Origin of the sequence: Enterococcus sp. 12F9_DIV0723, from assembly GCF_002174375.1 — a bacterium.
Taxonomy (GTDB): Bacteria; Bacillota; Bacilli; order Lactobacillales; family Enterococcaceae; genus Enterococcus_A; species Enterococcus_A gilvus.
This window is the reverse complement of the sequence record NZ_NIBK01000001.1, coordinates 615,958-673,628: the sequence shown is the minus strand read 5'-3', so window position 1 is coordinate 673,628 and position 57,671 is coordinate 615,958. Positions and strand designations below refer to the sequence as shown.

Below are 57,671 nucleotides of genomic sequence, written 5' to 3'. Positions count from 1 at the left end.
ATTTTTAATGGCATCCTGCACCTCAAATACTTTCGTTTCAATCGTCGTTTGCCCTAATGGAAATCCGATCGCCGCCCCTACATGAACCTCACTATCCTTCAAAAAATCCCGACACATCGCAACTGGATAAGAGTTGATCGCTACCATTTTGAACCCATATTCATCCGCTTCTCTACACAATCTCTCAAACCCTTCTTTAGTTGCATCCGCTTTTAATAATGTGTGATCCACCATATTTGCTAATTTCTTTAGTTCAATCATTTGTTTACTCCTTTTTGTTTTTATTTACACTCTTATATTATCATTTACTTTCATTTTGTCAATCTGTAGAACTAATTTTTTTAAATAAAAGCAAACGAATCAAAATAAAAACACCAATTACTCGAAAGTAACTGGTGTCTCTTAGTGCTAAATTTTAAAAACTGAACTCATCGTGTCAATTCATCTGGCCAGGCTGAAGTGCCGCCTAAAACAGTTGTCACGTTGTAGCCCTGATTGCTTAACAGGCCGCACGCGTTTTCTGAGCGCGCTCCTGATTGGCAAATGAGGTAATACTTTTTTTCTGGATCAAGTGTTTTCATTGCATTCGCTAGCTGACTTAATGGAACGTTTTTTGCTTTGGGGACGTGCCCCATTTCATATTCATACGACTCACGAACATCAAGGATCGCGATTTCTTCTTGTTGTGCGAGTGGGTAAAAATCCTTCATTGCGATTGAACTAGTCATAAAGTAATTCCTCCGGTCTTACCGTTTTATACAGCGCAAACGCGCCATCCAAATTTTTTACTTTGAATCCTTTTTGCTTGAGCAAGCGTTCAGCCACATAGCTTCGCAGCCCGCTGTGGCAGCTGACGATGTACGCCTTGGTTGGATCTAATTCAGAAACTCTGTCTCTTAATTGATTCAAAGGAATCGAAAGCGCATCGGGAAAGCGGCCATTGGCTAATTCTTCAGGATTTCGAACATCTAATAGCTGATAGCCCCTTTCCTGCGCTTCCTTCAATTGAGACCATTGGATCGAATCGCTGATGCCTTCAGACAGGTTGATTGCCGCGTAGCCTAACATGTTTACAGGATCTTTCGCAGAACCAAACGGCGGGGCATAGGTGAATTCTAATTCCGGCAAATCGAAAATCGTCAATCCACCTTTAATAGCTGTAGCCAAAATGTCGATACGCTTGTCGATGCCCTTCCCGCCGACACCTTGTGCGCCATATAGTTTCCCCGTTTTTGGTTCAAACACCAGTTTTAACGTTAACTCGCTGGCACCTGGATAATAACTCGCATGATCTTTTCCAGAAACATGGACCACTTGATAGTCTAATCCCGACTGTTTAACGGTTCGTTCACTCAGACCGGTTGAGGCTGCCGCAAGGTCAAACACACGCACGATTGCTGTACCGATACTCCCGCGGTTGCTTCGCTTCAAGCCGGCAATAACATCCGCCACTTGCCGGCCTTGACGATTTGCTGGAGAAGCTAGCGCGATCAGTGCATCCTCTTCGCTGATCTGCTGCTTCACTACGATGGCGTCACCGACTGCGTAAATGTCCGATGCACTGGTTTGATAGGTTTCATCTACCATGATGCCGCCGCCAAAACCGGTTTTTATGCCCGCGTCTTTGGCTAGACTGCTTTCAGGTCGTACACCTACTGAAAGAATCGTCATATCTGACTGTAACACTTCTCCGTTTGTTAAAACTATTTTTTGTCCCTGTTCAGTGAAACGTTGCGCCGATTCTCCAGTGATGACGCGAACGTCGTTACGAATCAGTTCGTTCTGGACAAAGGCGGCCATTTCTTCGTCTAATGGCGGTAAAACATGGGGGGCTTTTTCAACCACCGTCACCTTTATACCCCGTGAACTCAAATTTTCTGCCATTTCCAGCCCAATAAATCCAGCTCCGATCACTGTAGCTGTCGCCGGCTTCTTCGCTAAAGCGGCCATGATCTGATCTAAGTCAGGCACATTGCGCAAACTATACACATTGGTTGCTTCCGTTACTCCTGCCATTTCTGGGATCAACGGTTTTGCTCCTGGGGATAAGATCAGCTTGTCATAGGTCTCTTCAAAAGTACCTTGCTCATTTTTGATCGTTACAGTCTTCTTATCGGGAGAAATAGCTGTGACCTCATGAAACGGACGAACATCTAGGTTGAAGCGGGCACTTAGGGATTCCGGTGTCTGGACCAATAACGCTTCTCGATCAGCGATTTCACCAGAAACATAATAAGGCAATCCACAATTGGCAAACGAGACAAACGGCCCCTTTTCCAGAACGAGGATCTCCGCATCCTCCATCAAGCGACGCAGACGCGTTGCCGCGGACATACCGCCTGCCACACCACCTACAATGATAATTTTCATTCTATTTTCCTCCTCTAGTGGCACCTTGCCAACGATTCATTCCGCCTTGAACATTCGTTACGTGATACCCTTTTTTCAGTAACACCTTGGCTGCTTGCTTGCTGCGCATGCCAGATTGGCAAATGACATACACTTCCTTTTCTTTCCCCTGGTAACGATCGATCTTATTCAATGGATAATTTTTCGCCTTTGCAATATGCCCTCTACGGTATTCCTCTGCTGTACGAACATCAAGCAAAGAGATGGATTGATCCATTCTTTCAGCCAAATCCTGTGTTGAAATGGTCGGGATTCGTTTAAATAGCTGAAACATTTTACAGCCTCCTTTTTCTTTATCAAAAATACCTAGCAGGGTATTTTTACCACAAAGAAAGCTTTTCTGTCAACTACTCTGTTTTCATACAAGCGGGTTGAAAAACAATCTGCTTGACGAAATATACCCTGAGTAGGTATATTCTTCTTAACTAGAGAAATAAAGGAAGTGAACGTGCGTGGAGATTGAAGACAAAAAGATTCTCAACCGTTTAAAACGAACGGAAGGGCAGATTCGCGGAGTGCAGAAAATGATCGATGAGGAGAAGGAATGTATGGATATCATCACTCAATTAAGCGCAGTACGCTCAAGCATTGATCGCGTGATGGGGATGATCGTAGCCGAAAATCTGAAGAACTGTTTTGAAAATCCTGACAATAACCCTGAAGAACAGGCACAAAAATTAGAACAAGCAATCAACATGATTATTAAGAAATAAGGTGTAAAAATGAACGTCGTATTCCATATTGATGACTTAGAAAAATGGGCTGAAACAGCCAGCAATGTTAAAAACTTATTGAAAGAACCCTATAAAATCGCTATCATTGTTTTAGTAAATGGAAAAGCAATCAACGGGTATCTCTCACCGGAAAATCAAGCATTTATCGCCACGGAAGGCGTGACCTTCCATGCCTGCAACAACGCAATGCGTGCCAATAAGATCACGAAGGAACAGCTACCAGACAATGTCGTCGTCGTTCCTGCAGGTGTATTGGATTTGATCGAACTGCAAGCAAAAGGCTATGCCTATATCAAACCGTAAAAGCATCTAGTCGGGGGACTGAAGATGAGAAAGTGAGACCGCTCGGGGAAGGAAGTTGGGTTTTGGACACAATTGAAAATATCAATAAGAAGATGCATGTGACGGGAAGTTTGATCAATTTAAAAACGATCCAAGAAAATTTTGAAAAGATCAATGTCAAAGACATCCACTCAAAAGAAGAAAAGCAAGAGATCATGGATTTTCTGACTGCTATCGGCACTGAGATAGCATCTATCCAAGAGAAAATTGCCTTTATTCGTCAGATGTAAACCACGAAGGTATGCTTGTTTTCCTGCGCATACGATTCCACTAATCGCGAAGTGGAACTCGCAAAGTGGAACTCGCAGCTAACTCTTTGTAATGTATTCATTTTCCTATAAACCGGAAAATGAGAGTTATTTTCGTGCGCATACGATTCCACTAATCGCGTAAAACGCGAAGTGGAACTCGCGGCTAACTCTTTGTAATGTATTCATTTTCCTAAAGATCGGAAAATGAGAGTTATTTTCATGCGCATACGATTCCACTAATCGCGTAAAACGCGAAGTGGAACTCGCAAAGTGGAACTCGCAAAAATCCCACACCTTGATTTAGGGAATCAGGGTGTGGGATTTTTTATGCACTTATTTTTCTGTAGACATCGATGATTTCTTTTGCCAAGTCGGTAAAGGCAATGGAGGTCATCAGATGGTCTTGACTGTGGACAGTCAGGAGGTTCAGGTCGAGGTGTTCGCCTTGGGCTTCTTTTGTTAACAATCCTGTTTGTGAGTGATGCGCTTCGACAAGTGATTCCTCTGCTTGTTTGATTTTTTCATCGGCTAATTGGAAATCCCCATCCTTTGCTTCTTGGATGGCTTCCATCGCATTGCTTTTGGCATTGCCGCCATGAATGATCAATCCCATGACTGCTTCTAAATTTTCTTGTTCCATAGGGTACCCCCTTCATTTTTTCATTGCAGGATCTAGCTGTTGATCATACTGACCGCTTGATCCAGTACCTTTTCACCATTCATCATTCCATAATCAGTCATATTGATGACCTCTACCGGAATCCCCAGAGGTGTCAGCTTTTCTTCAAATTGCTTTTGCATGAAGCGGACTTGCGGACCCAATAAGACAGTGTCGATTTTTCTTTGTTCCAGCTTATTTGTCGCTTCTGCGGCAGCGATCGCAAAAATATCTACGTCCAGTCCTTGCGTTTCTGCGGCTTTTTGCATCTTCGTCACTAACATGCTGGTACTCATTCCAGCGTTGCAGATCAACATAATCGTTTTTTCACTCATCCCTATTCCTCCTAAAGCTTTTCGCCATTGCTGGCGATCACGTTTTGGAACCAATAAAACGAATCCTTTTTACTGCGTTCCAATGTCCCTTGACCCTCATTGTTTTTATCGACATAAATGAAGCCGTACCTTTTTTTCATTTCACCCGTCCCAGCAGAAACCAAATCAATAAAGCCCCAAGGTGTATACCCCATCAAATCGATGCCGTCATAAATGACTGCTTCTTGCATGGCTTCAATGTGCTCCCGTAAATAATCGATTCGATACTCGTCGTGGATCTCACCGTCGTCACCGATTTCATCTACTGCCCCGAAGCCGTTCTCAACGATGAATAGCGGCAGCTCGTACCGATCATTGAACCAATTCATGGCATATCGCAGCCCTGTAGGATCGATTTGCCAGCCCCATTCTGATGCTTTCACGTAAGGATTTTCTACTAAATCATGCGCTTCGTCATAATCGTACGCAGGTCCTTTGTCATGATCCTTCACAGCAAAAGACATATAGTAGCTGAACCCAATGTAATCAACGGTCCCTTTCGTCAATTGCACTTCATCTTCTGTCGTAATATCTAAGTCGAATTGTTTTCGATCAAAGTACGCCTTCATATAACTCGGATAACGCCCTTTGCAATGAACATCTGTGAACCAGTACCGACGCTGCATCGCCACTGTCGCCGCCATCATATCTGATGGACTGCACGAATAGGGATAGATCGGTACCATGGCGATCATACAGCCGATCTCAAAGTTTGGATTGATCTGGTATCCGATCTCGATCGCTTTGGCACTTGCCACCAGCTCATAATGCGCCGCTTGGTACATGATTTTTTCCCGATCATCTTCCGCGTCAAATTTTAGACCGGAATTCGTGAATGGGGCAAAATCTTCGTAATAGTTCGTTTGGTTATTGATCTCATTGAAGGTCATCCAGTACGTCACTTTGTCTTTATAGCGAGTGAAGCAGACTTCTGAAAAACGGGCGAAGAAGTCAATCATCTTCCGATTTTTCCAACCGCCATATTCGGTCACTAAATGATAAGGCATCTCAAAATGCGACAAGGTGATCACGGGTTCGATCCCATACTTTAGACATTCATCGAAGAGGTCATCGTAAAACTGCAGCCCTGCTTCGTTCGGCTCTGCTTCGTCACCCTTGGGGAAGATACGCGTCCAAGCGATGGATGTACGAAAACATTTCAAGCCCAACTCAGCAAATAATTTTACGTCTTCTTTATAACGGCCGTAAAAATCAATGGCCTCATGATTGGGGTAATTTTCTCCTTCTAGCACTCCGTTTGTAATGCGGCGCGGAACGCCATGGGCACCGACGGTCATCACATCAGCTACACTGACGCCCTTTCCGCCATCTTGCCATCCGCCTTCTAATTGATGGGCGGCAACTGCGCCGCCCCATAAAAAGTTCTCTTTAAAAATACTCATAAGCTTACCTCTTCAATCCTCTTTTGTTTAAACCGTTGCTTGTCCGTCTGCGGTTTTTTCTCCGTTTTCCAATTCCTTCTCGATTTGCTCCATGCTTTCACCTTTTTCTTGCAGGTAGTTCAATGAATCCACTTTACGAACAAATGGCAGGTAGATAAAGAAGCCTAACACTAATACGACTGCCTGCAACAATGCGGTTCTCCATCCACCAACTAAGAAACCAGAAATGATCGGCGGTGTTGTCCATGGTACTTGTACCGCGGTAAATAATGGTACGAGACCTGAATACAAGGAGAAGTACGTGATGACTCCTGAAATCATCGGTGTCAAAATAAATGGCAGAGCCATGATTGGATTCATTACGATCGGTGTCGCAAATAAAATCGGTTCGTTGATATTAAAGAATGCGGGCAGCAATGCCAAACGCCCTAATTGTTTAAACTGCGCGGAGCGAGCGAACATGACCATGAACATCACGATCCCGATCGTCATCCCTGCACCAGTAACAGTCATAAATTGGTCCAAAAATTGTTGTGTCACGATGTGTCCGCCATTGGCAACGGTCAATTCTTTTCCTGAATTTAAAATCGCTGTGTTTTCTAATGAGTTCGCTTGTAAGATCGGACCCATGATCCCGCCGACCAAGGTTGATCCGTGAACGCCGAAGAACCACAAGAATGGTACTAAGAAACCGAGCATCATCGCACCGCCAAAGGTATCGGTCACCCCTTGCATCGGTGTTTGGATCACTTTATAAATAGCTTCTACAACTGTTGTATTGAAGACTTTGTCAAAAATCACATAGACGATCAATGAGAAGGTCGTGATCACCGCTGCTGGAATCAATGCGGTAAATGAGTTGGCTACGTTTGCAGGTACTTGTTCTGGTAATTTGATCCGAATGTCGCGTTTCAAGAACCAAGAATACGCCCAACCAACGAATAGACCAACCAGGATCGCACTGATCATTCCTTGACCGCCTGTCCATGTCTTGTCGATGACGTTCGATACGACTGCGTTTGTTTCTGCATTTGTTGCAGTTGAATGCTGTGTCAACAAGAAGACCACTAGCGCGATCATCCCAGCGGGCAAGCCTTCAAAGCCTTCTTCTTTTACATAAGAGTTCGCGATACCCATGACAGCAAAAATCGACATAATTGCAAAGGATGCTCCGAATGCTTCGTTAAAATAAACATCTAAACCGCTGCTGGCTACCCACTCTGAAACTGCGGGAATCGGGAAATTCGCTAAAAGTAAGAAGACGGAACCGACGATCGTAAAGGGCATCGTGTACAGCATCCCGTTTCGCAACGCCGTGATTGCTTTTGTATTTACAAATTTTAGAATCGGGGGTAATAATTTCTCATTGATAAAGTTATTCATAAATAATTCTCCTTAAATAAAATAATTTTTTTGCAGCGATGGCCATTCGCATTTTTTGTATCCGTTTACAGTATTATCATAAGCGATGCTTTCTGCGATTGGAATACTTCTGGAATCGTCAGAAACATGTTCCAATAAAAAAAACAGTCCGACTGTTTTGGACAGCCCGGCTGCTACTTTTAAAAAAATCGGTTGGCTTTTTAGTGATTGTCTCGTTGATACGATTGATGGGCCAATATCTCCAACAAAGCGATGACGGGGACCTGTGTGGTCAAATTGATGGCCTCATCGTTCGGATCAGGACCCGAAACTTCCGGCATATAATAGGAAATATTAAAATCGGCCATCTGGGCAATAATGGAATGCTGATCGTTGGTGATGCTCAAAATTTTGGCACCGTACCGTCTGAAATCCTCGATCTGCTTGATGATCTCCGTCGTTTTTCCAGAAACAGAAAGTACCACGACAAGCGTCGTATCCAAGCCACGTGTCGGCACAGGGATAAAGGGATCGGTAATGGCATAGGCATTGAATTGCAGGTTTGAAAAATAGCGTGCGCCGTAGGTTCCCAGCGTCCCGCTTGTCCCTATTCCTGTAAAAACAAGATGTTTACTACCGACGATCAAGTCGATCGCAGGATCGATCACCGTGTGATACCCTTCATTGTTGACTTTTTTTAGAAACGCGTCGACATGGACCGTCGCATCATAAAAGGCTTCAAAAGATTGGCCCTTTCGTGAAAGATTTTCCTTTAGTGCATACTTGAACTCTGTATAGCCCGAATATCCGAGCTTATTTAGGCATCGTAAAATTGTTGACGTAGAGACATGGCAGCTGTCAGAAAGGTCACGGATCGTCAGACGCCCTATGCGTTCCATATTTTCCACGATAAAGGTATAAACGATCAACTCCAATTCATTTAGATCTTTCACTTTTTGCGAATCAAACATCCCATCTCAACTCCTACTAATGTGGTACGTGCACCCTATATTATCCCATAAAATCCAAAGATTACACAGTCTATTGATTGTTTTTTGCGTTATTTATTCAAATCACGTACACTGGTTTTATCAGCAACTACGAATAAGGAGGAATACAATGATCCAAGCAATTGCCGTTGATATGGACGGAACTTTTTTAAGGTCAGATAATACCTATGATAACGAACGCTTCGCCAACTTATTTAAGCGGTTCCAAGAGCACCAGATTCATTTCATCGTCGCCAGCGGGAATCAATATTATCAACTGAAGTCCTTCTTCCCAGAACATGAAGACCAGCTCACGTTCGTGTCGGAAAATGGGGCGTTGATTTTTGAGCAGGGACGTTTGCTTCGCAGCAAAAGCTTTTCACCCGAACGAGTCGAACGAATACTGGCCTTTATAGCTGCTCATGAGCTGGACCTTGACGTGATCGTCTGCGGGATTGATTCGGCGTATATTTTGAAAGAGACCCCGCAAGCGATTCGCGACTTTTCTCGCGTCTATTATCACCGTCTAAAGGAACTGGATTCCTTTGATGAGCTGCCTTCTGAGGACCGTTTTGTAAAATTCGCTTTAGACCTGCCTATAGACAGAGTCGCCGCCTTCGTCACTGAGATGAATGACGTCTTTAAGGACGAGATCAAAGCCGTCGCCAGCGGTCACGGCAGTGTGGATATCATTATCCCAGGAATGAACAAAGGCGCCGCGATCCAATGGCTGTTGGACCGTTGGCATGTCTCTCCGGAGCATCTGGCTGCTTTTGGTGATGCGAACAACGATCTGGAGATGCTCGGGTTAACACCCAACAGCTATGCGATGGCAGCGAGCAGTCCCGCAGTGATCGAGACCGCTAAGCACCGCGCACCGTCAAATAACGATTCTGGCGTGATGGTTGTTTTAGAACAGTTACTGGAGGAGCAAAACAATGAAGCATGAATGGCGAAAAGCTGAAAAGCAAATGTATCTACCGAAAAAAATCGAGGTCCAGACGATCCCAGCGTATAACTTTATCTGCTTATCCGGTCATGGCGACCCCAACAGCGCGTTATTTGCAGAACAAATCGGCGCGCTCTATGCCCTCTCTTACGCCTTGCGGATGAAAGTAAAAAAAGGCGAGATCGGTGAACCTTTTGAATACACCGTTTATCCGCTAGAGGGAGTCTGGACTTCTGAAACAGACCCTGGCGACGGACCGATCATTAAAGATGAATTGCTCTACCAGATCATGATCCGCCAACCCGATCGCATCTCCAAGGAAGATTTTCTGGCGATCGTTGAACCAACCTTCAAAAAGAAACAAAATCCTTTTATCAAAGAAGCCGCCTTCATCGAATACGAAGAAGGACGTGTGGTGCAGACGATCCACCTCGGTTCCTACGATGACGAGCCAGCGACCTTTGCCAAAATGCACGCCTTCATGGAGGAAAACGAGCTGCAAAAAACCCGCACGATGGGAAACTACATCCATCGGGAAATCTACCTTTCCGATCCGCGAAAAGTCGCGCCTGAAAAACAAAAAACGGTGCTGCGCTATAAGCTCAACTAAAAAGAAGTTCCAAGCTCAAATTCGGCTTGGAACTTCTTTTTAATTCTTTTGCTTTCGTTGGATCGCCTTGCGAATCCCGGCACGATAAACCTTCGGGATCGCTAAGAAGAAATTTTGGGAAAAGTGATACTGCTGATATTTTTCAATCAGAAAAGCCGTCAGCTCAGCATTGCCATATTTTTTCTCATGGAAAAGCACAAAGCTGCGAATGCTTCGTTCCGCTTTTTTAGGGTCCTTCAGCACAAGCAAGAAAGAAAGCAGATCATCGAAATACCGCTCCTTCGCTTCTGGATAGGTTTCCGTCCCATAACGTTCCAGACGAATGAAGTCCGTCAGCTTCCGTCCCCAAAATTTCCGTTCCAGATACACAGGGGCTTGGATGTCTTGCTGAAAATCCTCTAAATACGATTCAAACACTGTTTTATCTGCTAAGAAATTCTTCTCCTGCCGATCAAAGGCTTCGCGGTCCACTTGGTTGATCTCCGTCACGACACTGAGGTAATCACCGATAAACAACGGCATCTTTGCATCACGGAAACGAACGACCCGCGCCGCCAGCTTTTGATTCAGAGAAAGGGGCCGTCGCAAAGTATTGTTGCGGTAATAGGCAAACACATAGCGTTGCCAGAGGTCCTCGGGAAAAGGGATGCCCTTCTCCGTCAGCCACAGCAATTCATCCAATGCCAAATCTACATGAGCCACGCCCTTTTTGATTTCCTCCGCGACCTGCTGGGAGATGCCCAGATGATCCTTGAAATGTTGAATCCCTAAGCGAATCTCCTGCTGCTTGATCTTCGATTCGATCACGAATTGGTATTTCAACGGACGTCCGCAAGCGCACGTCAATTGACTGTGAACACCGCGCTCGTATTCGTCATCAATATTCAGTGCGACAAATTCCCAGTCGGAGGTCTGCAAATAGTGCTTTTGCAAAAACAGCGAACGTACTTCATATTTTCTTTGTTGATGGATGAACGCTTGCTGAGCTTCTGTCAGCTTTTCAAATCGTTCCTTCCGTTCCGCGCCAGAATAGGTCACGTGACATTCTGTCGGGTAGTCCTTCAAGCCGTAGCTTCGCGGATACCAGTGCGCATAAATCTCTAAATAATTATCCATGGATCGTTCTTTCTCTATTTCTTAGGATCGATTTTTTCTTCGATCTCTTTCAAGATCTTTTTCGCTTCGTCTTTAAAAGACTCGTGGGGCTCTTCTTCTTCCACCGCGTTTGAACCAGAGCGGGCAATTTCCTTCGGTTCGCCCGAATTACTGCCAGCCAACGCTTCTGGCTTGTCTTGTGTTTCACTGGAATTTGTTCCTGCTAAGGCAACATCTTCCTCCGTTTTTGGTGCCATTGAACCGCGTAAACGACGGTCTTTTTCGTTATTATAATTTGTCATGGTGATCCGCTCCTCTTGTTTCGTATGTGTATTTTACCTGATTGTCCTTCAGATTGCCAAAGTTAACCTGTCTAGTAAAAATACGATACCCGCACCATACAATAGTAGCCAACCAGCTCAATGCGCAGAGTGCAAAAACGATCGCTACGTATTTTGGCGGTTCGTAACCCAGGCGAACGGTATTTTCCCCTGCTTGCTGTTCGATCGTCGGCACCCCGATATTCGATAGCTCGGTCGGTGTGATTTCTCGATCATCTGCGAAGATTTTCGTGTTTCGGTAGATGGTCACCGGTAATTGGACGGTCCCGGAAGACGCCGCTTGCCACGAGAGCACCAACTGATTATTGTCGACTGTTTTCGTGAAGGTTTTTGGTTGACCAAGAAGTTGTTTCTCATAGCTGACATACTTATTCTTCTTGTCATTGTGATAAATCGGCAAATAATCAGGACTGGATTTTTCAACCGCTCGCAGCGCTTTTCCCATATCCTCGTCATAAAAACTCTCTCTTGCTTCCTTTTCCGAAACACGGACGAAGGTATGCTTACTGGAAAATGTCTGCTGATCCCATTTGTCCAACTCCTGAGTCACGGTCTGCAAATTCTGACCGATGCTGATCACGCTGAATAGGAGCATCAGACCCCAAAGCCATTTTTTCCCTGTCAGATCATTGATCATAGCCGCAAAGAAGAACAGAAACAACACCGTGAACGGTGCAAAAAAGCGGAAAGGAAATTGGATCAAGGTCACGAAAGGCACATGATGGGAAACTAGCCAATTCCACGGAAGAATACTTGTCGAAAGCAAGAAAAAGATCCCGCTGTATATCAACAACTGCTTCGTAAACCGTTGAACCTCATGCCAATAAACCAAGCAGCAAAGAAAACCGACGATCAATATCAACCGTAGGATTCTTGGGTATTGCAGCCAATAGGCGCCGCCTAGATCAATGGCCTTTTGGCTCATTTGCGCATTGACAAAAGGCATCTTCAACTGATCCCCCGTGTTGATCAGGAACAAGCTGATCCAAACATTGATGGAGAGACACCCGTATAAAAGAATCGATTTTACGAGCTCGACCAGCGCGGTCCCCCAGCGATCGCGCGCATAGGCAATAAAAAAGGGCGCGTAGATCAAGCCCAGCATCACCGCCGTCAGCATATGGATCTGCGTCATCAACGCCATGCTCAAAGCAACCTTTACAATCGGAAAATGCCGATTCTTCAGATCCACCAGCGGGATCAGACACAGAGGCAGCAAGCACGTCCCCCAACTAGTAAATCCTTGATTCAGTATCCAGTAATTCATACTGTAGGTCGTCATAAAAATAACTGCCGTAAACAATGCCGTGCTTTCCTTGATCCTGTCATAGGTCAACAATTTGAACAGCGAACACCCGGCCAATGCATACACCAAAAAATTCGACAGCACTTGGTAACGAAACCAGCTTCCTGCCAGCCAAACCAGCAAGCCTTGTAAATAAGAAAATAAGGGCCCATATACGGCATTCACGATCCGACCAGATTGTTGAAAGCCAAAGATCGAGATAAAATAGCTGAAGTTTCCTGTCCTGAGCTGCTCTGCCGTTTCATAAAAACGGTTGTAGTGAAAAATGGCATCTGCACCCAGAATCATTTTTTGCGTCCATAATTGCGGAACAATAAAGAGTCCAGCAATCAGAAGAATGATCAGATAATAGCGATAACGTTTCATAAACGACCTCCTTGTTCGTGCAAAATTGCACGCTACCTGTTTTTTTCTGCTCCTGAATTGAAGCAGAAGCGGTATCCTAATCGATCATTACAAACTTCACTCTATCCTATTTAAAAAAATAAACGAAACAAAACGCCTATTTTTCAAAATGAAATAACTTAAAATTAATTTTGTCCGTCAAAAAAAGGAATCAAAAAACCGTGTGAGCAGCCCCAAAAAAGGGAGCTTACTCACACGGTTGCTGTTTATTCCTCGGTTTGACTAAGAAGCAGCGCCTAGCGTATCACTGCTTCTTAATTCGTCTCGATCATTTATTTTTTTGTTCTCTTTTCTTTTGACTTGTATACATAAGCAAGGCGCTGGCACCTCCAAAACAAGCCATCCCAAATAATAAATACCTGTTATTCGACAGGTCATTTGTATTCGGCAGCTTTTTACGCGCATTAGTGTCGGTCGTTTTAGTTAAAGTATACGTTTTTTTATTTTGCGAGGTAGTGCCTCCTCCAGAAATCGGTGTATTTTTTGAGGAGGAATCCATCGAACTACTCGGACTTGTCATACTGCTTGAACTTGTCGAACTACTTGAACTCGTCGTACTGCTTGAACTTGTCGTGCTGCTTGAACTCGTTGAGCTGCTTGTACTTGTTGTGCTGCTTGAACTCGTCGTACTGCTCGAACTCGTCGAACTACTTGAACTTGTCGTACTGCTCGAACTTGTCGTACTGCTTGTGTTTGTCGTACTGCTCGAACCTGTTAAGTCCTTTTTATAGACCCCTAAATGCAGATTGGTTTGTTCAAACACCTCACCCGTGATTTTATCGATCGTTGGAAACACGTGGCTGACGATGGTCGACCAATTATTTGGAACAGTCAATTGTTCAGTCAGATCCACTTTTGAGCTTGTTTCAGGATCGCCCTGATTAAAGAGTGTCACCGTCAGATCCTTCAACGGAGCACTTTCATAATCAAATGTCACGATATATTCTCCAGAGGGAAGGTAGTCAAAGCAATAATGGCCATCCCCATCTGTTTTGATCGTTTTCAAGGATTCTCCTCGCAGGTTTTCAGTCACTTGCTGGTAATCGTCCTTGCCTACTTTTTTATACAATCCGACGGGAACATTCTTCAACCACTTCTCTCCTGTCTGCGGTTGGCCGTCCTTATTTTTATCGAACCAGACGTTGCCGCTGATCCTTCGCCCCTTCACCTGCGTTTCGACGATGTTTGATTCCACCGGCACCAGGTATTGCGTGGCGGAATTTCCATACGCTTGATGGCGGTGATGGTTGCCATAGGTATTGCCTTTGTTTTGCAGCTTTAATTGGATCACTGCTTTATCGTTTGGCCGTAAGGAATCTTGGAATTCATACAGAACAGTTTGAACCTTCGACAGATCCTGTCCGCTGCCCGTGTACACATACCATCCATTCTGGCTAGTATCTACCAAGTTTGGATTTTTCTCTGTAATCAGCGCATCGTTCAAATAAACAACAAGATTTTGGGCAGATTCAATCTCAAAATCAATTCCTTTAAGGGTGTTGTCTCCGACGAATCCGCTGTTAAGATAATTGCCCGCTTTAGAAAGTGGAACAATTCCTCGAACCTTCTCCTCCCCCTTCATTGTTGAATATGGATAAATGTTCAACGTGTAGCCTTGATCGACTTCCTCGACAGAAGGCGTTATTTCTTGATAGATACCTAGGCGTCCAATATTGGATACCACGACCGTCGCTGTCGACGTCCGCATATCTTCATCGCTGGTATCCTTCTCCGTATGGATGACTGATTTTGCAGTCAACTCGGCTACATTATTCACGTATTTGATATTCAGATCGTTAAAATCCGTATCAAAGGTAATATTTTTTAACAGTGCAGCTTCCTCTGGGACCGAGACAGCGGTCACCTTCCATACAAGCGTCTGTGAGCCGTCTGCATTGGTCGTCACCACTGGATCTAAAGCCGCTCCTCCATAGTGCCCTGTGCCATAACGATAGGAAATTCCCGGAGGTAAGGTCACTGTCCAATAAATGTCGTCTGTTCCGTTGTAATTTTTGCTTGCCTTCAACCCGTTATCAGCAATGGTCCAGTGGCTGATCTCCGTACTCCGATAGCTCGGCTTGTCTGAGGTAATGGCATTGGATACTTTTAACGGAACGATGCCTAGCGTGTCAAATTTCGTGTGGCCATTGACCGGCTCTTGGATAGCCGACAGGTGGTTCTCCGAATCATATTTGGACTCATTGAACACCGGATACTTTTCTGTGATACTGTACCTGCTTGGGTCGTTTTTAGACGCTGACGGGTTCGATGGGTCAAACAACGGACGAGCTGTATCACGGAAAATGGCGATCTCAGCTACATAGATGTTCGGCGTCTGCTGCTCTGTGTGGGAGCCTAACTTTTCAGTGACCGTCGTTAAATAGAACCCTTTATGTGCGCCCGTCTGATATTTCCACGTCTTCGCGACCGGCGTATGACAATCCACTAACACAGCGCCGACCTCTTCATAGCGTCCACTGCTGATCAGTGTGCCGCTGTCAAACCAGTCGTAATCTGTCGTTTCAGCATTCTTCAAGCTGTCTATCGTATTTGGGTTCGTTTTTTTACTGATTCCATACCAGTACCCTTTCGCCTTCACCGGTAAGCCGATACTGCCAAAGGGAGCCAGACTCTGCAGGACCTGTTCATTGACGAGAAAATCCTGCTCAGTCAGGTGAAACGCATCGGTATTCCATTTTTGCATGTATTGATAGCCGCCTTCGCTGGGAGAATCACCCAGATTTCCTCCGCCAGAAAGCATGACGCGAGCGCCGCTGACGACTTGCCCGTCGCCATAGGGATCGATGTCGTTTGCCACCGAATATTTTCCGAATGGCAACCCGGTGTCTGGATTTTTAAAGTTCGCAGACAACGCGCCATTGATGCCTGGAATTTCATTGCGAATAGAAAACTCTGTTTTGCTTGTTTTTACTTGACCATCGGTATCCATGTATTGCACCGTCGCGGTATAGTATAAGGTATTGTGCTCATTGTTCGGATTCAGACTTCCTTGATAGGCGTAATCATCCGTTACGAGCAGATCGATATTCTGGTTCGTAAAGACTTTTTCATTCGGTCCATAGACCGTTCTTCCGGCATAGCCATCGGCACGTCTGACTGGATAGTCCGCGCCGATTTGATAATCTTGAATCCTTATCGAGACATCGTTTTTCAAATCATAGCCGTCGATCCCGTACGTCCCGCTGTCCCAAATGCTGTTCAATTCATTATAGGTCGCCTTATCTGTGCGCTTCGATCCCGCCCAATAATTGCGCGAGTCATTGAATTGATTTTGCTTGTATTGCACATTGGCGGTGTTACTCCAGGTATTGGCATTTCCGCTGACAAGTGTTCCCCCAGAAGAAACGACATAGTTATGATGATCAATGATCAGAGGCGAGCGATCCGCGGAATCAAAATCTAGAGCCTGTTCCGTGCCGTCATCCCATTTGACTCTTCCCTCCAGTGATAATTTAGTCGTCAATGCGCCTTTAGGAAATGCCGACCCTTTGATGTCCGTCTTATTTGGCAAAGGTACCGCCATCATTTCGACGCCTAGAGGCACGGTGCGATGATTCTTGTCATACACACCCTCTGTTGCAATGGTTTGTGAAGCGAATTTTGTCACACCGGAAGAAATTTTTGGTGCAATACTCACCTTGCTGCTTACTTTTCTTGGCGTAATAGACGTAAATGATTTTTGGATATTTTCACCACTCACATCTTCTCCATCGATGCTTAAAACTTGAATATGGAATTCCGGAGTCAGGAGCAGCCCATTGTCCGCGCCCAGCACGTTGACAATGATCGGATACGTTACCGCATTTCCTGTCGAGCTGATCGTATACTCGTCCTCGTAGGTTACGGTGTTCGTCGTGTAATCAGAGGTTGAATGCTCCGCAAAAACAGCGTTCGATCGCCCAGCGACCAAGCCATTCCCCAGTGTCCCGGTAACTTTGATCTTGATATTATTCAATGTTCCGCCGGCCTGATCATTAACGGTGATCTTTAGTGGATAGGTGATCGTGTCAAAGGAGCGAACGATCGTGTTCGTCGGCGACGAGTCATTCCCCGGCAGATCGTCAGTATCAAAGGCATCCGTCCCATCTTTGATTTCGCTCTCCTTCAATTCCGCATGGAAGAGCAAACTAGATAGCGGAGCAGCCATTGCTGAAGGAGCGGCTTCTTTCTCGGATGATCCCGTGTTCTCTGTTTCAGCGATTTTTGTTTCTGATGTTTCTTCTTTCTGTTTGGCTTTCTCAGAAGGAATCTGATCCAGCTCGATACTTGTTTTTGTAAGAGGGTCGTGGATTCTCACCGGGGCTTCATTTTCTTGATAAAGCCCTTTCAACTCGATTTGCAGATTGGAGGAAAGAGCAGTTTCGGATTCTAGCTGCATCACTAGCCGATTTTCTTTGATCTGGTAGCTTCCGATTGGTTCATTCGTACCAGGATCATGAAGAGGGACCTTTTCCTGAGAATCAGGAAGCTGATAATTTTCAGACACCTCAACTGTATACTCAGTCCTCTGAGAAAGAGCGGTTCCCTGAATACTCAGTTTTGTAGACAATTCTCCCTTCTTGTACTCAGTGACCTCGAATTTTTCAAAAGGTGTTGTACCTGTTGTTTCCGCAAACGCCTGCACCATAACGATCACTGCTGAAAAAAGTACCGAGAAGATAATCATCCCAGTAACCAAACGACCTCTAAATTTTATCACTACATCCACTCCCCCAAATTTGCGACTCTATACAAAAAAATAAAAAATACTAATCATTTAAATTATATATCATTATTTTTAAGGGTTCAACAGCAATAATAACTGATAATTAATCAATACTAAGAAGTATTAAGATGAATAATTCAATAACAAAAATGTCTATAACATATTTTTTTACTATTCGATTAAAATATTCGCTATATGAATTTCTTTTTTTCTAATATTTCACAAAAAAGTAGGATACCTCAGAACAAAAAAATAAGCAGAAACTTTTGTCGCTACGTTTTAACAAAAAAACTTGATCACGCTGCAGCATTCACAGTCATTGACCAAGTCTCTCTAGACAAGATTCACTAAAAAATAGGAACACAGAAAGGCGTCTTCCTTTCCATGTTCCTATTGCAGGTCATTCCTTGACCCAAAGTTGAATACGTCCGCTATTTTTCCACCGAGACCCAGACGATCAACGTACCAGCGATCGAGATCATCGTACCGATCAGAAGCATCGCGGACACGGAGAGAACGCTCAGCATCTGACCGCCGACAAAGGCGCCAATGATCCCGCCGATCGTATTGGCGGTCGCCATCAAGGTTTGCCCTTTGACTAGATCCTTCTGCGGGATGATTTGATTCGTATAATAGACAGACGCCATCGTATGCATCGCGAAACCGACCATTTGCAGACTCTGGGCGACATTGATCAAAAAGATCGTGCCGGCAAAGAGGATCAGCAGTGCTTTAATGGAGAAAAAGAACGCCGCGATCCGCATCAGCGAACGGATTTTAAAGCGCCGCAAAAACCATGAGAAGAAGAACATCGTCGGCAATTCACTCAAGGCAGCCACGGATAAGGACGTTCCTGCGTTTGCAGCGGTCCCGCCTAAGGGCTGCATGATCTGGAACATGTAGCTGTTGATGATCGTATGGAACACAAACAGCAGCGAGACACCCACCAGCAAGAACATAAAGCGCTTGTATTCTTGCGCAAAGGCAAGTAGTCCGATCGGTTCTGTCGTCTGTCCCTCATGATGCGTCTCCTGTAAAAGTGACGCGGAATACTGGCCGCCATGCTTTCGCGTGTCGATGGACAGCGCCATCAAAGCGAAGACGAGAAAAATGCCAATCAATAAATACAGAATGATCGTCGGCGAAAATCGTTCGATCAGTACGCCTGTCACCGCAGCGGCTCCGGCAAAAGCCAAGGAACCCAGACCACGTGCGACCCCAAAATTTAAGCTGTAGCCGCGGCTGATAAAGAACGTCCCGATCGCGATCGTCATGGGCTGCAGTAAGACCAGGCACGCGTACATCAAGACATAGATGAATGCGACGACCAAAAAGACCTTCGGCAGAACAAGTAAGATCCCCGAAAAAAGCACCAGCAAAACAGCCATTCCCGCTGCAAGCTGCGACAAACGGACCCGTGTCATCCGATCCGCAAAAGATGCTAAAAATGGTTGAACCAGTGCTGCCAGTAAATTTGCCAAGGACAAGACCATCCCGATCTCCCCGTTGGTAAAATCACGAGACAGCAAAAAGACGGACGTAAATGTCCCCAACACCGAAAAACCCATCCAATAAGGAATCTGCATACTGATATATTGCAAATTCAGCTTCATATGTTTTGTCCCCATAGCGCCTCCTAAAAAACATCGTTCTTTCATTATACCTGATTGCGGTAGGGAAAACAGACGATTTTTGAAAACACAAAAAGCAGAGCCCCTGTTCCCACAAAGATACTCTGCTTTGATTTAATTTTTCGCTTTTTTGTAACAAAGATTGCCGATCCATTGAACGAGCTGGACGAAGACAATCAACAGAACCACCGTACTGTACATGATCGTATTGTCGAAATTCTGATACCCGTAAGTGATCGCCACTGCGCCTAATCCACCAGCGCCAACGGTTCCCGCCATCGCTGTATAGCCCAATACCGAAATGATCGCCAAGGTCAGACTGGAGATCATACTAGGAAAAGCCTCCACCAGCATGACCTTGAAAATGATCTGCATGTGGGTCGCGCCGATGGACTTCGCTGCATCCAAGGTATAGGGATTGATCTCCAGCAGATTGTTCTCGAAGAGTCGTGCCACATAAGGCGTCATAGCAAAAGTCAGCGGCACGATCGCCGCGGAGGTGCCGATCGTCGTCCCTACGATGGAACGCGTCATGGGCATCAGTGCCACCATCAAGATAATGAATGGAAAAGACCGAATGAAATTGACGACAAAATCCAACAACCGATAGATCGTCCCATTGGGAGACAATCCCTTTTTATTCGTGATGACCAGGACGACTGCCAAAGCGAAGCCGATGATCGTCGCGATCAAGGAAGAGACCAGCACCATGATCAGCGTGCTGATCAAGTTCGGTACCAGCACTTGGGTGAACAACACCGAATTACTCATGAGCCGCCACCTCCTGACAACTAAAATGCCCCTTTTCCGCAAGCTGCCAGACCACTTCTGCATCTTCTTCAGAGATCGAAAGCACTAACGTCGTCAGGCTGTCTGTCTTAAAATGCTCCGTCGTTGCCTGCAATAAATGCGGTGTCTTGATACCGGCATCAAGCAGCAGAGCCAAGAGATCTTCTTCTAGATGTGTCACGATCTTTACCAATCGATGCCCCGCTTTGAGTGTCCCAAAGTTGGATTGTTCCTCTCCCGTGATCGTCTGCAAAACCGCGGAATGATTGAGAAAGACCTGTTGGACAGTGTCCTCCTCTACGATCTTGCCCTGCTGTAAAATCGCGACTCGATCACAGATTTTTTTTACGACCTCCATTTGATGGGTCACTACGACGATCGTCAACCCCATCTTCTGGTTCAAGCGCAGCAATAAGTCCAAGATCCCATTCGTGATATTCGGGTCAAGCGCAGAGGTGGCCTCATCGCACAATAAAATTTCCGGGTTCATGGTCAGCGCACGAGCGATCGCCGCACGCTGCTTTTGTCCGCCAGATAGCTGCCGCGGCTTCATCTGTGCCTTGTCCGCGATCCCCACCTCTGCCAGTAATTCTTCTACCCGTTCGTTGATAGCTTCCTTGGCATACCCGCTGCACTCCAATGGCAAGGCGACATTTTTAAAAATCGTTTTTTGTTCAATCAAAGAATTGCCTTGGAAGATCATCCCGATTTTTTTCTTCGTGTCCCGCAATTCCTTTTCAGACAGCTTCTCCAGCTGCTGCGTCCCGATTCGGATACTGCCGGATTGACTCTGCTCCAGTCCATTGATACAGCGCAGCAGGGTGGACTTCCCTGCGCCGCTGATCCCTAAGATCCCCATAATGGAGCCAGAGGGGATCGTTAGAGAAATATTTTCCAAAATCATTTGTTCATCGTAGCTTTTATTGACTTGATCGATGACTATCTCCATTTCCTTCACACCTACCGTTTGACGCCTTGATACGCGCCTCTAAAATAATTATCCCGTTTGCGAACCTCATAAAAATCCGGCGCACCGTCTTCTGCGGTCTTCTTGATGATCTTGCGTTTCTTTTCCAGTAATTCCATTGGATTCAAGGTTTCTTCCAGTCCCTCGATGATCGACTCGAAAAGCGCATAAGGAATCCCGACACAAAGCTCCTCGTCTTTCCAACGAGCGACATACCGTGTCCCCGAGCACATCATAGACACATTGATCAGCCCTGTTTCATAGGGATACGACGTCCCTTCTTGGCAGATTGCTTGCATCCCGGTCATTTTTATCTGCTTCGCCTGTCCATTGAAATACGCATTTCCTTGCAAAAGTCGCATCGCATTGAAGGGCGTCGTGATCACCAGAAGAACATCTGGTGCCTGCGTCCATGCTTGGATAGGCTCGACTGCGATCCCGTAAGACGGCTCGCGGCAATAGACCATGTCGTCTGCGATGGCTTTACTCACTTCTATATCCTTGTAGACACCCATGTTGGCATGCTTTTGTCCGCTAGCGCTGTATTCGTCATTTTCGATCAAGCCCAAAGCCACTGCCGATGCCGGACAACCGAAATTATCGATCGTCAGCTTGACGCTGACACCTTCTGTGGCCTGCTGGACAGAACGACAATAAGGCACCAGTTTGTCCGTCGCCGGTGCCGCGTGGGCATCAAAGTCCTCTTTGGTGCGTAAAAAGCTGATCCCTACCACTTGGCGTTTCAACTCCAACAAATAATTCAAGCGTCGGTCCAGCTCTTGAAAATTAGTCATAGAACGTGAACACTCCCTTGAAGTGGTCGTTGATGCCTTTTTTGCTTTCCTTCGTCAGGAAGGCGTTGTTGATGTCTTTCGCCCACGCCTTGTCCTTGTTCTCGTCTTTCACGATCAAGCTGATCGGAAAATCTGTCGCGTGCTGATCGCGGATCAAATAATCCTTGTAGTTCTCACCTGAATTAAACATGAAGGTAAAGAAACAAGTCGCCGCATCTAGATCCTCCAAGCTGCGTACCGTTTGTGCCTGCTCGATCTCGACAAAGTTGAAGTTCTTCGGATTTTCTACGATATCTAACGCGGTAAAGCCTGATTTTTTCTCATCTGTCAATTTGATCAAGCCCGCATCCTGCATCATCAGTAACGAATTGTCCCGATTCATCGCATCGTTCATGATCGCGATCTGAGCGTTATCCGGCAGCTGGTCGATCTTGTCATGCTTACTAGAATACAGACCAATCCCCGTGTAATACACGTGGGGCGTCATCATTGCTAAGTCTCCGCCCTTTTGCTTATTGAAGGATTTAACAAAAGGTTCGTGCTGAGCAAAGGACGCGTCAACATTCCCATCCTGTACCGCTTGCAGGGCTTCGATATTATTGGAAAAAACCACGAATTTTGGCTTGTAGCCTTCTGCCTCCATGGATTTCTTCGCGGCCTTCAATGAATTTTCTGAGACCTGATTGCAGGCGATCTTGATCTCCTTCTTCTCTTCTTTTTCTGTCGCCGCCTCTTTCTTCGTGCCGCAAGCACCTAATACGAATACTGCCGCCAACATCGCGACGATCACTGTTACTTTTTTCATGGTCATTCCCCTTTTCTTTTTTATTGAAGCTGTTCTATGTGTTTGAACGCACAAAAAAGAACCCTGCGACGTTGCAGGCTCCTCCACTCCATATAAAAGAAACGTGACACTTAGGTTTCACGGAAAGGGAGGGATTCTTGCTTGTTCATTGATCCAGAAACTCTGAATCCACGGGTAACTCAAACTCAGCGCTGGTTAACAAACAACATTTCCACCTCCCTAGAATTTTAAAACGCTATCATTTAGAGTATAGCGAAAAGAGAAACACTTCACAATAACTCTTCCAAAAAAAGAAGAAAGCATTAAAAAACCGAATTCATCGCTGAATTCGGTTTTTGTTGCTTATTTTCGTTTAAAGTAGATCAGCCCGGTCGCGCCGACTACCAGCATCCCTATCAACGCCACGATCGGCTGCTTTTCCTCGTTGGTCCGAGGATAGACTTTTCCGACCGTATTGTCGATCCAGCTCGTGCCACTAGGCGTTGTGCCGCCGTTTCCATTGCCCGGTACAGGTCTTGCCAGTACCGTTTTTTCCACGACATGCTTCCCGCCATTCGGTCCAGTGATCGTGATCGTCACCTTCTGACCTACCGTCAATTCCAGTGCCTTGATGTCTAAAATAATCGTGCCCTTCGCATCTGATTTGCCCAATGCAAAGGCGTCGCTTTTCTCAAGAGAAACATCGATCGTCGCCTCAGGGATCGTCTTCCCAGTCAGCTGCGTATCGCCTTCATACAAATTGGCGATTTTGGTTTCCTTTTTGAGGCGTTCCGTTTCTTTGGCGGCCTGGTCACCTAACACTTTTACAGTAAAATCACCGCGCCCGCCAGCTTCCCCAGTCACAGCAAGATGGACCGTGTCGCCTTCTTTTAAATTCAACCCCTGTACATCCAGCTTAAATTCGCCATTGGCATCTGCTTTTTGAGGAACTTCTGCCGCCTGCACTGCCACAGGGAGAAGTGCAGACGCTACAGTTGCGTCTTCGCTTACCGCAGCTTCAACAGTCGCATTCGGGATCGTTTTCCCAGTCAGGTATTGTTCGCCTTCATAAAGAGGGTCCACTTCTGTTTCATTTTTAATTCGCTTAGTTTCTTCTTCTTGCGGATTCGTTGCCTTCGGAAGGACCTTGACCTTGAAGCTGGCTTCTCCGCCTTGTTCGCCAGTGATCGTCACCGTTACTTCTTGTCCTTCTTTTAAGCCTAGCTGATCGACAGGGAGCGTGAAGTTTCCTTCATTGTCTGCCGTACCTTGCGCCAATGCACGCGCGGTTGTTGGAGCGACTGTTACTTTCCCATTCGGGATCGTCTTTCCGGTTAGGGCTTTGTCGCCTTCACGATATTCATTGATCGTCGTTTCAGCGTTGATTTTCTCTGTTTCCTCCTTGGCAGGGTCATCAGGCTCTGTCGTCGCGAGACTCTTTCGCCCTTCGACGCTTGCCGAAACTTTCTTCCCATTGGCCTCTAGATCCTGTATATAGCCAATGAAGGTCTCTGTGTCAGGATCAAGTGCTCCGACAAGGTTGGCTTTCGTAAATTCAGAGAAGCCATCGCCGCCACCATATAAGAAATCATTGATGATCAATTTGTAGGTGCCATTCGGATCGATCGCTGTGCCGTCTGCTTTCTTCATTTCCTTTACGACATATGGATTCGCCGCTGCGGAATCTGGATTTTTCTCTACGGTGTATTTTAGTCCAGATAACTGAAGGTAATAACCGCTTGCCTGTCCTTTTTCTTCATCGTAAGTAAATGTCTGCTGATTCAATACATTTTTGAGCTGCTGACCAGTCATCTCGACGATCTGCATGATGTTCCCAAAAGGCTGGACCGCCTGTGCCGCACCCCAAGTGATGGCCGCGTCTGATTTCACCTTCAAATCATCGCGAATCCCGCCGTTATTGGTGATCGCAAAGTCGACCTTTTCGCCCTTCTTATTTGCCATGTAGACCTGCGCGTCAGTCACGAGATTTCCTACAGGCGACTCGCCCAATTCATTGACTGTCCGCGTGATGTCTTCTGCCTTATCCGCCGTACCGATCTTTTCTTCCGTTACTGCTTTGACCCGATTGTCCGCATCCGCGACGATCCCCTGAACGTCCGTGTCTGGTGACACCCCGTTATTCGGAATGACTGGACTGACGGTTGCCGTCGGTGTCGACACGAAATCCTTCGTCGTTTTATCGATTTCCCCTTGCAGGTCGATATAGCCTTTCCCTTGAGACGTGGACTGAACGATTCGCGTATCGCCTACGACCCCATTCGTATAGACATGGTTGTGTCCTGCAAAGAACGCGTCCACGCTATTGTCCGGATCGACTTGATTGACCTTGTTCATGATGTCCGCCGTCTCACCGCTGACGCTTTCCCCCGCTCCTTGAACAGAAGGGGTATGGCCTAAGACAACGATGGCGTTGACACCTTTTCCTACAAGCTCTTTAGAATACTTAGCGATTTCCTCTGCGGGATCACTAAACGTGTAATCCTTGTGGTATTGCGCCAATACAAGGTTCGGGATTTCTGTGGTAACGACACCTATGAATCCGATATTGATCGGCTCAGCCTCTGTCCCCACATTTTTCACCGTATAAGGTGTCCAGCCAAAAGGAATATTCCCCGAATCCTTCTCTTTGACGTTCGCGATAACGAGGTCAAAGCCGCCCTTCAATTGGTCCTGACTGTAGTCATTGTTGTACTGTGTGACGATGTCATAAAAACCAGAGGCCGGATCAGGCTTCGTCCCGGTCAGGATACGATTGAACTCTCCTAAGCCTTCGTCAAACTCATGGTTCCCCAACGTTCCTACGGAGAAATTCATCTGGTTCAAAATCCGCATCGTCGGCTGATCCTGCAGCAAGCCAGAGTTCGCCGGACTGGCGCCGACCATATCCCCTGCTTGGACGCGAAGACTTTTTCCTTCATTGTTATGCGCCGTTTGGAAATTGTTCTCTGCTTGACTGAAATACCCTGCTAATAACGCCGCGGTTCCTGCGCCAGAGATCTTCGACCCGTCAGCACCATAGTAGCTGCCTGTCGTGCTCAGTGCGCCATGAAAATCATTGATCCCTAAAAGCTGGACTGGGACCGTATCAGCAGCCTTTGCCGCCTTTGCAGTCGCTGATGCGTTGCTCGTTGTCGTTGCCTCAGCAGAAGAAGAGGTTGTCGCAGATGTCTCCTCACTGCTCTCTTCCTCAGAAGAACTGCTGACGGCATTCTGACTCGTCGCAGTCTCACTGGTGAGCGTCTCAGCCACCACCGTCCCGGAAGGCAGAGTCACCCCTAATATAGTAAACAAAGTAATGGCACTTCTAAAAATTTTCGATTTTTTCAACCCATCATCTCCTTAATTTAAAGCGTTTACAAGAAAAATAGTAACAGTCCTTCACGGAAAATTCAAACTTTATCCCATTTTTCTTTTAATTTCTTCTTAATTAAGGCAAAAATGCAAAAAAAATAAACCTAAGGGATGTGTGGTTTCCCTTAGGTTTATTGAATGAATTCGTTACTCGGCTTTTTTCTTTTTCAAGAAGAGGGCGAGAACGCCGATACTCATGACCATTCCCAGTACACTGATCATCGAACTATTTTTCGTTTCACCTGTACTAGGCAATGTTTTTTTCGTCGTTGGCTTCACAGCACCCAACTGTTCGTGTTTCTTCACAACGACGTTTTTTGTGATCTGAATGTTTTTATTTCCACCGGAATTGATTCCTTTGGAAGGTTGGTCAACCGGAGGTTCATAGGCAGGCGTGCTGAGAGCCACGACAGTAAGAGTCATCGACTTTTTCGCAGTTTCTCCCTCTGGTGTCACCGCGGTGAATTGGATCGTGTAGACCCCTTCTTCCACCAACGTATCATCCGACGCATAGACGACGATCTCGTCGTTCAAGACCTCAAATTCGGTAATAAAATCATCTGGATTTTCTGTCTTTGCCCAACTGAAGATGATGTCTTCTGTCAGCTTCTCTCCGACATACATCACTTTGTCTTCTACTAAAATGTTCGGAAGGCGGACTTTTTTGTCTTCTACTACGACCGTGATCGTTTGCGTGGCTACTTTGCCTGACGCGCCGCGGACCTGATAGGTCACGGTGTACGTCCCCGCTTTTTTCGTATCTACGGTATTCGCTGTCACGAAAATACCTGTGTCAGAGGCAGTCGCTGCTTTCCCCAAGGCCTTTTCTACCCCAGCGACGTCTGTCTCGTACCCCTTCGCATAGCTGTATGGATCAAAGGAATCGCCGACCTTCAGCGTGAGGTTCTTCGCATCGATTCTCACAGCGCTCTTGTCTTCGATCGTGATCGTAACGATCTTCTTCGTGATGGTGTTGTACGGAGAAAGAACGGCTACCTCGACCGCGATCTTGCCGACTTTATCTGTTGAATGAAAACCCGAAACAACGATATCCGCGTCTACTGTAGGAATGATCGTGCCATCCACGTCTTTGATCACGACCCGTTCACGAATCGCTTGGACGTAATCCGCCCCTTTTGGCAAACTGAAGTCTGGCAGCTCGATGGTATACATTCCTACGTCAGGTGCCACTACCATGATGTGTGCGGACTGTGTTGTGGTCTGACCTTTGGCATTCGTCACAGAATAGGTCAGCAGATAATCCCCCTCGACATTAACGTTCACTGTACCGGATACGGTCACTTTTGAAGTGATGTCGCCATCCGTCTTGTCCGTGGCACTGACACCCGCCATCGGATTGAAGGCACTCCCTTTTGTGATCGTTTGGACAGGAATGATGTTGATCGCTGGTGCCGTATCTGTCGCCTCATTCGACGGAAACTCCTCCACGTCCTGCGGCGCCACCGCTGTCGGTGCTGCGGCGGCTGGTTGGCTTTGTGCTTCTTCTGGCGGTGCGGTTGGTGTTTGCGGTGCTTCCGTGACCACAGGCGCTGCCTCTTGTACGGGCGCCGCGGGTTCTTCTACCGGCTTGACCTCTGGTGCCTGTTCCGGCACTGTGATTGGTGGTGCCGGCGTTGGTTCTGGTGCCGCCTCTACGGTTTGAACGGTCTCCGGCGCCGCGCCTTCACCCTCTGCCGCCAATCCTGTTTGCGTTGCCAAAAAGGTCGGCAACAGCAAGGAAGCGATCGTCAAACTTGCTGTATAACTCTTTTTCATTTTTTTCTCCTTTTCACCCTATTTTTCCATTCTTTAAACTAAAAAGAACGGCTTATTAACTATTTTACAATCATTATTTGAAAAAATATATGATTTTTAGATAAAAAGACCAAAATAGTTAGGATAAATGTTTTAAAAGAAGTAAAAATACAACATTTACCCGAATAATGAACATTCTTTACACCGATGACCGCTTCACAGAGGGATCGTCAATGAAAATTTGATCATACACCGTCTCGTGCAATCGATAGCCTTTGCCCCAGCACGTCTCGATGATCGGCCCTGTGATTTTCTTGCCAGCCAGCTTGTTTCTTAGGTACTTCACCAATACCGAGAGCTGAGACTTGCTGGAATTCGTGTTCCCCCGATTCCACAGACGGGAACAAATTTCCTCCCGAGAGACTGGCTGGTGCTGCTTCTCGTACAATATCCGAAAAAGCAGGTCCTCGACACGACTCAGATTCAGACTGGACAGCGTTTGACGACCATCGGACTTCGGCAAGACGATCACTTCTCCTGCGATCTGTCCTTTCTCGCCGCAGCTCAAAGCCTCCCGCAATACCTCCAGCGAAGGGCGGCTTTCGATCCAGCCGGTCAACCCCAGCCGTTTCCACTCCTCCAGCTGCGCTTCTTCTAGCTGTTCATCGGATTTCCGAAATAATGGGTTGCCCGCGCCCTTCAGCGCTTGGAGCAAGCGCTTCGTTTCCCCATTCGACAAGGTCTCGCTTAAAATAATATGGTCAAAAATGCGGAGCACGTCACTGGTCCCACGAGCAGACAGACAACGGTCGATCAGCAGCTTCGTGGTATACACTTCATGCCCCAATTGGCGCAAGCGCCGTTCAAATAATTGCTCGTTTAATGGATTATTGGTAAACAGCAGAATCTGACTCATCAATATCCCCTCTTTCTTACTGTTTATAAACTACTTGCAAACACACGACGGTTTCGACTATTTAAAAAAACAGCGAAGCCACCAGACAAACAACGGCAATGAATATAAAAATAGCAAAATACTTAAAACCAGTCCGACCTTCGCGGCCCGCTTATACTTGCCCTGCCCTTTTCGACGCACATGATTGAACAATACCACCGTCGATAATTGAAAAATCAAATCAAAAACAGTTGGAAATCCAAAGAAATTCGTCAAACAAAAAAAGAATAAAACATAGCCATACAGAAGTCCTGATGATAGCCATGAGTCGTTTCTGAGTTTTTGAAAATTATTGTTTTCCATAGCGTTCTCTTAATTTTAGGAGATTTTCTTTGTGCCACGGTTTTCCATTTTTATTAACTAGAAATACCAGCTTTTTCCCAGACCTGTCACGAATGACCAGCTTGTGTCTCGTCACACCTGGATGCAGGACGATCGATTCGATTTCTCGATGTTCGAGAAACGTCAGCTTGTCCTTTTCTAATTGGCTTGTCCAAATATTTCGTTGTATGAACAGCAGGCCCTTATCCTCGACACTGAAGTTGTATTGCTTCAAGGAAAGATAAGAAAAAGCACCGAACAGGAAATATTTCCCGAAACTCCCTGCATTATTCATCACCATGACATTGAGGGATTCCTCTGAATACCCGCTCTCCTTTTTGAATCCATTGATATACGATTCGTCAAAATAATTCTTTTTCATTTACTGCTCCGCTCCTCTTAGTTTGTGGCACTATCTCCCCATTCTTCATCAGCGATCGTCTCAGCCGCTGGAGACTAGAGCCTGCATGCTGTCGTTCTTCTGGATCATGTCCAGCAGCTCTGGATTGAGGCGGTAGCCTTTGCCCCACAGTGTTTGGATCGCTTTGTTTCTCAGACTGGTCTTCTCGAATTTCCCTTTGATCCGCGTGACGGTACTCGATAAAGACGCGAGATGGGATTTGTTGCCTTCTTCGTTCCAGACCTGATGGCAGAGGTATTCCCGCGTGACCACCTTGTTGCCGGCCTGTATCAAGATGAACAGGATCTTCGCCTCTGTCTGAGAGAGCTGATGCAGGACCTCTAGGAACTGATAATTATCGGTGGCACTGGCGACGTTCCACTCTTCTTGCAGTGCGGCGGGACGGATCAGCGAGACCTTATTTGACAATTGCACGTATTTTTTCGTCTCGCAGGGCACGTCTGTCTCAACGGGCGGGTGCTTCAATATGTATAGACATTCCCGCAGCTCGTCCATTGAATCATCGTTGGAGATGACTGCATGGAGCCTATCGTTCTCTAAATATTCGTGGTCTTTGGCTGTGACCTTCGTCTCTACCTTGCGGATGATCCGGATCGGATGATTTTCTAGCAGGGACACGAGGAACATGACCTCTGACTCGCAGATCGTCTCACTCAAGATGACGTATTGAAAAAAATCAAAAAAATCCAACGGCTCCGCTTGCTGGCTGCAGCTTTCAAATACCTTCGCCGAACACAGAACCTCGTAATTCAATAACTGAAGCTTCCTCTGGATCTCTTGTTCAGCCAATATATTTTTCGTCAGAACTAACACTTTGTTCATTCTACTCTCTCCTTCATTAGTTAAACCCTCAGGATAAAACACGGATGCTCCGACCGGAGAAGGCGCTGTCTTCTGACAGTGCCCCCTTCTATCGGGATCAGTGGTCCTTGCGAGGAGACATCACAGAGACTTTAGGGTATTCGTAACGTCCTTTGATTTCCTCTAAGTCTGGGACGTTGCTTTGGGCGAGCTGATCCACCCGACTTTTTAATTCTTCGTAGATGCTCAAGATCGTCTGACGAGATTCGTCGACTTCACAGGAGATTTCTTTGGCACGGTCGTGGATCGTTTGCAGCTCGGCCTCGGAATCCTTCACGATCCGTTGGGCGTCCAGCTTGGCTTTTTCTACCATGCGGTTTGCCTGTCTGCGAGCGGAGATCAAGACTTCACCGATCTCGTGTTGTGAGTGGACGGCTTCCTGCTGCAATTGCTCGTTTTCATTTTTAAGTCTGGTGAGCTGGTGCTGAAGCTTCGTGATCGTTTCATTTTCCACGACGGTCTCTTGATGCTTCTGATCTTCGACTAAGCGCTGGATCAGCTCTTCCTTTTCGAGAATTTGCTGATCCTTTTCATTGATCAGGTGATCCAGCTGCACCACCAGCGCTTCTTTTCCTTGCAGGTCATGGGCCAAGCTGTCCATTTTTTGCTCGTACTCGTGATGCTGGATCTCGTCTTCCTTTTGCATCATGACGAATTCGTGGATCTGCTGCTGCGCTTCCTTCAATTCGCTTTCCAGCGTGTGGTATTTTTCCAAAGAGGCTTTTAATGCCGTGATTTCTTCTTCTGAATGACTCAGTTGATCCTTTAGATAGGTCGTTTCTTTATTGTCCTGCAAACGCTGGATCTCTTGGCGGCTGCGACGGATCTCTGCTTCTAACTCCTGGAGCTGGCGGCGGTTCTCTGCCTTTTCTTCGCCTGTACGAAGCAGTGCCTGCTTGTACTTGTCATTTTCCTTAGACAGACGCTGTTTTTCCAGCACGCTGTCGGTCTTCAACTGCTCTAGCTGTGCTTCTTTTTCTGCTAATGTTTGCTTTAATTCTGTGACTTCATTCGGCTGTGCAGGGGCTGCTTTTTCTGCAGGCTTTGTGACCGTTTCTTCCATCATGACCTCTTCTTCTGGGACGGAATTGATCTCATCGATGATGTTCTTGTTGAAAAACCACCCATTTTTCTTCTGTTGTGCATGCATAATACTCCCTCTTTCTTTACTCTTCTTCTTGGATCAATTGAAAGTCTTCCTCCGCCTTTTCCCGAGAAAAGGTGCAGCTATAGGTCTTCTTCTTGTCTTTGTCATTCATCAGATTCATCTGGAAAGTGATCTGCGTCAGCTTCGAGATGTCCTTCGCTTCTTTGGCGAAGGCTTTGATATTGTCCTTGATCTGCTGGCGATTCTCTTCACTGCCGGAATCCCCCGCCAACGCGATGTTCAGTGTCTGGGTCGGGATATCCAAGACGATCAAGGTCGTCGACAGCCCGAAGTACGGACTGACTTTGGTCGAGAGGTCGCTCTCGATCTCGTACTGCTTCTCCCGATTCTCCTCAGAAAACAAGGCGTCCCAAGGATAATCCTTCAAGCCGATCCCCTTTTCAGGGTAGGCCTTGATCGGCAGCTTGTTGATGAGTTGCTTCTGTTCTTTTTTCAACGTATACAGTTCATCCTTCAACTGATTGGTCCGTTCGGTCATGATGTGCAGCTGGTCCTCCACTTTAAACAAGCCGTAAGTCGTCAATAATAAGCCCAAAGCGAGAAAGATCGCGAGAAACAATAAGGCCGAGACATGCTTTTCCTGTTCTGCTTGCTTGACATACTCCAGCTTCCGTTGAAACGAAAGCGGTGTGCCGGGGGGGACATTGAGCCGCTGCAGCTGGACCTTGATGATCATCCGGCGAAACCAGACGATCAGGATCAAGATGACGAGTCCTACGCTGATCCAGTTAATGATCAAAATAGTCGGTTCCCCTTTTCTTCATTGATGGTCAGAGCGCGAGGCACGTGTTTAGCCCCGCATACTGTCAAAATAGGTCGTCATCTTTTTATTTTGACGCTCCTTTTTTATTTCATTTAACAGCGAACCGTTAGACAAGGCTTCGACCTTGAACTCGAGATCGTCATAGATCGAAAGCACGCTCTTTCTTGATTCAGCCACTTCGATCAAGATTTTCTTTGCCCGATTGCTGATGTTTTCTAATTCCAATTCCGCCGAGCTGATCATGTGCTGTGCTTCGATCTGCGCTTCTTCGACGGTGCGATTCGCCTGCTTCTTCGCTGAGATCAGGACTTCGCCGATCTCCTGCTGAGACTGGATCACTTCTTGCTTTAATTGCTCATTTTGCTCCGTCAGCTCGTCGACATGGCGCTTCGCCTGGATCAGCTCCAGACTTTCCTCCGATGCCTTCTGTTCCTTCAATCGGCTGAGCTCTGTCTGAGCATCCGCGAGACGGTTGGCGAGGCGATCCTTTTCGACCTCCAGCTCTTCTAAAGCGGCCGTCTTCTCCTCTAGCTTCGCGATTTCTTCGTGTGCATCGAACAAGGCACTGTTGAGGGCTTCTTTTTCAGCCGCTAATTGCTCAACACTTTCCGTCATTTCTTCTGTTGCCTGTACGTTTTCCTGCACTTGTCCTTGTTCACCTGCATCCATCTGTGTTTCCTCCAATAATAGTTTCTGCGCTGTGTCGCTCGTAGTCGTGACTCTGTCTTCCATGAGCCTTGTTTCCTTGATCTTCTGTTCTAGACGTGTGATCGCGGTCTGGTACTGCTGGATCTCTTTTTTCAGTTGGCCGAGCTCTTCTTGCTTCGGCGTTGCCGCCAGCTCCTTGTCCTTTTCCTCCAGCCATTCGATCAAGGTGTCATTTTCTGACTGAAGCTCCTTTAGTTTCGCTTCATTCTTTTGATTGATGGCATGGAGCTGCTGGTAATCCTTCTCTAACTCCTCGTACTCCTGCTTCAGTTGCTGGAATTGGTGCTGCTGCTCATGCAGTGCTTCATCCGAAGACTGCGTCACCGCGGCTAATGCGTCGGCGTGTTCCTGCTGCTGTGCCTCCGCCTCTGCCTGTAGCTGCTCCCGTGCAGCCACGGCTTCTTGGTACGTGACCTCCAGCTCCGTCAACTGCTGGATCGTCGCTGTCAGCTCCTCCTTTACAGCCGCCTGTGTTTCCTTTTCTTCTATTAAAGAAGTCAGTTCTGCTTGTTGCTTGGTGAACTGATCGTTTACCCGTTCTTTTTCTTCTGTGACTTCGTCTACCTTTGTTTGCCAGTGATCGTCGCGATCCTTCAGTGCATCCTCGATGATCGTGCGCTCGACAGTCAGCTTTTCCTTGAGTGCCGCATTCTCCACCGCCAGCTCCTGGACCTGTGCCTCCGCCTCCTTCTTGAAGGACGCAAGCTCTTCTTTGAGCCGTTCCAGCTCCGCGCTTGGTGCCTCGGCAGCGGATACCTCCGCTTCGGACTCGTCAGAACAACGAACAGCTTCCGGCGCTTCCTGTTTGGCCGTGTCCTCTTGGTCCTCGACACTGTCCTTCGGCTGAGGGATCGGCGTCTCCATCAGCTCCGCCGTGTCGGAGACCTGCTGGGATTCGTTGTAAAGCTCTTCTGCCTGCAGCTCCTCCTCGGTGATGTCATTGATGAATTCCTTCAACGCCTGCGTCGAGAGCCATTTTCTCTTTTTGGGTTGTTTATCTGCCATTAGCCTTTTCCACCATCATTCTTTAGTTTCTGCTCGGAGACATTTTGCTTGTTGAACGCTTCCGAGCCTGTTTTCCGCGAATAGTTCACACTGTAGACGACTTTCTTCTTGCTGCCGCCAGAGGTGATCATCCGAACCTGTATCTGCGTTAGCTCCGGTACGGCTTCCGCTTCCTTTGCAAACGCGTCGATGTTTTTCTTGATCGTCTCCTGACTCGTCTGATCCTCCGCCTGGCCCTCCAGATGCAGCGCCAAGGTCTTTGGGATCGCTAGAGAAAGCGCCGTGTCCGAAGTACCGACATACTGGAACAGCTTTTGCGAGACATCTGACTCCACCTGCTCCTGCAGACCGGAATCCTTGTTCTCCACCGTCAGCTTGTCCCATGCGTACTCCTTTAAGCCGATCCCATCCTCCGGGTAGGTCTTCAAAGGGATGCTGGTCGCTAGCTGCTGCTGCTTTTCTTCGACCGTTTCGATCCGCTCGGTCAGGCGGGTATTCTCTGTTTTCGTGTGCTGATAATCATTTGCCAATACGAAGAAGGACCCGATGAAGCTGACCAGCGCCACGCCGATCAGCAGACTCGTCGCGAATAGGTAGCGGATGTGCCGCGCCTGTTCGATCCTTCTGAGGTAATGAAGCTTCCTGCGAAACAGGACGGTCTGGTCCGGCTCTTGCTGGATTGCGCGGAATCGCCGATCAAATGCGAGACGAATGAGTGTCACGCTGATGGCTGCGATCACGAAGCCGGCACTGACTATTGCGAGTATGAACATCCTATTTCCCCTTCTAACGAGCGGCTCGTCCCTCCAACGCCGCCTGATCCTTGATCATAGACGGCAGATGGAGCTGTACTTTCCCCTCGATTTCTTCTTTTTGGACAAAGCCAAAGGTGCGGCTGTCCTTCGATACGTCGATGTGGTCGCCTGTCGTAAAATACAGACCCGCTGGGATCTTCGCCATATCCTGAAATTCCTCTGCGACCGCCGGCGACAATTGAAACGTATAGGTCGTCTCAAAGGTGCCGTGCTCCCCGATATTCAAGACCATCCGATCGTTGCGGATGAACATCGTGTCCCCCGGCATCCCGATCACTCGCTTGACGAATTTTCCTGATTCACCCTTTACGGAGAAGGCGATCACGTCGTAGCGGCGGATCGAGGCCCGCTTCTTGACCAAGACCATGTCTTTTTCCGTCAAGCTGGGGCTCATGGACGTGCCGGAGATCGGATGGAAGCTGTATTCCCTGCGGACGAGCTGCCCTGAGAAGAACAGCACGCCTAAGACGAGCAGCGTTAAGATCGTCAGGATCAAGCTCTTTCCAATCGAGCGTTGGGGCGGACTCTCGCCTTTTTTCAATTGACGCGAACGAACAGTTGCCATAGGTTACAGTGCTCCTTGTTTATAAAGTAGTGGTGTCAGAGTCCCTCTGACGAATCGTTTCTTTGTTCTTATTTTGCTTTGACATAGGTCACTTGATCCGAGGTCGCCAGAGCGGTGTCGATCACCCGATAGGAAATCGTCGTGCCGCCGTAGACATTGCCCTCTGAGATCAAGATGCCCTCTGGTCGGACCGCCTCCACGAAGGCGACGTGTCCGTAGCGCGGATCAGAGCCTGCCACACCTGGCTTGAAGGAGATCAGCCAGCCGACTTTTGGTTTCTGACTGACCTGGTAGCCCATTGCCTTGCCTTTGGCTGCCCATTGTCCGCCATTGCCCATGTAGTCATCGACCGATTTTCCTAATTGCTTCACTCGATTGAAGGCGTACCACGTGCATTGCCCAGTCGGATATGACCCCGAAGCATTGTAATTCACCCCGTTGAAGGCTGGGTATTTCAGCTTGCTGCGGTATTCCGACGGGATGTCTTTTTTCTCTTTGATGAAAAGGCCTGAATCCCCGTCGATCTTCGGTCCATCGTATTTCGTCAAATGGTACAAGGCGATGATGGAATTCAATTTTTTCCCATAGGTCGTGTCCGTCGCATAGGTGCCTGTCAGCGCCTGCGTCGTCCGCAGATAATTCTTGGCGGTGGAGCGCCACGCCTGCTGGTAATAATTGTCATTGCCGGAGATGCCGCCCCGTAACAATTGGACATAATCCCCAAGTGACGCCGCATAGTTCGGGTACTTGCGGAAGGCCGAGCGAATCGAATACAGCTCGCCATTCCCCCGATCCTCCTGTGTCGCCATCGAGACGGATTGTCCGCTGTAGGTCCCTTTGATCCCGAACAAATTATGATTCGGTGACAGAGACAGCGTGCTGGTGCCTGACCCGCTCTCGATCAAGGCTTGCGCGATCATCACTGAGGCAAAGACATCGTAGTCCTGTCCCAGCTTTTGCGCGTCCTCTCCGACTTTCTCGATGAAGGCCTTGGCACTCTCGTTCTCCGTGAAATTCATAGAAGCGGGATAGTCCGCTAAGACTTCTTTTCCGTGCGCCGTCAGAGTCGCTTTCGGCAATGTCTGAACAAGCACGTCCTCCTCGACATCCAGTGATTCCACGAGGACTTGGCGTTCTTTTTCTTTTACATCCTTGTCCTCTGCGTCCTTGTCCTCCAGTTCGACATCGTCGACCGTCAGATAATAGTCGTCACCGAGGGCGATGCCCATCAAGGTTTCTTTGTTCTTTTTCTTCTGATAGAGGAGACTTCCGACTGGAATTTCTTCGGGGAGCTTCTCTGTTTTTTTGGTGATCGATTGATCGAATAAGTCCTGATACAAGGCATCGGCTAAGTCCTTCACCTCGTAGTGATCTTCTTGCTTCACACCTACTTTTCGGATGCCCTCATAGATCATCGCCGCCTGGTTCTTGTCCTCGAAGCTGCTTAATAGCGGCAGCTCATAGCCCTTCAAGTCAGACTGTGCCACCTCCGCTGCCTTCAGATCCTCCGGCAGCTTTAAGGTACTCGTCGCATCAAAGGCTTCAGGGGCAGTCGGTGCCGCAAAGGGTGTCGACTGAACGCTGGCCCTGCTCGGTGCGACAGGGGCAGGTGCCGCTGGCGTTGAAGGTACCTCATTGCTCGGCGGAGCAGCAGGTGCTGTCGAAGAACCGCTGTCCGATGCACTCGGCACGGTAGGACTTGGCACGTCTGAACTCGGTGCAGTGGCACTCGGCTTCGTCGTGCTTGGTGTTGTCGAACTTGGTGTTGTCGAACTCGATGCAGCAGAACTTGTCGTACTGCTGGGTACCGTCGTGCTGCCTTGAGTTCCTCCGCTGCCAGAGATCGGCGGGACACTCGAGGTACTGCTGTCGCTAGAGACCGCTGAACTAGAAGCGGTCGTGGAACTTGGTGTCGTCGACGTGTCCTCACCTGCACTGCTGTCGGATGGTTGGGCGACCGTCGATGACTCTGAAGACGGCACCTCCGCTGCCTCCTGCGAAGAAGCGACAGGCGGCTGGTCCGAAGACCCCGTCACTGGTGCTTCCGGCTGCTGAATAACAGGTGGTGCGTCGACCGCTGGTGCTGGCGCCACGCTCTCTGTCACAGGCGGCACACTGCTCTCCGGCACCGCGACGCCACCATCCACCGTCCCTGTTTCTACTATTAAAGAAGTGTCTTTTGCCAGCTCGTCTGCCTTCAGCGCACCGCTGCGCAGTCCGGCCAAGCCGCCCAGGAAGACGAGCACGCCGCATATACCCACAACAATCTTTTTCATGAATGACGTTTCCTTTCCTATTCTCTGTTTCGTATCAGCGAATCAAGCTAAAGAACAATATCGGCAATAAAAAGAACAAAAACATCGGTACCATCGTCTGGAGCGGTTCGGAGACGAACTTCGCCGCGATCAGCATCGTGAATTGCTGGAAGGGGGTGATCCGCCGTTTGGCAAGGATCTGCCCTGTCGGCTTCGGCTGCTTCGCCGTGACCCCCAGCTCCTTCAGGATCGCCTTACTCGCGCCATTGATCGGCTCGACCGCCGACAGCTTCCCTTGGACGACCCGCCGATAGATCGTTCCGATATCCCCTTCGCATCGAAGCAGCGTCAGGGTCTGCTTTCCATCCTTGGTCTTGGCATCCACATACTCCACCTCGGTCTCCTCGATGACTTTATTCAAGGAGACGTCATAGGTGTAGATGTCCTTGAAATCCGTGGTATAGACCTTGTCCCCGATCTTCAACTGCTTAATGCGGTGAAGCAGGACATCGGTCTCGAAAATATTGTGGGCCAAGAGGACATAGTTTCCTTTTCCTAATTGTTGATCTGCCCGATAGGTCGCGGCTCCGGTCAGGAGATTTTGGTTCGCGATCCCGGCAAGAATAGGCAGATCAATGTCGACCTTTGGGATAGTGATTTTCCCGATTCCCCAGTTATTCGTCGTATCGAAGCTGTTCCCCCGTGCCTCCGCGTAGCTCGCGACATTGACACTGGCGATCTGCTTCTCTTCATAGTTCGCGCGGTTGCTCTTATCCAGATTGAAGGTACTGAGCTGTTCACTCTGCCCCACATCCACCGCGCCCAGGGTGGTATCCTGCTGCATCTGGACATAACCATAGGCCGCCAGTGCCAGTACCGCCAGCATCGCCATGAAGATCAAGACGAAGTAGATCCGCGTGATTCGGAACAGACGGCGCAGACGAATCCGTGCACGGTGAGCCACGAGAGGATCATCCGAACGGAAACGCTTCACCCAGAACCGATAGATCAGCATCAAGACGATAAAGAGCAGCAGGTTTATAAGAATGGTCGCTAACACCACGTTCTGATAGCTCCATAGATTTCGTTTTTTAATTTTGGCTTTCTTCGCATCCTTGTAAGGAATACGATGCCCATTGACCAGCAGCCGATACGTGTTGATCCCCGGCGGTGTACACGTCAAGAGCGTCACCTTGTCCTTGCCCGGTGTGATCTTCACCTTCTCCGCCTCGCTGGGTAAGATCTCCTCAAAGGATTCGATCTTATACGCCAGACGCTTGCCTAGAATATTGATGTAAAACAGGTCGCCCTCCTCCAGATTCTTCACATCTGAGAATAGCACCTGATTCTTCACCCCGCTGTGTCCAGTGATGATGGCGCGGGTATCCTTTCCACCGATCGGGATCGAGGATTCCTCTAGATGTCCCAGTCCCTTGTCCAAAGTCTTGAAGGATGTCCCATGATAAAAGGGCATCTTCTTGATATCGATGGCGGGAATGTCGATGGTCCCCATCACCTTCGAGTCGTTCTTTACCACCGATTGGTAGACGATCGGCTCGACCGGTTTTCCTTTACCTTGTTGCTTCTCGAAAATGTATTGGTTGTATCTCTTCGCTAAGTCGTACTGCTTGTCTTTTTCCTTGGCTGACATCTTCTCCATCGTGTCATCATAGGCAGTACTCGCCTGACTACGCTCCCGATTCGCCAAGTAATTCCCGACGATCGGATACATCAGGACGATGACCCCTGCGACGATCATAAAAATGGCAAAGCTCATGACGAACTTAGTGCGTTTACTAGTCGGTTGTTTACTCACGATCAGCCATCCTTTTTTAGTCAAAAATTTAGAAAAGAAAGAGTAACTCACAATGCCCGAGTTACTCTCTTTTCATCAGAAATCAAACTTCTTCGTTTTCATGACCCGAAAGCCAATCAACGTCATGATGAGAATGAAGCTTAAAACGAGCAGCAGGGAATGGTACGAACCGATATTCCCGCTGGTTTGCGGCAGACGTTCCTTGGCTGCTTCTGATGCCGCGTTCGTCTTTCCGCCCTTCGTATCCGGCAGCTTCCCTTTCGGATCATTCGGATTCTTCGGGTCGTCCTTCGGCGGCGGGTTCGTCGGGTCCTCAGGTGTAAGGACACCAGACTTCGGATAAAGATAGACTTCATTCAGCACCTCGCCCGTACGTTGCGGCAACGGCAATTCCAGGATCACGGGTTCCATCGTTTCCTTTAATAATTCATGATCCTTTTCTACCACGCGGTACGTTCCTTGCACCAAATTCGTCGCACGAGCCAAGCCCGTCTTATCCGTCGTCACCGTCGTCGTAAACGCCGACTCCCCGATGATCGGTTCGAAATCTGTGGTCCCTTGCACAGGCGAGACCCGGGTGATCTCATAGGAGATGCCCTCGAGGGGGTCGAGAGCCTTCCCATTGCCATCCTTGATCTCTCCTGCCTTGGTCCCATCCAGCGGCAATTGATCCTCCACCAGCTTCGGGTCCTCCAGTCGATACTTCATGATCGAGATGGCATACCCCTCCGTCTTTTCTGTCGCAGCCGCTTCCGTCTCAGCCGAAGCCTCCTCTGCCTGTACCTGCTGCGTCATGCCCAGCCCGCCGAAGACGAGAAGGAAGATAGTGCCTAGTCGTATGAACTTATTCATTTATCTTCCTCCTTTCTTCTTCGGCATCCGGTAATACCAAAGCATGTAGCCAAACCCAAGGACCATCGCGCCGCTCGCGGCAAGCAAGAGGGCAAACAGCGGACCCTTCCCTCCTGTAAATGGTAGTTCCGTCGCAGGATTGTCATCCTGGAAGACCTTGATCGTCTGGTTCCCTTCTGTGATCGTGACCTTGATCGGGTCCTTCAATAATTCAAATCCCGCAGGTGCCTTGGTCTCGATCAATGTATGCTCGCCAGGGAAGAGCTTGAGGAAGTTCAGATAGCCGAATTCATCCGTCGTTTCCGTCGCAAACGGCGACGACGCATCGCCTTCATAGACCTCAAACTCCGCACCCTTAAGTGGTTTCCCTGTCGCCTTTTCCGCCTCACTCAACTCTCCATCCCCATCACCATCCGTCGCCGTCCCCGTCTCAAACTTGAACAAACGAATCGTCGACGGTCGGATCAAACCAAGATTGACATGTGGTACATGGTGCTTCGCGTCTGCCGCATTTTCCGCAGCAATATCCGCTATTACTGGCTGTGTATAATCAGGTGTCTTATAAGTATCCTGATCCGCCTTAGAGTTCTTCGCCGGGTCCGTTCCCTGAAGCTTCTTGGTCACTCGAACTTCTCGCTGAACGACCTTCTCTCCAATCACGAACTCCGCGATGTAGTCTCCTTCTGGCAAGTTCTCAAACTTATACGTGCCATCCGAGCCTGTTTTCACCTTAGATTCACCTGCGGCAGTCACAAATTCCTCACCCGTCAGACTCTCCTTCACCAGCTCCTTCTTATAAGAAGGAACCTCTAAGCTCGTCCGATACAGCTTCACAGGAATGTCCTTCGCCTTGTCTTCATCGCCACCAGCAGTCTTCGTATTCATCACACCATCTAAGTTGTCGTCATACCAAGCAACCCCTGATAGGTCACGACCATAGACACGAACGGTGCTAGGAACACCCTGAACAAGTTCGTTCAGATGTGAATTCAAAGAAGTGGTGTTAACATATTGGTCTCCCGCTTGTTGCCCAGATGGTCGTAATGTTAGATAGATCGACATGTCTTCCCCTGGAGCCAAAGCATCATAGACAGCCATAATAGATTTGGCTTTTTTCAGCACCGACATATCCGTTCCTAGTTTTTTCCACCCACTACCACTTAACGACACTAGATTCGGATTAAATCCCGGATAATAAGCATCATTTTCTGTATAGTAAATCACTCCTTCTACGCCTTTTGGTGATTGTTTAACCTGCACAACCGAATAATCACCTTTAAACTTTGTCCCTCTGTCGTCAAGATTATAGGGTAATACATCTAAGATACGCACCCGCTCCATCACTGATGAAGAATGATTTTTAAAGGCAATCGTGTACGTAAAGTCTGTCGGATGGGCAATCGAAGGCTTCGCTGGATCAATCTTATTTCCACTTTCGATATAAGGTTTATCAACCACTTTATCTACTACGATTACTCCTGAGTTAGTAACAGTAAAATCATTCGTACTGGTTCTAAGTTTTTCAATAGACGTATCCTTTATTGAACTATCCTCTTCTAAGTAAACTTCAGAAATGACTTCTCCTTTCAAAGCAGCCACGTTATTATCAAAATTCAATTTAGAAGAAACAATACTCGTATCAAATACAACTTTAGGATTATAAGTACTTCCTACAGCCATATAATCTAGCACCCATTTTAAAGTGTAGCTATCACTATTTTCTACAATTATTGGATTGGGTAGCGGATTCCCTTTGTGGTCTTTCGCTGTTCCAGGTGTGTATTGCGTCTCCTTCGGTATCTTAACTTCAAACTGTACCTTATGATTATTTTCAGAACCGCTCTCGACTTTCCCATCAACAGTCCACTTAACCGTTTCATCAGGGGCATATGTCTTCTTATTTGTTGTGATTGTTGGACGAATAGTCATTGGTGCAATATACAGTGTATCACCCCATAAATTACTAGGGCTATGCGTGTCCTTAATGGTTCCATCATCTTTATACTCTGTGCCTTTATAGTCAATTGATCCAGAAAGCGGAGCATATTTAGATAAAGTTTCCGAATCATCTTTAAAAGTGAAACTATTAGTAATTGCAATATTTTTATTTCCAGACGAATCTACTGCACCTACTTTTCCTACCGCACGTAATGGAGCCCAAAATTTCAAGCCTGCATAACCATCTGAGGCTGTCGGTTCTCCTGTTATTTTCACAGCAACTATTTCACCCGCTGCTTCTGCAGCCGAAACAGAAGGATACCAAGTATAAGCACTTTCTATACTATTCTTTGATCTTAATGAGATATTTGGAATTTTAGGTCCAACACCATAAAAACGTTTCATATTTTTCATATTTTCATTTCCACTAATCGCAGTAGACACTGAATTATCATATTTGAAACTGTTAGCATTCCACCTTCCGTATAGTACTGCTATTTTTGCTTCTATATCTGTAAACGAAGATGTGAAACTGCCGATAAGTTTATTTCCTTTTGTTGTAGCTCCATCACCGTAGCTTGACCATGTGTTGAGCGGTGAAGCTGAACTCAGTGGTTTATATTGAGCATTTAATAAGCTCGCATAGCTTACAATAGACCCTGGCCAGTGACGATCCCATGGAATCGTCACTGTAGAATTAATTTCTTGATTATTCCCTTCATAAGAAATCTCTGAAACTGAGAGTATATAATCTAGTTTAGTAGAGGTTCCTGGAATATTTTCTAGATATTCATATGGGAAAGCTAACTGCATTGCTACAACTGAAAAAGGCTCTGCATTGCTAGGCATTTGATTCCCTGAAAAGAACCATTTGTTTTTACCGACACTTATCGGTACATAGTCATCGTTATCGATATCTATGCTTTTATTCGCTGAATTATTTTTTACAACAGGGTCACCCGTATCATAAACACCTATAAAGTTACTATATGGCTGATTTGGTGGGTAAGTTTTTTTTGTATACCCTATTGGAGCGTTCATTCCCTGCATTGATATAGGAACATATGAGCTGGAATAACTATTATACTCGTTAGTAAATTTTCTATTTGGTAAAGTTAATCCACTAAATCCATCGTATGCAATGACTTGAACAGGATCTGTATCGGTTCCAACATTCAAAAATTTACTATTTCCAGTACTACTATTTGTAAACTTAATTTTTTGATCAATTGAATATTTGATTCCTCCTACCGGATAAGTTGCCCCTTTGATGCTTGTCACATCTTCCCTTCCAGGTAAAGGTTTTAATTGAACATAAGAAGCAATTGAAGATACTAAATTATATGGTTTATCAGTTGTACCCGAAACTTTTTCAAAGCTAGATCGCTTAGTACTATTCCAAACTAATTTCACATCCACAAGCGGCTTCGCACTAATATAAACTTTATCGTTCAAATCAGATACGACACTACCATCAATCACCTGATTAATGGTCTCCGTCCCACCAGCACTTAAAGTCGCACTTTCAATGGTCAAGGTAAATTTTGGCTTTACTTGATCACCATTTATCCCACCAAAGGTTTCAATCGTTTCTGTAAAAAAGGCTTGTCCAGTGGCAGAATTCGTCATTGTCGCCCAACTACTTCGAATAGATTTCTTGCTCCCACCTCCTGTATCCGCTAATGTACCATTAACAAATTCAGCAGTTTGACGTACTTGTCCAGAGGAATCCTTTCGCCATGCATCTGGCAATTCCATATCCAAACGAACACGCGCACCGCTATATTTTGAGTCCATATTGGAAATCCCAGCAGTCACTCGATAACTCACTTGGTCAAAAGTTCGAACGATATCATCATCTACACTCTTATCGTAGCCTGGACCATTAGGGCTCCCTGGTTTATCATCAACATCTACTCCGGTTGTTTTCCCTAGAGTTACGGTTACTTTAAACGGATCGGTCACACTAATCCCTTGCGGATTAATTCCCTTTTTTTCAGGCGCTGCCTGTTCTACTAAAGGTGCTTCACTTGGGGTTTCTTCATTTGCTGGAGGCGTTTCCTCTTCCTCAGTCTTTTCTTCAGCAGCTTGTTCAGGTTCTATCGGAATTTCTGGAATCGGATTCACTGCTTCTAAATTTTCCGTCGCCTTGAACACAACGATTCCTTGTTTCTTCGTCGTATCCTTTAACAACTGGATGTTCACTGTTTTTTCTTTCTTCGTTAAGCGCTTGATACGGACACGCTGAACTTGATCTTTCTCTAATTCAAAATAGAAACTCCCCTTACTTTCAGGCTTATGTACTTGATAATAAGGAAGACGTTCCTCTGTTTCCTTCATTATTTCATTTGCTTCTTCTTCTTTTGTTTTCTCGTCCTCACTTGACTGTTCTGCCTTCAAGCGGTCGTCAAAAAACTTTAATGCCTTGTCCTTTTTAAAATCAGAAGAATCGATCTGAGGATAGGCTACTTCTTGTCCTTCTTCATCCAAAGGAACGACAGAAACGGTGTCATCATACGGCAATTCTAAGAGAGCCGTTTCTTTTGCTTTCAGGGCCAGCTCCACTTCTTCTTCCTCTGTCGTCAAGGAATCATTCGGAACGGCTTTCTTGTCTACGGTGACACTGACCAATGAGTCAGGCGCTGATGCTTTTAATGCTTTCCCATGATAATAGAAGAAAAAGACGCCTATTATCACCACTACTGGAAGAAGGAGGGGGACCATGCGTTTATATTGAATCGGTTTTCTCATCGTCTTCCTTTCCTTTCCATCATCTCCTTAAGAGACAATCTATCAATGAATGAACCGTGTTCGCCATTCATTAAAGTGATACGAAGAACTGCCGCAAGGGCAGTCTCTTCGTAAACGGTATTCAATAGATCATTGCTTCGCATCGTTTATGCTTGACGACGTTTCTTTTCTAATACGATCGTAGCCGTACCGATAGTGATTGCGCCTAATGCGATGACGATCATTAAAGTCATACCTGCGCCCCCTGTGAATGGAAGGTCAGTTTTCTTTTCATTGACTACAGTAAGTTCAGGACCTGCATTGCTGTGTGAATACAAATCAACCGTTACTTTTTGTGGTGTTCCTAATAATTCGAATCCAGCAGGAGATTTTGTTTCCACTACCCAGTAATCTTTATGAATATAATCTCCACCGCCAACTGGTTCCGTCTTAGGCCAAGTAGCTTCCGTTGGATCTTTCGGATCTTGTTTTCCATCACTTGGTTTTGTTCCCGCAGGATTATCAGTAAACCAATCAAGTTTCAATCCGTCGAATTTTGCATTTCCTGATGCATCTGAAGTAGAAGTAAGTAAGTAAACAGCTACTGGTGTTGTCGGTAATGCAGGGGTCGTAGTGCCATCATCATTTAACTGGTAAACTTCTCCGTCAGAACCCAAGAATTTTTTCGCTTCTGCATCTGCTTTAGTTAATGCGATATGGAATTCAGCACCAGATAAGTCTGTGCCTGCTTTATCAGTCTTTTTAATGTTAAATCCACCATCATAGTACTCAGGATCGTCATCAGGTGTATCTGTTTTTGGTTTCTGACCAGGAATCAAATAGCCAGTATCGTATTTATTTGTGATAACTCCATTGAAGTCAACTTCTGTATGCGTCTTATAAATTACTCGGATATGTGAATAGCGAGCAGGTGTAAGTGTTTCAATTTTCTTCATACCTGCTTGTGTTAATTCAACGCGGATATCTGTCTTATCAGCTACTCCGTCAGTAATTGGACCAGTAGCTTCTTTTGTAGTACTTTTGTTCTTAAATACTTCATATTCATTGTTAAGCGTCATTTTTTCCCAAAGTTCTGTCGTCGGGTTATAGAATTCAACCTCTACATCATCTAAGTGCAATTCTTTCGCCAGTTCATCGTGTACGTAGTAATAATTCGCATAGACTTCATCTCCTGCCGAAACATGCAAGTCTGGAAGAAATTTATCATGATCGTCTGGATCAACTACGTTTGTAATGATCATATCTTTATCAGCCTTGAAGTATAAGCCATCTGGAAGTTTCGTTGTTGCTTCCCATTGGAAAGGTTGACCTGCCTTGATTGAGTGTCCTTTACCACCATTAACTGTCTTATCTAATTCACTATCTGTAACAATATTTTTCGGATGAACGTGTAGATCATAAATCAGTTCACCACTTGAAATATATTTATCTGGATCAGAAGGATCTTTCACACGTTTTGTTTGTGGCAAATGTGCAAAGAATGGATTCATAGGAGTAGAAATTTCCTTCTTGATTTTGTTGCCATCAGCCGGGTCAAGGTACGTGCCAGGTCCTTCTTCAGTAACGGTGTAATCATATTTTCCAGTATTTGGATTCGGGATTTCTCTTACTAAATAAATGCCGTCAGCGTCTTTATGCCCAGTAGCACCAGAAATATTTAACAAAGAACTAACGTCAAAAGTTAATTTACCGCCAGCATCTGTTTTCGCCTTATTTTTTCCAACCTGTGAAGCATGTGGGAAAGTAGGATCAATCGTGTAGTCTTCGGCAGCGCCTTCTTTTTGCTTAACAGGGTCTGTCAAATCTTTTCCTGCATTTGCTTTAACACGTACAATTTCAAACCAAACATCTGGCATTAGCGTTTTTCCAGCTAATTCTGGTGCAGTTCCAGCTAATTCGAAACCGTCCCCACGTTCACCTAGCTCAGCCGCACTTTTAATTTCATATTTCCATAACGTAATCGTACGTGCTGTCTTATCATCTGATGTTGGATTCTTACTGATTGTTTGTGCAGCATAAACTGGACTCGCTGCACCTAAGGTAGATACTGCTACCCCACCAAACATTGTTAACAACCCTAAACTAACAGCCGCTTTACTTATCCATTTTCTCTTATTCTTCATAATAATCTCCTTTTCTCCTTTTTGTTTTTTACTCCTTAATTAGCTAAAATAAATAAATGAAAAGAGGTTGCCGCTTTTTTTCATTTATCTACTTTTCCAATACTTTGAATGGAGGATTCCAGTTCTAGATGGTGTATTGGAAACTAATAAAAAAACTAGTATGCCTGTCCCTCGATAAACATACCTCCTTTCAAAGTATTAAAATGTCGACTTGTTTCATTCACCCTCCCAATTTAAAGCACATTTTAAGCACATTTTTACTTAGTCTTCTAGAAACTAGGATTATTTATGTTAAGCCTTTATTATAGGCATCTAGCAGTGGGTTTGACGGTAACTGACGGGGTAACGCTCTTTTTAAATAACAAAAATATAGTAAAATGATTTTTTTAATAAACAATAAAATTAATGGGTTGGACAAACAATTCGCTTACAAATAATAGTAAGCGCTTACTCGAAAAATAAAAAAAAGCCTCTCCGAGAGACGTTCAAGAATTTTTTGAAAGCGCTTCTAGGATAAGACTTTTTCCATTCGATGAACGACTTGGATGCGTTGCTCCATCATCGTATCTGCATAGGTATCTAGCGTCATTTGTGAAGAGCTGTGTCCCATCAAGGCGCTGATACTAACGATATCGCCGTTACTTTCTATACAACGGGTCGCAAATGTATGGCGTAATTGGTGAAAATGGACCTTCATCAACCCTGCCTTTTCCCGCATACGATGAAAATGATAGGTCAATAATCTTGGTTCGGAAGGATGGTCCTTCGTGGAACACACGAAAGCACCTTTTGCTCGAACCTTGTGTTTAAGTAATGCGGCTCTCAATGTCTGACTGATCGGAATGGTCCGTATGGAAGATTCCGTCTTCGATCCTGTATAGATCAAGGTCGTCCGTTCGTTCTTTTTCTGATCCGATAGTACCCGTTGATAGGTGGAATGAATATGGATCTGATTCGCTTCAAAGTCGATATCCTGCCATCTAAGAGCAGCTATCTCTCCGATTCGCAAGCTGGCGTGTAGTGCGAGTAGGACAGGAAGTCCCCGACCTTTCTTTTCTGCTAGGGCGATCGTTTCTAAGTTTTTTTGTTCCGATCGGGTCAAGGATTGCTGCTTTTTCTTTGGCATCTTCGGAACACGTATATATAGGAAAGGATTTTTTTTCATTCTTTTTTTCTGGATCGCATAATGGATCGTCTGCTTAACGATCCGAAAGATGCCGTGAATCGTCGAAGAACTCAGCTCTCGATGCTTTAATCGCTGGAATAGTCTCTGGGCATCGACTTCTGATAGTTCATTCAAGCTATAGTCTCCGATCTCTGGCAAGACATAATGATTCAGCTTGTACCTATAATTTGCATATGTGGATTGTTTGATCTCTGGCTTCACTTCCGCCAACCAATAGACAGACCATTCCTGAAAGGACATGATCGATTCTCCTTGTGTTGAGTGAAGGGATTGATATTTGGCTTTTAATGGATAGAGCTTGGCTCGGACTTCTTGGAACGTCTTTCCGTAGACGGAACCGTATTTTGCTTTGCCATCCGTCTTTTTTCCTTTGATGTAACGTCCTTCCCAACGTCCATCCTTTCGATAATAGATATTTTCGCCTCTGCGCATTGTTGTGATTCCTCCTATATAATTGACGGTAATTTTGACGGCAAATGAGGATTTGCAAACAAAAACCCCTTTTTTTATAACTTTCATTTTTTTAAAATTAATAAACTGTAATATGACTTAGAAAAAAATTATTTTAAGTTATTTTACAAAAGAACATTGCAATAAACTCTTATATAATTTATAATTTAGATAATAAAGATAACTAAAAAAACAAGTAATAAGCATTCCACATTAAAGTTCCTAGTTTCTAGAAGACTAAGAAATATTTAAATAATAATCATCACTTATTAAGAACATTTATCAACTAGATTAAAAAAAGCATTTTCTTAATCATTTTAAGAAGGTGCTTTTTTATTATATTCATTTAAGAGATTTTATTTAATTCCCCACATTATTATATCTAAATAAACAAAAATTTCATTCATTTTCTAAAAATACCGTTATTTATTTTATCCCGCTTTGAAAAAACTTAAATAATTACATTCGTTTTGTCTTATATTTATTATGTAAAAAGAATTTAACGAGGACTGAAGATAAGAAGAAAAGATAGGAGGGCGCAGAATCAGTCGAGTAAATCTTTCTACACATCCAAGCGGACAAGGCTGGGGTAAGCATAGAGCCTTGAAACATATATTTTATGAGGAGGTAACATTATGGAAAATGTAATTGAAAGTAAAGGGAAAGATTGGGTTATTTCTAACCCTTTGGCATTTGTTAAAAAGGGTTGTATTGGTGATAAGAGGGATTATTTTGATGCTGAAGGCAAGTCTGCGCTGTGGTCACTGGCTTTTTCGATGGCGAAGCCCTTTGCCCCATTGGAGATCCAGGAGATCGACATGCTTATGCAGCTTCCTGTAGGAAAGGGCTCGCTGATTCTTTCGGGGAACACCTATTATCGCAGTGAAGTCAGTCCATTAGAGACGTTGCAGATGTATGCAGAGGCGTATTCTTTTTCTAACTACCATCAGATGAGTACCTGTTTGCAGTCGTTTGGCTGCTTTGGCAAATATATGTCTCCGTGGATTTGTCCCTTCTTTACACTTTGTCCGTTGGAAAGCATCGAGCGGGCCATCTGGGTCAATCCGTTGAAAATCCAGTACACGGAGACCGTCTATGGCGAACTTATCGCCACCTTGACTTCTGGCGAGCGGGTTCTTTTTCCGATTCAGCGCCGTAGTCTGGTGGGACGACTGGAACGGGCGTGCCTGGCATTGGCGACGCTTCGTCGCGAGTGCTTCTATTTCACGGAGCGCAGTAAATCCCCTACCCACTATCTTCCTTTTCCGAACAACTCGTTTTCCCGTACGCTGAGTAAGCGCGCGCTGTTGCAGACATTTCCGATCTCTCACGGCGAGCTGCTGAAGCACTTCAATCGGATCAGTCTGTGTGATGCCTATGAAGCATTTGATCCAGCGTCTTATACGCATGAATAGTTGAAGCAATGAGCTGGATCAGTCACTCGATCCAGCTCATTTTCTGTCTTTCGTCCTATTCTGACGCGCTTTTCGGCGTATTTTGCAGAGAGATAAGCTTTTTTCGCGAAACTCTTTATTAAACAAAAAAAGCCTTCGTCTTGTCAACTGGCAAATTTACCAAACACCCCCCAAATTTACCAGTTAAAACCCTGGAACCCGCATTGGACCGTTTCAAACCTGCAAATTTGAGGGGTAAACGGCAAATTTGCCGTTTGCCTTATTTTTTTGAATCCGCTATCTTTTAGTCACCGGCCGGAACCAAAAAAAAGAAAACGGAGGAACCACCATGATTCAACCATTAGGAAAAAAAGTACAAGTGCAGATCGACCAAGGATTAGAAAAGATGAAACGAGTAAACTTTCAAAACGTGATCGACGACCCAACGGAAGAAGCCATTTTAGAATTAGGCGAGATCATGACCGCCTTTGCCCCAGAGAACAGTGAATTTGACTGCGTGATCTTGACCAGTCAAAGTCGGTATGTGAAATAGGAGGAGGAGAAAGAATGACCAAATTAGTCGCGATTTTTAAAACCAGTGAAGGCAAGAGCCATTCGTGGAGCTACGCCAATCCCGATACGACGAAGCAGCCCAGTGAAGTCAAAGGACTGTTGGAACGCTTCGCTGGATTGAAGCTATTCAAGAAAGACAACGTCATTTTATTCGATACGGTAGAAAGTGCCGAGTACGTCGAAACCATCGAAACACCGATTTTTTAACCAATAACCATTGAGGAGTCGCGGATTTTTTCCGCCCTCCTCTCTACAATAAAGGAGGACGAGATCCATGAGAGAACAGAAAATCACTTTGAACCAGAACCAATTATTCCATTTACAAGCACCGACGTTAGAAACTCGCATCACTCGTTTTTACCAATTGACACAAAACAGCAGTACCGCGATCCAATACATTTTAGCCACAAGGGTCCGCCAACAATTGGGCGCACAGGAATTCAAAGGATTCCTCAAGGATCTCGTTCGTCATTTGTTTTTACACACGAAAGCTACTCGTACCATGAAGCGCTTCTTCCATTACTTTGCGGATTACTTCATGGCGCCCGAATTCCGAGCGCTGCGATTGAAGTTATTTCCCGTCCGCAACTTTATGGAAAAAGCTTCGTCCCTTGTCCGTTCCCTTTTGTCCCCTGTCCGTCTCGATGAAGAAACAGAAGCATCCGGAAAAATAGAAACCACCGAAACGTGAAACTAACTATTAACCTACCTACGCAAACTTAGATTATAAATGAAAGGACAACCACCCATGACCAACGAACGAACAGACTTAGTCACGACCTTTGCCGATGGCAACGGCAAGCCCTTCAACTGGCGCTACACAGATGTGGATACGAACTTAACTCCGCAAGAAATGAAAGCCGCCTGCGAACTATTAACGGCATTAGATATTTTTGAAATCGACGGTGTGAAACAATTCGACACCGTCCTTACAGGCAAACTTGTGACAAAAAAACGCGTGAAGATCTTCGAAGGCGAAAACTTAAACGAAGACCTCAACCAAAAACCAACATTGGAGGAAAAAACAGGCTGCTTCTCCTTGCCCCTTGTGGAGCGCGCCATTGAAACGGCCTTAGTCCCGATAAAGATGACCACCAACGATTTCCCGAAGGTCTCGCTGGCAGACACTACAGCCGTCGACCAACCGTCATTAATAAAAAAACCAGCACCAACCGAAACCCAAAGCACAAGCTCTAGTGAAGAACCTGTCAGCCTTCATTCCGAATCCGCTCCCTCGTCCAACCAAGCGCAGGAGCTGAGGAGGAAGCCGCGGGAAAACCTATGGAAACGTCTAATCCATCGGAAACAAGAAAACGTGCCGGATCAAGGTCAGTGATCCCTCGTTCGTTCTTTGAAAACCGAATAAATTGCGTAGGAAAACAACCAACTGTCGTCACCCCTTCTCACTAGCGGAAGGAGGTGAGGCCTTTGAAGGAGCTGATCCGCTACATCTTAGCACCGCTCTTCGTGGGATTGGTCATTGCCCTTGTCAACCACTGGTTGCAAGAGCACGATCCGTGACGACTGGAAGGATAAAAACGTGGGCAGAAAAATTTCTGCCCACGTTACTTTCTTAATCCATCGCTGCTGGTAAAGTATTCATCAGCTCATAGAAATGGTTCGCGTCTCCTGTATCAAAATACTGATACCAGGCTTCTAATGTATCTGGCTGGAAGACGTCCAGACTTTCGATAATATCCTTTGTCCAGGACAGGCTATTCGTTGATCCTGCGGTAATCAGATTGTTGGCTGAAACGGAGGATCGATCTACATAGAACTCTTGCCCTTTATAATCTGGACTGACCATTTCAAGAAAACCCGGGCCATTGCTTGTATGAGGAGTTGAATCCAGCATGCCTTTGTTCGCAAGTGCTGCTGTCGCTCCACAAATTGCGCCTACGGTTCCGCCTAGTGAAAGAAATTCTTTTGCTTTGTCGAGAATGCCGTCGTGGCGAGGGTCATTCCATGTATCTGCCCCAGGCAGGAGCAGCAGGTTCTCTTTTGCGGCAACGATGTCGCTGACGATCGCATCGGGAACGATCGTGATTCCTCCCATTGTGTGAATGGGTGCTTTAGAGTGACTGACTGTTTTTATCGCTACTTTTTCTGCGTCTTTTTTGAAAAAGCGTTTGGATTGTACTTCCGAAGTGAGGTGCCCGATCTCCCAGTCTGCTAACGTATCGAGTACATAAAGATAAATTGTCTTCATTATTTTTCCTCCATTTGATTGTCATAAGTTGCTTGTTCTATTAGTATTATACGTACCTATTGTTGACACCTATGCGTCAACAATCAAAAAAAAAGTTCAGTGGAGGGATCGAAATGAAAATCAGCAGGTTAGTCAGTATCATCATGATTCTTCTCGAGAAGGAACGCGTGAGTGCTCAAGAGCTCGCGGCGATGTTCGAGGTGTCGAAGCGGACGATTTATCGTGATATAGACGCGATCAATCTGGCTGGGATTCCCGTTGTTTCAACACCCGGTGTAAATGGTGGGATCGAGATCATGAAAAACTACAAACTGGATAAACATGTTTTTTCATCCAACGAGATCACGACCATTCTGACCGGACTCTCTAGCTTAACGACGCTTGTCGAAAACGAGGAATTAGTGAATGCCGTCATAAAAATGAGAAGCCTGATCCCAAACGATAAAGTGCAGGAGATAGACTTTAAAGCGGATCAAATACGGATCGACTTGAGTCAATGGATCGGCTATAGGAACTTGCAACCCTACTTGGAATCTCTGAAATTGGCTATACTAGAAAGAAAACAGCTTTCGTTTGACTATACAAACCGCAACGGAACAGTCACCGAGCGCCACGTCGAACCCTATCAGATCCTCTTAAAAGGAACCCACTGGTATCTTCACGGGTATTGCTGCATCCGCGAAGATTTTCGGCTGTTCAAATTATCTAGGATGTCCAATTTAAAGCTGAAAGAATCCACGTATCAACCACGGGAACATCAACCAGTAGTGTTGGACTTTTCGGATCATTTGAAAGAAATACAAACGACGATCACCTTGCGCGTCCATCAATCACTGATGGAACGAATCCTTGATTTTTGCGAATATGACGACTGCTCGTCCGATGGAGAAGAGCATTTCATCGTCCAGTTTCCCTTCATCGAAAACGATTATTACTACACCATGCTTTTAAGCTTCGGGGAAACGTGTGAATGCCTCGAGCCTCCCCATGTTCGGCAGGAATTAAAACAAAAAATAGCGCGCGTTGCGAAGTTGTATGAGGGGTGAAAAGAAAACGGGATTTTTGAGGAAGAAAGAAAAGAAGCTGAAAGAAATATTTATAAAAAGATGCCCTCATACTGCATATGCTGAACTGTTTGAAAAATAAAGGGCAATGCTTGGCTTCATTGATTTCAGATCATGACTCAACAATGAACAAAGAGAATCGACACATAATCGCATTTGATCCCATCTGAGACTGAAAACACGTGTATAAGAAGGAAATGGTGGTCGATAAGTTCCCATCCGCTTTACAAATTTATAGGATAGAACTAAAAAAGTCAGCTACTTACGCGAACGCTAGCGGCTGGCTTTTTACTTTTATTTCACTTATCATTCATTTACTAGAGTATCTTGTAAAGCTGTTTTCCCTGCAATTCTTCCAAATGTAAAAATGTCTGTCAAAGAGTTCCCACCGAGACGATTTCCGGCATGAATCCCTCCTGCGACTTCACCTGCTGCGTATAATCCAGGGATGATTTGTCCTTGTTCATTTAATACATGTGTGCCCGTATCGATTTTCAGACCTCCCATGGTGTGGTGCACAGCTGGTTTTCTCGGTGTAGCATAGAATGGCGCTACTTCAACTTTGGAATCGAACACGTCTTTTCCAAATTCGGGATCGTGGCCAACCTCTACATAGTGATTGTATTTTTCGATCGTTTCTCTAAAAGCGACTGCATCTATCCCTAGCTGTTCTGCTAAACCTTCAAGCGTATCTGCCTTAAATAATGTTCCTTCAGCGACTTGCTTGTCAATTTTTTCTTGCGTTGTATTGTAGGCTGTTCCTTTGATCACTTCATCTGCGATCAAGTAGAACAGACCTCCGTTGTCGATCGCTGCCTGTGTCAAAGCATCTCGGCTCCCGTATTCATTAACGAAGCGTTTTCCTTCTTGATTCACCATGATAAAGTTTTGTGGCGGTACTTGCAGGCCACTGAATAATGCGCCGGTCTCAGGATCGGAGACTGGCATCATTTGAGAGAAGCCCATTCCAACGAGTTCTGCTCCAGCACTTTGTCCTAATAGAATGCCGTCGCCGGTGATCGCTGGTGAGTTCGATGTCTTAATGTCATCGTCGATCTGTGTCCAATAGGTATTATACTTCTTGAGCATTTTTGTATTTGCACCAAAACCTCCTGAAGCAAGGATGACGGCCTTGGCATGAATAGTCGTCTGTTGCCCGTTCAGTCCAGTTCCAATAATGCCTGTCACGTGACCCTTTTCAATAATAAGCTCTTTTACTGCCGTGTCAGTAAGGATCGTTCCTTGATTGGATTCAACGAACTTTTGTAATGCGGAAACGAATGCAAACCCTTCGCTTTTTAGTGGTTTATGTCCTCTTCGCCACAAGGCGCCAACAGGCATGGTCACCTCTTCTTTATCAAACTCAACACCAATGTCTTCTAGCCATTCTACGGATTCTAAGGCTTTATCTGTCAATATTTTTACCAAATCATATTGCCCATAAATACCGTTTCCAAGTTTATCTGTTCGTTTCCCACCTAAATAGGTTTGCATCCGATGAAGAAGTGTCGAGTCAAAGAGATAGCCCGTCTTCTTCGTCGTTTCTTCTAAATAGAGCGTGATTTGATGCTTCAATGCACGGAAATCCTCCAGATATTCAGGATCGATCGTTTCTTCCTTGATCGCTACGATTTCCTTTAACGTGTGACTTTCGCCAGAAATAGCTTCAAAGGTACTTTGCCATTCAGGATCGGCCGCGTTCATTGGTCCGCCTGTCCGTACCGTATTTCCTCCCACAGATGGAAATTTTTCCACCACGATAACCTTTTTTCCTTCTTGCAAAATACTTGCTGCCGCGGCTAGCCCCGCACCCCCTGCGCCAACAACGACAACATCCGTTTCATAGTCCCTGTCTTTTGTATCTGTCGCACTTGGTGCTTTTGCTCTTTTTCTCAAAATATCTGGATTGGCACCCGCTGCCTTCACTGCTTTGGCAACACCATCAATGACCCCGTTACTTGTTACAGACGCCCCTGAAAGAACATCTACATTTAACGTTTGACCTTCAATGATCTGTGAAGGAATCCTTGTAAATACGACATCCGCAATCCCTTCAGACTCACCTGAAGTATCGATATCAATCGCTTCGATTCGGTTGTTCGATAGTGAAACTACCATCGGAAGATCCCCATTATGACCTACGGCAGCGACTGTATATGCCCCCGGTTCGAAGACAACTTCTTCGGGAACATTCAGTAGATTGGCGACTTCTGTAAATCTCATAAACCGTAAAAAACAGCTTTCTAAGAAATCAATGGTTCGCCCTTGTTTGAGGTTTCCTTCTTTATCAAACGCTTGATGAGCACATCCCAATAAGAATTCGTACCCAGGCATCACTGATGCATTCACCCCAGGCGCATCTAAGATCTGACGTAAATGCAATTGAGCTCTTGATGACCCTTGCACATCATAAGAGGCACCGACGATCATCACTGGTTTTCCATCGAATGGATGCAGGTTGAACGATAACCACTCCAGAATGCTTTTTAACGAAGACGGAATCGAGTGATTGTGTTCAGGTGTGGCAATGATTACGCCATCCGCCTCTAAAATTTTTGTATTAAACAACTGGATAATTGGGCTTTCTGATTGATCCTTCGACTCATTAAACAGCGGAAGCTTATCTAGTTCTAGAATGTCAATTTCAGCCTTGTCACTAAAATGTTTTTTCATGAATTTTAATAGTTTACGGTTGTATGATTCTTTTGCATTTGTCCCTACGATTCCCACGAATTTCATTTTTTATCCACCCCTTCCACTGCTTGTTCCCAAATGACTTTTTGGTCTTTCTTCGTTTTATACGGATTTGACGCCATTAACTGATTGGTAATATCTACGAATAACAAAAAATCATCCATTGACTCTTCCAGCTCCTTCACTTTTTCTGGATAGATGAGCTGACCATCTTCATCGAAGGCTTGCAAGGATTGACCTAATAAAAATTCTGTTCCAGACATCACCCGTGCTTTTAGTTCAGGGGCATTCAGAATTTGTCTCAAATGTGCTTGCGCTCTCGAGGAGCCTAATGATCCATGGGATGCACCCACAATCATCACAGGTTTGTCCATCAGCGGACGTGTGGTATAGGACAACCATTCGAGCATACTTTTAAGCGCTGCTGGAATCGAATGATCGTATTCAGGCGTACTGATAATTACCCCATCTGCTTGGTCGATTTTCTCTGAAAGAAGATTGATGATTGAAGGGGATGTTTTGTCCTCCGGCTCATCAAATGCTGGAAAATCTTTAATCTCGCAAACCTCGATCTCTACTTGGTCCGAAAAGTGTTCTTTCATATATTGTATTAGCTTCCGATTCGTTGATCGGTCTGAGTTTGTCCCGACAATACCAATTAGTTTCATAAAAAAAGCTCCCTTATTGTGAAATCACGAACATTTATTTATAAAAAAATAGATCCAGCCGTCATAATCC

49 protein-coding genes (1 of these 49 running past the window's edge) are annotated in these 57,671 nt (G+C 45.9%); 12 read left to right on the top strand and 37 right to left on the bottom strand.

Going from position 1 to position 57,671, the window contains the following annotated elements:
- From deoC to A5868_RS03295, 4 genes are all read right to left on the bottom strand, one after another.
- Positions 1–261, bottom strand: the 5' portion of a protein-coding gene (gene deoC, locus A5868_RS03310) for a deoxyribose-phosphate aldolase (RefSeq protein WP_086305454.1). Its footprint begins 420 nt before the window's first position; the window shows 261 of its 681 coding nt (coding positions 1–261); it begins with the start codon at positions 259–261; its stop codon lies off the left edge, out of view.
- Positions 262–428: 167 nt separating this feature from the next.
- Entirely contained in the window at positions 429–728 is a 300-nt protein-coding gene (locus A5868_RS03305; RefSeq protein WP_086305453.1) for a rhodanese-like domain-containing protein, read from the bottom strand.
- Positions 721–2,370: an FAD-dependent oxidoreductase gene (locus A5868_RS03300; RefSeq protein ID WP_086305452.1), complete on the bottom strand. Its 1,650-nt coding sequence runs from the start codon at positions 2,368–2,370 to the stop codon at positions 721–723. The genes A5868_RS03305 and A5868_RS03300 overlap by 8 nt, the downstream gene beginning before the upstream one ends.
- Before the next feature lies 1 nt (position 2,371).
- Positions 2,372–2,683 (bottom strand): rhodanese-like domain-containing protein, encoded by a 312-nt coding sequence (locus tag A5868_RS03295; protein WP_086305451.1) that lies wholly within the window; start codon positions 2,681–2,683, stop codon positions 2,372–2,374.
- 178 nt (positions 2,684–2,861) lie between these two features.
- Here A5868_RS03295 and A5868_RS03290 point away from each other — a divergent pair, with 178 nt between their 5' ends.
- The 3 genes from A5868_RS03290 (at position 2,862) to A5868_RS03280 (ending at position 3,715) form a co-directional block, all read left to right on the top strand.
- Complete coding sequence (locus A5868_RS03290) at positions 2,862–3,122, top strand: metal-sensitive transcriptional regulator (protein WP_086305450.1); 261 nt, start codon at positions 2,862–2,864, stop codon at positions 3,120–3,122.
- Between the two features lie 9 nt (positions 3,123–3,131).
- Positions 3,132–3,446 carry a DsrE family protein gene (locus A5868_RS03285; RefSeq protein WP_010781762.1) on the top strand — a complete coding sequence of 105 codons (315 nt, stop codon included), beginning with the start codon at positions 3,132–3,134 and terminating at the stop codon, positions 3,444–3,446.
- Between the two features lie 62 nt (positions 3,447–3,508).
- The gene (locus tag A5868_RS03280) at positions 3,509–3,715 is read left to right on the top strand and encodes a hypothetical protein (RefSeq protein ID WP_086305449.1); all 207 of its coding nucleotides are present in this window, start codon (positions 3,509–3,511) and stop codon (positions 3,713–3,715) included.
- Positions 3,716–4,061: 346 nt separating this feature from the next.
- Here A5868_RS03280 and A5868_RS03275 read toward each other — a convergent pair whose 3' ends face one another.
- From A5868_RS03275 to A5868_RS03255, 5 genes are all read right to left on the bottom strand, one after another.
- Entirely contained in the window at positions 4,062–4,376 is a 315-nt protein-coding gene (locus tag A5868_RS03275; protein ID WP_010781764.1) for a PTS lactose/cellobiose transporter subunit IIA, read from the bottom strand.
- Positions 4,377–4,408: 32 nt separating this feature from the next.
- Positions 4,409–4,729, bottom strand: coding sequence for a PTS sugar transporter subunit IIB (locus A5868_RS03270; RefSeq protein WP_086305448.1), 321 nt, complete (start codon positions 4,727–4,729; stop codon positions 4,409–4,411).
- A gap of 11 nt (positions 4,730–4,740) precedes the next feature.
- Complete coding sequence (locus A5868_RS03265) at positions 4,741–6,171, bottom strand: 6-phospho-beta-glucosidase (protein ID WP_086305447.1); 1,431 nt, start codon at positions 6,169–6,171, stop codon at positions 4,741–4,743.
- Between the two features lie 27 nt (positions 6,172–6,198).
- Positions 6,199–7,554, bottom strand: a complete 1,356-nt coding sequence (locus A5868_RS03260) for a PTS sugar transporter subunit IIC (protein WP_010781767.1) — start codon at positions 7,552–7,554, stop codon at positions 6,199–6,201.
- A gap of 200 nt (positions 7,555–7,754) precedes the next feature.
- The gene (locus A5868_RS03255; RefSeq protein WP_086305446.1) at positions 7,755–8,504 is read right to left on the bottom strand and encodes a MurR/RpiR family transcriptional regulator; all 750 of its coding nucleotides are present in this window, start codon (positions 8,502–8,504) and stop codon (positions 7,755–7,757) included.
- A gap of 148 nt (positions 8,505–8,652) precedes the next feature.
- Between A5868_RS03255 and A5868_RS03250 the strand changes: the two genes are divergently transcribed.
- Positions 8,653–9,471 carry a Cof-type HAD-IIB family hydrolase gene (locus A5868_RS03250; protein ID WP_086305445.1) on the top strand — a complete coding sequence of 273 codons (819 nt, stop codon included), beginning with the start codon at positions 8,653–8,655 and terminating at the stop codon, positions 9,469–9,471.
- Positions 9,461–10,081 (top strand): GyrI-like domain-containing protein, encoded by a 621-nt coding sequence (locus tag A5868_RS03245; RefSeq protein ID WP_086305444.1) that lies wholly within the window; start codon positions 9,461–9,463, stop codon positions 10,079–10,081. The genes A5868_RS03250 and A5868_RS03245 overlap by 11 nt, the downstream gene beginning before the upstream one ends.
- A 39-nt stretch (positions 10,082–10,120) precedes the next feature.
- Here A5868_RS03245 and A5868_RS03240 read toward each other — a convergent pair whose 3' ends face one another.
- The 25 genes from A5868_RS03240 to A5868_RS03115 form a co-directional block, all read right to left on the bottom strand.
- Positions 10,121–11,197 (bottom strand): hypothetical protein, encoded by a 1,077-nt coding sequence (locus A5868_RS03240; RefSeq protein WP_086305443.1) that lies wholly within the window; start codon positions 11,195–11,197, stop codon positions 10,121–10,123.
- Between the two features lie 14 nt (positions 11,198–11,211).
- Positions 11,212–11,478, bottom strand: a complete 267-nt coding sequence (locus A5868_RS03235; RefSeq protein ID WP_010781772.1) for a hypothetical protein — start codon at positions 11,476–11,478, stop codon at positions 11,212–11,214.
- A complete protein-coding gene (locus tag A5868_RS03230) occupies positions 11,465–13,189 on the bottom strand; it encodes a hypothetical protein (RefSeq protein WP_086305442.1) in 1,725 nt (574 codons plus the stop codon). Before A5868_RS03230 ends, A5868_RS03235 begins: the two co-directional genes overlap by 14 nt.
- Before the next feature lie 307 nt (positions 13,190–13,496).
- Complete coding sequence (locus A5868_RS03225) at positions 13,497–17,948, bottom strand: SdrD B-like domain-containing protein (protein WP_086305441.1); 4,452 nt, start codon at positions 17,946–17,948, stop codon at positions 13,497–13,499.
- Between the two features lie 437 nt (positions 17,949–18,385).
- On the bottom strand, positions 18,386–19,582 hold the full coding sequence (locus tag A5868_RS03220) for an MFS transporter (RefSeq protein ID WP_086305440.1): 1,197 nt from the start codon (positions 19,580–19,582) through the stop codon (positions 18,386–18,388).
- A 117-nt stretch (positions 19,583–19,699) separates the two neighbouring features.
- Positions 19,700–20,356 (bottom strand): methionine ABC transporter permease, encoded by a 657-nt coding sequence (locus tag A5868_RS03215; protein WP_086305439.1) that lies wholly within the window; start codon positions 20,354–20,356, stop codon positions 19,700–19,702.
- Positions 20,349–21,323 (bottom strand): methionine ABC transporter ATP-binding protein, encoded by a 975-nt coding sequence (locus A5868_RS03210; protein WP_086305438.1) that lies wholly within the window; start codon positions 21,321–21,323, stop codon positions 20,349–20,351. Before A5868_RS03210 ends, A5868_RS03215 begins: the two co-directional genes overlap by 8 nt.
- Positions 21,324–21,334: 11 nt before the next feature.
- Positions 21,335–22,135 carry a DUF169 domain-containing protein gene (locus A5868_RS03205; RefSeq protein WP_086305437.1) on the bottom strand — a complete coding sequence of 267 codons (801 nt, stop codon included), beginning with the start codon at positions 22,133–22,135 and terminating at the stop codon, positions 21,335–21,337.
- Positions 22,128–22,940, bottom strand: a complete 813-nt coding sequence (locus tag A5868_RS03200) for a MetQ/NlpA family ABC transporter substrate-binding protein (protein ID WP_086305436.1) — start codon at positions 22,938–22,940, stop codon at positions 22,128–22,130. Before A5868_RS03200 ends, A5868_RS03205 begins: the two co-directional genes overlap by 8 nt.
- A gap of 342 nt (positions 22,941–23,282) precedes the next feature.
- Positions 23,283–26,267: a bifunctional metallophosphatase/5'-nucleotidase gene (locus A5868_RS03195; RefSeq protein ID WP_087654081.1), complete on the bottom strand. Its 2,985-nt coding sequence runs from the start codon at positions 26,265–26,267 to the stop codon at positions 23,283–23,285.
- Between the two features lie 171 nt (positions 26,268–26,438).
- Entirely contained in the window at positions 26,439–28,067 is a 1,629-nt protein-coding gene (locus A5868_RS03190; RefSeq protein ID WP_086306219.1) for an immunoglobulin-like domain-containing protein, read from the bottom strand.
- A 178-nt stretch (positions 28,068–28,245) separates the two neighbouring features.
- The gene (locus A5868_RS03185; protein ID WP_086306218.1) at positions 28,246–28,962 is read right to left on the bottom strand and encodes a helix-turn-helix domain-containing protein; all 717 of its coding nucleotides are present in this window, start codon (positions 28,960–28,962) and stop codon (positions 28,246–28,248) included.
- A gap of 328 nt (positions 28,963–29,290) precedes the next feature.
- Positions 29,291–29,704, bottom strand: a complete 414-nt coding sequence (locus A5868_RS03175; protein WP_086306216.1) for a hypothetical protein — start codon at positions 29,702–29,704, stop codon at positions 29,291–29,293.
- 60 nt (positions 29,705–29,764) lie between these two features.
- Positions 29,765–30,565, bottom strand: a complete 801-nt coding sequence (locus A5868_RS03170; protein ID WP_086306215.1) for a helix-turn-helix domain-containing protein — start codon at positions 30,563–30,565, stop codon at positions 29,765–29,767.
- Positions 30,566–30,662: 97 nt separating this feature from the next.
- On the bottom strand, positions 30,663–31,754 hold the full coding sequence (locus tag A5868_RS03165) for a hypothetical protein (protein WP_086306214.1): 1,092 nt from the start codon (positions 31,752–31,754) through the stop codon (positions 30,663–30,665).
- Between the two features lie 16 nt (positions 31,755–31,770).
- Complete coding sequence (locus A5868_RS03160; protein ID WP_254908399.1) at positions 31,771–32,511, bottom strand: hypothetical protein; 741 nt, start codon at positions 32,509–32,511, stop codon at positions 31,771–31,773.
- Positions 32,512–32,562: 51 nt separating this feature from the next.
- Positions 32,563–34,248 (bottom strand): hypothetical protein, encoded by a 1,686-nt coding sequence (locus A5868_RS03155; RefSeq protein ID WP_086306212.1) that lies wholly within the window; start codon positions 34,246–34,248, stop codon positions 32,563–32,565.
- Positions 34,248–34,814: a hypothetical protein gene (locus A5868_RS03150; protein WP_139843637.1), complete on the bottom strand. Its 567-nt coding sequence runs from the start codon at positions 34,812–34,814 to the stop codon at positions 34,248–34,250. Before A5868_RS03150 ends, A5868_RS03155 begins: the two co-directional genes overlap by 1 nt.
- A 220-nt stretch (positions 34,815–35,034) precedes the next feature.
- A complete protein-coding gene (gene lepB, locus A5868_RS03145; RefSeq protein ID WP_086306210.1) occupies positions 35,035–35,628 on the bottom strand; it encodes a signal peptidase I in 594 nt (197 codons plus the stop codon).
- A gap of 68 nt (positions 35,629–35,696) precedes the next feature.
- The gene (locus A5868_RS03140; RefSeq protein WP_086306209.1) at positions 35,697–37,904 is read right to left on the bottom strand and encodes a glucosaminidase domain-containing protein; all 2,208 of its coding nucleotides are present in this window, start codon (positions 37,902–37,904) and stop codon (positions 35,697–35,699) included.
- Positions 37,905–37,938: 34 nt separating this feature from the next.
- Complete coding sequence (locus tag A5868_RS03135) at positions 37,939–39,660, bottom strand: sortase family protein (RefSeq protein ID WP_086306238.1); 1,722 nt, start codon at positions 39,658–39,660, stop codon at positions 37,939–37,941.
- Positions 39,661–39,774: 114 nt separating this feature from the next.
- A complete protein-coding gene (locus A5868_RS03130) occupies positions 39,775–40,551 on the bottom strand; it encodes a pilin N-terminal domain-containing protein (RefSeq protein ID WP_086306208.1) in 777 nt (258 codons plus the stop codon).
- The gene (locus tag A5868_RS03125) at positions 40,552–45,240 is read right to left on the bottom strand and encodes a prealbumin-like fold domain-containing protein (protein ID WP_086306207.1); all 4,689 of its coding nucleotides are present in this window, start codon (positions 45,238–45,240) and stop codon (positions 40,552–40,554) included.
- Positions 45,241–45,386: 146 nt separating this feature from the next.
- Positions 45,387–47,363, bottom strand: a complete 1,977-nt coding sequence (locus A5868_RS03120) for a SpaH/EbpB family LPXTG-anchored major pilin (RefSeq protein ID WP_086306206.1) — start codon at positions 47,361–47,363, stop codon at positions 45,387–45,389.
- 508 nt (positions 47,364–47,871) lie between these two features.
- Positions 47,872–48,981 carry a tyrosine-type recombinase/integrase gene (locus A5868_RS03115; protein ID WP_086306205.1) on the bottom strand — a complete coding sequence of 370 codons (1,110 nt, stop codon included), beginning with the start codon at positions 48,979–48,981 and terminating at the stop codon, positions 47,872–47,874.
- Between the two features lie 653 nt (positions 48,982–49,634).
- On the opposite strand from A5868_RS03115, the gene A5868_RS03110 reads away from it, so the two are divergent.
- The 6 genes from A5868_RS03110 (at position 49,635) to A5868_RS18760 (ending at position 52,487) form a co-directional block, all read left to right on the top strand.
- Positions 49,635–50,414: a hypothetical protein gene (locus A5868_RS03110; RefSeq protein WP_176281401.1), complete on the top strand. Its 780-nt coding sequence runs from the start codon at positions 49,635–49,637 to the stop codon at positions 50,412–50,414.
- Between the two features lie 328 nt (positions 50,415–50,742).
- Positions 50,743–50,946 carry a hypothetical protein gene (locus A5868_RS03105; RefSeq protein ID WP_086306204.1) on the top strand — a complete coding sequence of 68 codons (204 nt, stop codon included), beginning with the start codon at positions 50,743–50,745 and terminating at the stop codon, positions 50,944–50,946.
- A 14-nt stretch (positions 50,947–50,960) separates the two neighbouring features.
- Positions 50,961–51,173 (top strand): DUF2922 family protein, encoded by a 213-nt coding sequence (locus A5868_RS03100; protein WP_086306203.1) that lies wholly within the window; start codon positions 50,961–50,963, stop codon positions 51,171–51,173.
- Between the two features lie 67 nt (positions 51,174–51,240).
- A complete protein-coding gene (locus A5868_RS03095; RefSeq protein ID WP_086306202.1) occupies positions 51,241–51,657 on the top strand; it encodes a hypothetical protein in 417 nt (138 codons plus the stop codon).
- Between the two features lie 57 nt (positions 51,658–51,714).
- Complete coding sequence (locus A5868_RS03090) at positions 51,715–52,302, top strand: DUF2922 family protein (RefSeq protein ID WP_086306201.1); 588 nt, start codon at positions 51,715–51,717, stop codon at positions 52,300–52,302.
- 92 nt (positions 52,303–52,394) lie between these two features.
- Positions 52,395–52,487, top strand: coding sequence for a type I toxin-antitoxin system Fst family toxin (locus A5868_RS18760; protein WP_114525190.1), 93 nt, complete (start codon positions 52,395–52,397; stop codon positions 52,485–52,487).
- Positions 52,488–52,539: 52 nt separating this feature from the next.
- On the opposite strand, the gene A5868_RS03085 is transcribed toward A5868_RS18760, so the two are convergent.
- Positions 52,540–53,175, bottom strand: coding sequence for a DJ-1/PfpI family protein (locus A5868_RS03085; RefSeq protein WP_086306200.1), 636 nt, complete (start codon positions 53,173–53,175; stop codon positions 52,540–52,542).
- Between the two features lie 113 nt (positions 53,176–53,288).
- On the opposite strand from A5868_RS03085, the gene A5868_RS03080 reads away from it, so the two are divergent.
- Positions 53,289–54,221 carry a helix-turn-helix transcriptional regulator gene (locus tag A5868_RS03080; protein WP_086306199.1) on the top strand — a complete coding sequence of 311 codons (933 nt, stop codon included), beginning with the start codon at positions 53,289–53,291 and terminating at the stop codon, positions 54,219–54,221.
- Between the two features lie 324 nt (positions 54,222–54,545).
- On the opposite strand, the gene A5868_RS03075 is transcribed toward A5868_RS03080, so the two are convergent.
- Both A5868_RS03075 and A5868_RS03070 read right to left on the bottom strand, forming a co-directional pair.
- Positions 54,546–56,978 carry a flavocytochrome c gene (locus A5868_RS03075; protein ID WP_086306198.1) on the bottom strand — a complete coding sequence of 811 codons (2,433 nt, stop codon included), beginning with the start codon at positions 56,976–56,978 and terminating at the stop codon, positions 54,546–54,548.
- Positions 56,975–57,601, bottom strand: a complete 627-nt coding sequence (locus tag A5868_RS03070) for an NADPH-dependent FMN reductase (RefSeq protein ID WP_010781783.1) — start codon at positions 57,599–57,601, stop codon at positions 56,975–56,977. The genes A5868_RS03075 and A5868_RS03070 overlap by 4 nt, the downstream gene beginning before the upstream one ends.
- Between the last annotated feature and the right edge of the window lie 70 nt (positions 57,602–57,671).

Coding starts and splice junctions, on each gene's coding strand:
- A5868_RS03240 (WP_086305443.1), bottom strand. CDS start 11,197: ATGGATAATTATTTAGAGATTTATGCGCACTGGTATCCGCGAAGCTAC.
- A5868_RS03300 (WP_086305452.1), bottom strand. CDS start 2,370: ATGAAAATTATCATTGTAGGTGGTGTGGCAGGCGGTATGTCCGCGGCA.
- A5868_RS03275 (WP_010781764.1), bottom strand. CDS start 4,376: ATGGAACAAGAAAATTTAGAAGCAGTCATGGGATTGATCATTCATGGC.
- A5868_RS03100 (WP_086306203.1), top strand. CDS start 50,961: ATGACCAAATTAGTCGCGATTTTTAAAACCAGTGAAGGCAAGAGCCAT.
- A5868_RS03110 (WP_176281401.1), top strand. CDS start 49,635: ATGGAAAATGTAATTGAAAGTAAAGGGAAAGATTGGGTTATTTCTAAC.
- A5868_RS03140 (WP_086306209.1), bottom strand. CDS start 37,904: ATGAAAAAGATTGTTGTGGGTATATGCGGCGTGCTCGTCTTCCTGGGC.
- A5868_RS03205 (WP_086305437.1), bottom strand. CDS start 22,135: ATGACTAATTTTCAAGAGCTGGACCGACGCTTGAATTATTTGTTGGAG.
- A5868_RS03305 (WP_086305453.1), bottom strand. CDS start 728: ATGACTAGTTCAATCGCAATGAAGGATTTTTACCCACTCGCACAACAA.
- A5868_RS03115 (WP_086306205.1), bottom strand. CDS start 48,981: ATGCGCAGAGGCGAAAATATCTATTATCGAAAGGATGGACGTTGGGAA.
- A5868_RS03230 (WP_086305442.1), bottom strand. CDS start 13,189: ATGAAACGTTATCGCTATTATCTGATCATTCTTCTGATTGCTGGACTC.
- A5868_RS03215 (WP_086305439.1), bottom strand. CDS start 20,356: ATGAGTAATTCGGTGTTGTTCACCCAAGTGCTGGTACCGAACTTGATC.
- A5868_RS03175 (WP_086306216.1), bottom strand. CDS start 29,704: ATGAAAAAGAATTATTTTGACGAATCGTATATCAATGGATTCAAAAAG.
- A5868_RS03235 (WP_010781772.1), bottom strand. CDS start 11,478: ATGACAAATTATAATAACGAAAAAGACCGTCGTTTACGCGGTTCAATG.
- A5868_RS03130 (WP_086306208.1), bottom strand. CDS start 40,551: ATGAATAAGTTCATACGACTAGGCACTATCTTCCTTCTCGTCTTCGGC.
- A5868_RS03070 (WP_010781783.1), bottom strand. CDS start 57,601: ATGAAACTAATTGGTATTGTCGGGACAAACTCAGACCGATCAACGAAT.
- A5868_RS03105 (WP_086306204.1), top strand. CDS start 50,743: ATGATTCAACCATTAGGAAAAAAAGTACAAGTGCAGATCGACCAAGGA.
- A5868_RS03260 (WP_010781767.1), bottom strand. CDS start 7,554: ATGAATAACTTTATCAATGAGAAATTATTACCCCCGATTCTAAAATTT.
- A5868_RS03265 (WP_086305447.1), bottom strand. CDS start 6,171: ATGAGTATTTTTAAAGAGAACTTTTTATGGGGCGGCGCAGTTGCCGCC.
- A5868_RS03095 (WP_086306202.1), top strand. CDS start 51,241: ATGAGAGAACAGAAAATCACTTTGAACCAGAACCAATTATTCCATTTA.
- A5868_RS03075 (WP_086306198.1), bottom strand. CDS start 56,978: ATGAAATTCGTGGGAATCGTAGGGACAAATGCAAAAGAATCATACAAC.
- A5868_RS03210 (WP_086305438.1), bottom strand. CDS start 21,323: ATGGAGATAGTCATCGATCAAGTCAATAAAAGCTACGATGAACAAATG.
- A5868_RS03200 (WP_086305436.1), bottom strand. CDS start 22,940: ATGAAAAAAGTAACAGTGATCGTCGCGATGTTGGCGGCAGTATTCGTA.
- A5868_RS03190 (WP_086306219.1), bottom strand. CDS start 28,067: ATGAAAAAGAGTTATACAGCAAGTTTGACGATCGCTTCCTTGCTGTTG.
- A5868_RS03155 (WP_086306212.1), bottom strand. CDS start 34,248: ATGGCAGATAAACAACCCAAAAAGAGAAAATGGCTCTCGACGCAGGCG.
- A5868_RS03135 (WP_086306238.1), bottom strand. CDS start 39,660: ATGAGCTTTGCCATTTTTATGATCGTCGCAGGGGTCATCGTCCTGATG.
- A5868_RS03250 (WP_086305445.1), top strand. CDS start 8,653: ATGATCCAAGCAATTGCCGTTGATATGGACGGAACTTTTTTAAGGTCA.
- A5868_RS03270 (WP_086305448.1), bottom strand. CDS start 4,729: ATGAGTGAAAAAACGATTATGTTGATCTGCAACGCTGGAATGAGTACC.
- A5868_RS03255 (WP_086305446.1), bottom strand. CDS start 8,504: ATGTTTGATTCGCAAAAAGTGAAAGATCTAAATGAATTGGAGTTGATC.
- A5868_RS03090 (WP_086306201.1), top strand. CDS start 51,715: ATGACCAACGAACGAACAGACTTAGTCACGACCTTTGCCGATGGCAAC.
- A5868_RS03165 (WP_086306214.1), bottom strand. CDS start 31,754: ATGCATGCACAACAGAAGAAAAATGGGTGGTTTTTCAACAAGAACATC.
- A5868_RS03170 (WP_086306215.1), bottom strand. CDS start 30,565: ATGAACAAAGTGTTAGTTCTGACGAAAAATATATTGGCTGAACAAGAG.
- A5868_RS03125 (WP_086306207.1), bottom strand. CDS start 45,240: ATGAGAAAACCGATTCAATATAAACGCATGGTCCCCCTCCTTCTTCCA.
- A5868_RS03295 (WP_086305451.1), bottom strand. CDS start 2,683: ATGTTTCAGCTATTTAAACGAATCCCGACCATTTCAACACAGGATTTG.
- A5868_RS03120 (WP_086306206.1), bottom strand. CDS start 47,363: ATGAAGAATAAGAGAAAATGGATAAGTAAAGCGGCTGTTAGTTTAGGG.
- A5868_RS03085 (WP_086306200.1), bottom strand. CDS start 53,175: ATGAAGACAATTTATCTTTATGTACTCGATACGTTAGCAGACTGGGAG.
- A5868_RS03245 (WP_086305444.1), top strand. CDS start 9,461: ATGAAGCATGAATGGCGAAAAGCTGAAAAGCAAATGTATCTACCGAAA.
- A5868_RS03285 (WP_010781762.1), top strand. CDS start 3,132: ATGAACGTCGTATTCCATATTGATGACTTAGAAAAATGGGCTGAAACA.
- lepB (WP_086306210.1), bottom strand. CDS start 35,628: ATGGCAACTGTTCGTTCGCGTCAATTGAAAAAAGGCGAGAGTCCGCCC.
- A5868_RS03080 (WP_086306199.1), top strand. CDS start 53,289: ATGAAAATCAGCAGGTTAGTCAGTATCATCATGATTCTTCTCGAGAAG.
- A5868_RS03185 (WP_086306218.1), bottom strand. CDS start 28,962: ATGAGTCAGATTCTGCTGTTTACCAATAATCCATTAAACGAGCAATTA.
- A5868_RS03220 (WP_086305440.1), bottom strand. CDS start 19,582: ATGGGGACAAAACATATGAAGCTGAATTTGCAATATATCAGTATGCAG.